49 protein-coding genes (2 of these 49 running past the window's edge) are annotated in these 57,671 nt (G+C 28.3%); 13 read left to right on the top strand and 36 right to left on the bottom strand.

What is annotated here, in order from left to right; all coding sequences use genetic code 11:
• From rpsI to U880_RS0107710, 9 genes are all read right to left on the bottom strand, one after another.
• Positions 1-408, bottom strand: the 5' portion of a protein-coding gene (rpsI, locus tag U880_RS0107750) for a 30S ribosomal protein S9 (protein WP_024655467.1). The gene continues 3 nt to the left of window position 1, outside the view; 408 of the gene's 411 nt are visible here — the first part of the coding sequence; the start codon lies at positions 406-408; its stop codon lies off the left edge, out of view.
• 10 nt (positions 409-418) lie between these two features.
• Positions 419-868 carry a 50S ribosomal protein L13 gene (gene rplM, locus U880_RS0107745; protein ID WP_024655466.1) on the bottom strand — a complete coding sequence of 150 codons (450 nt, stop codon included), beginning with the start codon at positions 866-868 and terminating at the stop codon, positions 419-421.
• Between the two features lie 79 nt (positions 869-947).
• Positions 948-1,733 carry a hypothetical protein gene (locus tag U880_RS0107740; protein WP_024655465.1) on the bottom strand — a complete coding sequence of 262 codons (786 nt, stop codon included), beginning with the start codon at positions 1,731-1,733 and terminating at the stop codon, positions 948-950.
• Complete coding sequence (gene gatB, locus U880_RS0107735) at positions 1,726-3,183, bottom strand: Asp-tRNA(Asn)/Glu-tRNA(Gln) amidotransferase subunit GatB (protein ID WP_024655464.1); 1,458 nt, start codon at positions 3,181-3,183, stop codon at positions 1,726-1,728. Before gatB ends, U880_RS0107740 begins: the two co-directional genes overlap by 8 nt.
• Entirely contained in the window at positions 3,173-4,618 is a 1,446-nt protein-coding gene (gene gatA / locus U880_RS0107730) for an Asp-tRNA(Asn)/Glu-tRNA(Gln) amidotransferase subunit GatA (protein ID WP_024655463.1), read from the bottom strand. Before gatA ends, gatB begins: the two co-directional genes overlap by 11 nt.
• Positions 4,619-4,629: 11 nt before the next feature.
• Positions 4,630-4,905, bottom strand: a complete 276-nt coding sequence (gene gatC, locus U880_RS0107725) for an Asp-tRNA(Asn)/Glu-tRNA(Gln) amidotransferase subunit GatC (RefSeq protein WP_024655462.1) — start codon at positions 4,903-4,905, stop codon at positions 4,630-4,632.
• 9 nt (positions 4,906-4,914) lie between these two features.
• Positions 4,915-7,008 (bottom strand): ATP-dependent helicase, encoded by a 2,094-nt coding sequence (locus U880_RS0107720; RefSeq protein ID WP_024655461.1) that lies wholly within the window; start codon positions 7,006-7,008, stop codon positions 4,915-4,917.
• Positions 7,008-8,210, bottom strand: coding sequence for a helix-turn-helix domain-containing protein (locus U880_RS0107715; RefSeq protein ID WP_024655460.1), 1,203 nt, complete (start codon positions 8,208-8,210; stop codon positions 7,008-7,010). Before U880_RS0107715 ends, U880_RS0107720 begins: the two co-directional genes overlap by 1 nt.
• Positions 8,211-8,221: 11 nt before the next feature.
• Complete coding sequence (locus tag U880_RS0107710; protein ID WP_038359653.1) at positions 8,222-8,899, bottom strand: LolA family protein; 678 nt, start codon at positions 8,897-8,899, stop codon at positions 8,222-8,224.
• Between the two features lie 139 nt (positions 8,900-9,038).
• Between U880_RS0107710 and U880_RS0107705 the strand changes: the two genes are divergently transcribed.
• The 3 genes from U880_RS0107705 to amrB all read left to right on the top strand — a co-directional run bounded on the left by U880_RS0107705 (position 9,039) and on the right by amrB (position 12,750).
• Complete coding sequence (locus U880_RS0107705) at positions 9,039-10,448, top strand: NFACT RNA binding domain-containing protein (RefSeq protein ID WP_024655458.1); 1,410 nt, start codon at positions 9,039-9,041, stop codon at positions 10,446-10,448.
• A 113-nt stretch (positions 10,449-10,561) separates the two neighbouring features.
• Entirely contained in the window at positions 10,562-11,995 is a 1,434-nt protein-coding gene (pyk, locus tag U880_RS0107700) for a pyruvate kinase (RefSeq protein WP_024655457.1), read from the top strand.
• Between the two features lie 47 nt (positions 11,996-12,042).
• Positions 12,043-12,750 carry an AmmeMemoRadiSam system protein B gene (gene amrB, locus U880_RS10965; protein WP_235048053.1) on the top strand — a complete coding sequence of 236 codons (708 nt, stop codon included), beginning with the start codon at positions 12,043-12,045 and terminating at the stop codon, positions 12,748-12,750.
• Between the two features lie 18 nt (positions 12,751-12,768).
• On the opposite strand, the gene rpmB is transcribed toward amrB, so the two are convergent.
• Both rpmB and U880_RS0107690 read right to left on the bottom strand, forming a co-directional pair.
• Entirely contained in the window at positions 12,769-13,047 is a 279-nt protein-coding gene (gene rpmB / locus U880_RS0107695) for a 50S ribosomal protein L28 (protein WP_012538111.1), read from the bottom strand.
• Between the two features lie 9 nt (positions 13,048-13,056).
• Positions 13,057-14,655, bottom strand: coding sequence for a hypothetical protein (locus tag U880_RS0107690; protein WP_051373907.1), 1,599 nt, complete (start codon positions 14,653-14,655; stop codon positions 13,057-13,059).
• An 83-nt stretch (positions 14,656-14,738) separates the two neighbouring features.
• Here U880_RS0107690 and U880_RS0107685 point away from each other — a divergent pair, with 83 nt between their 5' ends.
• Positions 14,739-15,854 (top strand): hypothetical protein, encoded by a 1,116-nt coding sequence (locus U880_RS0107685; RefSeq protein WP_024655455.1) that lies wholly within the window; start codon positions 14,739-14,741, stop codon positions 15,852-15,854.
• Here the strand turns inward: U880_RS0107685 and U880_RS0107680 are convergent.
• The 6 genes from U880_RS0107680 to U880_RS0107655 are packed head-to-tail and all read right to left on the bottom strand — an operon-like array spanning position 15,849 to position 21,962.
• The gene (locus tag U880_RS0107680) at positions 15,849-17,654 is read right to left on the bottom strand and encodes a hypothetical protein (RefSeq protein ID WP_024655454.1); all 1,806 of its coding nucleotides are present in this window, start codon (positions 17,652-17,654) and stop codon (positions 15,849-15,851) included. The two genes, U880_RS0107685 and U880_RS0107680, sit on opposite strands and share 6 nt — an antisense overlap.
• Before the next feature lie 14 nt (positions 17,655-17,668).
• Positions 17,669-18,613 carry a membrane protein gene (locus tag U880_RS0107675; protein ID WP_024655453.1) on the bottom strand — a complete coding sequence of 315 codons (945 nt, stop codon included), beginning with the start codon at positions 18,611-18,613 and terminating at the stop codon, positions 17,669-17,671.
• Between the two features lie 31 nt (positions 18,614-18,644).
• A complete protein-coding gene (locus U880_RS0107670) occupies positions 18,645-19,130 on the bottom strand; it encodes a CarD family transcriptional regulator (RefSeq protein WP_024655452.1) in 486 nt (161 codons plus the stop codon).
• A 47-nt stretch (positions 19,131-19,177) separates the two neighbouring features.
• Positions 19,178-19,771, bottom strand: a complete 594-nt coding sequence (locus U880_RS0107665) for a hypothetical protein (protein ID WP_024655451.1) — start codon at positions 19,769-19,771, stop codon at positions 19,178-19,180.
• Positions 19,764-20,492, bottom strand: coding sequence for a 16S rRNA (uracil(1498)-N(3))-methyltransferase (locus U880_RS0107660; protein ID WP_024655450.1), 729 nt, complete (start codon positions 20,490-20,492; stop codon positions 19,764-19,766). The genes U880_RS0107665 and U880_RS0107660 overlap by 8 nt, the downstream gene beginning before the upstream one ends.
• 3 nt (positions 20,493-20,495) lie before the next feature.
• The gene (locus U880_RS0107655; protein ID WP_024655449.1) at positions 20,496-21,962 is read right to left on the bottom strand and encodes a S41 family peptidase; all 1,467 of its coding nucleotides are present in this window, start codon (positions 21,960-21,962) and stop codon (positions 20,496-20,498) included.
• A gap of 495 nt (positions 21,963-22,457) precedes the next feature.
• Here U880_RS0107655 and U880_RS0107645 point away from each other — a divergent pair, with 495 nt between their 5' ends.
• The 5 genes from U880_RS0107645 to U880_RS0107625 all read left to right on the top strand — a co-directional run bounded on the left by U880_RS0107645 (position 22,458) and on the right by U880_RS0107625 (position 28,384).
• Entirely contained in the window at positions 22,458-23,591 is a 1,134-nt protein-coding gene (locus tag U880_RS0107645) for a P-loop NTPase (RefSeq protein WP_024655447.1), read from the top strand.
• Between the two features lie 10 nt (positions 23,592-23,601).
• On the top strand, positions 23,602-24,555 hold the full coding sequence (lgt, locus tag U880_RS0107640; protein ID WP_024655446.1) for a prolipoprotein diacylglyceryl transferase: 954 nt from the start codon (positions 23,602-23,604) through the stop codon (positions 24,553-24,555).
• 57 nt (positions 24,556-24,612) lie between these two features.
• Complete coding sequence (locus tag U880_RS0107635) at positions 24,613-26,610, top strand: EAL domain-containing protein (protein WP_024655445.1); 1,998 nt, start codon at positions 24,613-24,615, stop codon at positions 26,608-26,610.
• Between the two features lie 132 nt (positions 26,611-26,742).
• Complete coding sequence (locus U880_RS0107630; protein WP_024655444.1) at positions 26,743-28,116, top strand: aminopeptidase; 1,374 nt, start codon at positions 26,743-26,745, stop codon at positions 28,114-28,116.
• 4 nt (positions 28,117-28,120) lie between these two features.
• Positions 28,121-28,384 (top strand): PTS transporter subunit EIIB, encoded by a 264-nt coding sequence (locus U880_RS0107625; RefSeq protein ID WP_024655443.1) that lies wholly within the window; start codon positions 28,121-28,123, stop codon positions 28,382-28,384.
• Between the two features lie 20 nt (positions 28,385-28,404).
• On the opposite strand, the gene U880_RS0107620 is transcribed toward U880_RS0107625, so the two are convergent.
• From U880_RS0107620 to U880_RS0107595, 6 genes are read right to left on the bottom strand one after another with little or no spacing between them, the layout of a single operon-like run.
• Entirely contained in the window at positions 28,405-29,457 is a 1,053-nt protein-coding gene (locus U880_RS0107620) for an NAD(P)H-dependent glycerol-3-phosphate dehydrogenase (protein WP_024655442.1), read from the bottom strand.
• Positions 29,458-29,481: 24 nt separating this feature from the next.
• The gene (locus U880_RS0107615; RefSeq protein WP_024655441.1) at positions 29,482-31,770 is read right to left on the bottom strand and encodes an AAA family ATPase; all 2,289 of its coding nucleotides are present in this window, start codon (positions 31,768-31,770) and stop codon (positions 29,482-29,484) included.
• A gap of 10 nt (positions 31,771-31,780) precedes the next feature.
• Positions 31,781-33,001, bottom strand: coding sequence for a tyrosine--tRNA ligase (gene tyrS / locus U880_RS0107610; RefSeq protein ID WP_024655440.1), 1,221 nt, complete (start codon positions 32,999-33,001; stop codon positions 31,781-31,783).
• 4 nt (positions 33,002-33,005) lie between these two features.
• The gene (locus tag U880_RS0107605) at positions 33,006-34,334 is read right to left on the bottom strand and encodes a glycine--tRNA ligase (protein ID WP_024655439.1); all 1,329 of its coding nucleotides are present in this window, start codon (positions 34,332-34,334) and stop codon (positions 33,006-33,008) included.
• A gap of 23 nt (positions 34,335-34,357) precedes the next feature.
• Positions 34,358-35,878: a glutamate--tRNA ligase gene (gene gltX, locus U880_RS0107600; RefSeq protein ID WP_084543239.1), complete on the bottom strand. Its 1,521-nt coding sequence runs from the start codon at positions 35,876-35,878 to the stop codon at positions 34,358-34,360.
• Positions 35,847-36,626 carry a hypothetical protein gene (locus U880_RS0107595; RefSeq protein WP_024655437.1) on the bottom strand — a complete coding sequence of 260 codons (780 nt, stop codon included), beginning with the start codon at positions 36,624-36,626 and terminating at the stop codon, positions 35,847-35,849. Before U880_RS0107595 ends, gltX begins: the two co-directional genes overlap by 32 nt.
• A gap of 136 nt (positions 36,627-36,762) precedes the next feature.
• Here U880_RS0107595 and U880_RS0107590 point away from each other — a divergent pair, with 136 nt between their 5' ends.
• The 4 genes from U880_RS0107590 to U880_RS0107575 are packed head-to-tail and all read left to right on the top strand — an operon-like array spanning position 36,763 to position 40,290.
• Positions 36,763-37,908, top strand: a complete 1,146-nt coding sequence (locus U880_RS0107590) for an HD-GYP domain-containing protein (protein ID WP_024655436.1) — start codon at positions 36,763-36,765, stop codon at positions 37,906-37,908.
• A 12-nt stretch (positions 37,909-37,920) separates the two neighbouring features.
• Complete coding sequence (locus U880_RS0107585; protein ID WP_024655435.1) at positions 37,921-38,634, top strand: 5'-methylthioadenosine/adenosylhomocysteine nucleosidase; 714 nt, start codon at positions 37,921-37,923, stop codon at positions 38,632-38,634.
• A 16-nt stretch (positions 38,635-38,650) separates the two neighbouring features.
• A complete protein-coding gene (gene metK / locus U880_RS0107580) occupies positions 38,651-39,820 on the top strand; it encodes a methionine adenosyltransferase (protein WP_024655434.1) in 1,170 nt (389 codons plus the stop codon).
• Positions 39,817-40,290: an S-ribosylhomocysteine lyase gene (locus U880_RS0107575; RefSeq protein ID WP_024655433.1), complete on the top strand. Its 474-nt coding sequence runs from the start codon at positions 39,817-39,819 to the stop codon at positions 40,288-40,290. The genes metK and U880_RS0107575 overlap by 4 nt, the downstream gene beginning before the upstream one ends.
• Before the next feature lie 90 nt (positions 40,291-40,380).
• Here U880_RS0107575 and U880_RS0107570 read toward each other — a convergent pair whose 3' ends face one another.
• The 13 genes from U880_RS0107570 to rplJ form a co-directional block, all read right to left on the bottom strand.
• A complete protein-coding gene (locus U880_RS0107570) occupies positions 40,381-40,800 on the bottom strand; it encodes an HIT family protein (RefSeq protein ID WP_024655432.1) in 420 nt (139 codons plus the stop codon).
• A 47-nt stretch (positions 40,801-40,847) separates the two neighbouring features.
• Positions 40,848-42,209 (bottom strand): magnesium transporter, encoded by a 1,362-nt coding sequence (gene mgtE / locus U880_RS0107565; protein WP_024655431.1) that lies wholly within the window; start codon positions 42,207-42,209, stop codon positions 40,848-40,850.
• Positions 42,210-42,263: 54 nt separating this feature from the next.
• A complete protein-coding gene (locus U880_RS0107560) occupies positions 42,264-43,688 on the bottom strand; it encodes an MGH1-like glycoside hydrolase domain-containing protein (protein WP_024655430.1) in 1,425 nt (474 codons plus the stop codon).
• Between the two features lie 281 nt (positions 43,689-43,969).
• Positions 43,970-44,980 carry a BMP family ABC transporter substrate-binding protein gene (locus U880_RS0107555; RefSeq protein ID WP_084543235.1) on the bottom strand — a complete coding sequence of 337 codons (1,011 nt, stop codon included), beginning with the start codon at positions 44,978-44,980 and terminating at the stop codon, positions 43,970-43,972.
• Positions 44,981-45,031: 51 nt separating this feature from the next.
• Positions 45,032-46,102, bottom strand: coding sequence for a BMP family ABC transporter substrate-binding protein (locus tag U880_RS0107550; RefSeq protein WP_024655428.1), 1,071 nt, complete (start codon positions 46,100-46,102; stop codon positions 45,032-45,034).
• A gap of 156 nt (positions 46,103-46,258) precedes the next feature.
• Complete coding sequence (locus tag U880_RS0107545) at positions 46,259-47,287, bottom strand: BMP family ABC transporter substrate-binding protein (protein WP_024655427.1); 1,029 nt, start codon at positions 47,285-47,287, stop codon at positions 46,259-46,261.
• Positions 47,288-47,310: 23 nt separating this feature from the next.
• Positions 47,311-48,339: a BMP family lipoprotein gene (locus tag U880_RS0107540; protein ID WP_024655426.1), complete on the bottom strand. Its 1,029-nt coding sequence runs from the start codon at positions 48,337-48,339 to the stop codon at positions 47,311-47,313.
• Positions 48,340-48,420: 81 nt separating this feature from the next.
• Positions 48,421-48,894, bottom strand: a complete 474-nt coding sequence (rpsG, locus tag U880_RS0107535) for a 30S ribosomal protein S7 (protein WP_024655425.1) — start codon at positions 48,892-48,894, stop codon at positions 48,421-48,423.
• Between the two features lie 14 nt (positions 48,895-48,908).
• A complete protein-coding gene (rpsL, locus tag U880_RS0107530) occupies positions 48,909-49,283 on the bottom strand; it encodes a 30S ribosomal protein S12 (RefSeq protein ID WP_024655424.1) in 375 nt (124 codons plus the stop codon).
• A 62-nt stretch (positions 49,284-49,345) separates the two neighbouring features.
• A complete protein-coding gene (rpoC, locus tag U880_RS0107525; RefSeq protein WP_024655423.1) occupies positions 49,346-53,479 on the bottom strand; it encodes a DNA-directed RNA polymerase subunit beta' in 4,134 nt (1,377 codons plus the stop codon).
• A 14-nt stretch (positions 53,480-53,493) separates the two neighbouring features.
• A complete protein-coding gene (gene rpoB / locus U880_RS0107520) occupies positions 53,494-56,961 on the bottom strand; it encodes a DNA-directed RNA polymerase subunit beta (protein ID WP_024655422.1) in 3,468 nt (1,155 codons plus the stop codon).
• Positions 56,962-57,045: 84 nt separating this feature from the next.
• Positions 57,046-57,417 carry a 50S ribosomal protein L7/L12 gene (gene rplL / locus U880_RS0107515; protein WP_024655421.1) on the bottom strand — a complete coding sequence of 124 codons (372 nt, stop codon included), beginning with the start codon at positions 57,415-57,417 and terminating at the stop codon, positions 57,046-57,048.
• Between the two features lie 73 nt (positions 57,418-57,490).
• A protein-coding gene (gene rplJ / locus U880_RS0107510; protein ID WP_012538868.1) for a 50S ribosomal protein L10 crosses the window boundary here: on the bottom strand, positions 57,491-57,671 show its final stretch. The gene runs 308 nt beyond the window's last position; only the last 181 of its 489 coding nucleotides appear in the window; its start codon lies off the right edge, out of view — the gene reads right to left on this strand; its stop codon occupies positions 57,491-57,493.

Genomic DNA, 57,671 nt, shown 5'->3' with positions numbered 1-57,671 from the left:
TCTTTTTGAAAATTGGAAGCTCTTCCTAGCTTTCTTTTTACCAAACTTCTTACGTTCAACTTTTCGTGAATCTCTTGTTAAAAATCCATTGGATTTAAGAACCATTTTATACTCTTCATCAAGATCAAAAAGAGCCCTTGCAATACCATGTCTAATAGCACCAGCCTGACCTGAAATACCTCCACCATAAACATTAATATAAATATCATATTTACCAAGAGTATGTGTTAAAGCTAATGGAGACAAAGCTATTGTTTTTAACTTTTCAAGCTGCATATAAGCATCAAAATTCTTATGATTAATCTTAATGTCACCCTTACCTTCTCTAATATAAACTCTAGCAACAGAAGACTTTCTACGTCCTGTACCCATTCCTAAATTAATACCCTTAACACCTGATTTCGCCATGTTTCCTCTCTTAATTTGCTTCTAATTTATAAAGATTCTGAGATCCAAGTTTATGATTAGCATCAGCAAAAACCTTTAGATTTCTAAAAAGCTCACGACCCAAAGGACCCTTTGGCAACATGCCCTTAATAGCAATTTCAAGAGGAGCTGTTGGCTTTCTCTCAGATAATGTTCTATAAGTATCAGAATAAAGACCTCCGGGATATCTTGAATGTCTATAATAAATTTTTTGAAAATATTTCTTACCAGTAAGCTTAACCTTTGAAGCATTAATAATAACAACATTATCACCTAAATCTTGGTGAGGAGTATAATAAGGTTTATGTTTGCCCCTCAGAATTTTAACAGCTTCTGTAGCAATTCTACCAAGAACTTTATCCGAAGCATCAATCACATACCATTTTTTCTTCACATATCTTGGTTTCATCCATATTGTCTTATTATTAGTTACTTTATTCATAATAATATAAAGTCCTCGCTTAGATATTCTACAAAATTATACCTTTCCATTGTATTATTTGTAAGTTAACCTGTCAATACTAACATCCAAATTTGTCTTGCAGCTTAACAGAAATTTTTCGAAAACCATCTAAATCTCCTTTAGAAAATTTCAAAGGTAAAAGTGAAGGAAAATCAAAAACAGGACTAATTAAATACCCATTACTTAAATATTCCTTAAAAACCTCACCATGATATTCAGATTTATAACGAGGAAACATATACCTATTAATCAATTTAAACATAGGAGTAGAAAAAATATCAAAATTAATTTTCAAACTTTTTTCATAAGATAAAATTTTAACAAGCATATGCTTAGCAACTGCTAAAGTTAAAGCATCAAAAGAATCTCTAAATTCCATTTTTTTAGACAAATTATCTACTATAACAATATTAATAGACATACATCCAGGCATTGGAAGCTTTATAAACATAGGATATCTCAAATTATCAAATCCAAACTTAAATTCATATATACCCTGTCTTGCTTCCCAAGGATTACTAAAATAATTTTGACCTGTTAATGACAACAAAAAATCTCTAGCATCTCTTTCAAACCTAAAAACACGCACAAATCCTGCTTCTTTAAAGTAAGAAAAAAAAACATTTTCAAATTGCTTTTTAAATATAGATGGATAAGATGCTGTAAGCCCTCTTGAAAAAGTTTGCTTAAGGAGCAGATTTAATCCTTGAACTCTATGCCCTAAAAAATTTAAACCTTCATTTAAATATAAATCTAAATATCGATTACCACTAATATCATAAAGATAAAAAAATCTTGCTCTTTTAATTATGGGCAAACAACTTAATAAAGATTTACTACACATCCTGCAATTTATTCATTAAAATTTCATTTGAAAGAACAGGATTAACCTTACCAGAAGTTTTGCGCATAATCTGTCCCATCATAAATTTAACAGCATGACTTTTACCTTTTTTGTAAAGCTCAATTGATTTAGGATTTTCATTTAAAACTTCAATCACAATTGATTCAATAAACGATTTATCGCTTATTTGTTCTAATTTTTTTTCATTAATAATAGTAATAGAAGAAACATTTCTGTCAACCATTTCTAAAAATATTTCTTTAGAAATCTTTCCACTTATTTTTCCATTAAGAATAAATTCAACAAGTTCACTAATATATGATGGTGGCAAATTAAAATCAAGTATACCTATTTCTCTTTCATTTAACACACTTAACACTTCAGATAATATCCAATTAGCCACTTTCTTAGGTTCACTTGAAGTTAATGCTGCCTCTTCAAAATACTTAACCAAATTTTTATCTGAAGTTAAAGTTACAACATCAAAATCACTAAGCCCATACTGCTCTTGCAACCTAATTCTTGCATCAAAAGGTAACTCCACCATCCTATGAGATTTAATATTTTCAATATAATCACTCTCAAGCTTAATTAAAGGTAAATCTGGATCTTTGATATAACGATAATCAGATATTGTTTCTTTGCTTCTTTGAAGCACTGTAATACCTCTCTTATCATCAAATCCCATTGTACACTTCCCGACACTTTCAAAAGTTTTTCTGTACAAAATCCATTCTTCTTTTTGTTTTGACTCTTCATAATCAATAGCTAACTTTACTGACTTAAAAGAATTTAAATTTTTTATCTCAGAAATAGGGGTTTTATAGTTAACATCATTCTCATTAATAAGTAAGTTAATATTAACATCACAACGAAATGATCCATTTTCCATACTACAATCAGACAAATCAAGATATCTAAAAATTTCTCTTAAAGCATTTAAATAAGCCACAGCTTCTTCTCCACTACGTATATCAGGTTGTGATACAATTTCTAGCAATGGTGCTCCTGCACGATTAAAATCAATATAACTTTGATTATCATTTACAAGCAAATGTAAACTTTTTCCAGAATCCTCTTCCATATGTATTCTTGCAATATTAATTCTTTTGACACCCAAACTAGTTTTAATAAAAATAAACCCATTCTCACAAATAGGCACATCATTTTGAGATATTTGATATCCTTTGGGCAAATCAGGATAAGCATAATGCTTTCTATCGAATTTAACAACATTTCTAATTGTAGAATTAGTAGCATGCCCTGCCAAAATTGCACCATTAATAAGTTCCCTATTTACGCTAGGTAATGCCCCAGGAAGTCCAAGACATATTGGACAAACACGAGAATTTGGAATTCCACCAAAATCATTTTTACATCCACAAAAAGCTTTGGTCTTTAATCCTAATTGTACGTGGACTTCTAATCCAATAAGCAATTTATATTCCATCTAATTCTAATTCCTCTATTATATTTTTCGAAAAATTTAAAAGTTCAAAATCTCTCTTAATTCTACCAATAACTTGCATACCAATAGGTAATCCCTTATCATCTTTAGCAAATGGAATTGAGAGTGCAGGAAAACCAATAAGATTGGCAATAACAGTACATAAATCAGAATAATACATTTTCAAAGGATCATCAAAATTTTCACCTATTTTAAAAGGTTTCAAAAAACTTGTAGGAGTTATAATATACGAATAATTGTTAAAAATTTCATCAAATTTTGGAATTAACACGTTTTCTATAATTTTACAAGCCTTAGTATAATATTCCAAATCATATCCCTCTGATAATAAATAATTACCAAGTACAATACGCCTTTTAACTTCTTCTTGTAAAAACGAACTTCTATGCTTGTAATAAAAATCATTAAGACTCAATTTATCATTTAATCTTTTTCCATAATGAAGACAAGTATAACGAGCAAGATTAGATGCAGCTTCAACAGGAGATATTGAATAATAAAGAGAAAGTACAAAATTAACTGCTTCTATTGAAATTTCATGTATCTCAGCACCCTTACTTAAAAGAGCAGACTTAAATTTAGAAAATTCACAATAAATATCCTCTTCCATCAAGTCCTCACTAAACTCTTTAATAACAGCCAATTTAGTACCTTTTAAAGGTTTATTTAATAATGGATAGGGTTCTTGAATAATATCTATACTAGTAGAATCCATTGTATCAATTCCACAAGTATATTTTAATATTAAAGCCACGTCATCAATAGAATTAGCAAAAAATCCTATTTGATCAAGAGATGAAGCATAAGATGAGAGTCCATAGCGAGACAATCCTCCATAGGAAGGCTTAAATCCAATTACACCTGAAAATGAAGCAGGAAGTCTAACAGAACCACCCGTATCACTTCCAAGTGAAAAAGGGGCTTGACCTCCAGCAACAACAGCTGCAGAACCACCAGAACTACCACCCACAACGTATTCTTTATTTAAAGGATTAAGAGTAACTCCATAATAAGAAAATTCACAAGAAGAACCCATTGCAAACTCATCCATATTAGTTCTTCCAATTATAATTGCCCCATTCTCTTTTAATCTCTTAATAACAGTTGCATCATAAGGAGAAATATAACCTTGCAAAATTTCAGATGCACAAGTTAAACCTTTATTTTTAATTGCAATATTATCCTTAACGGCAATAGGAATTCCAAGTAAAGGCAAATCTTGTCCCTTACCTTTACTTAAAAGATCATCATATTCTTTGGCTATTTCCAATGCATCATCAAAAAACTCAACATAACCATTAATATCTCTATTATCTTCATAAACTTTCTTATAATAAAGGATAAGATCATAAATTTTATATTTCCGAGTCAATATCAATTCTTTAATTTTTATTAAATTCAAACCACTTAAGTCCAAATCATTACTCCCTATTCAAGTACTTTAGGTGATGAAAAATAACCATCAACAAAAACATTACTAAAATTCTTAATAGATTCTATTGTCAACGAAGGCGAAATCTCATCATATCTTAAGTCAGAAAAATCACATACTGCTTTATGGAAGCCATCTTTAATTTCAAATTCAGAAATTTTATCTAACATACAAACAATCTTTTCAAATTTCATAACAAATTGCTGTTTTTCATCTTCACTTAACTTTAATAAACTTAATTTCAAACTATTCTCTAAATGAATATTTTTCAATTTTCACCTCTACATTTTAGAAAGTTTTTTAATATAGCTTGAACTCAAAATAGCTTTTTTCCCATTTTTTAGACTAATTTTAAGAAACGGTCCACCATCTTGATACCACTTATCAACAATAACGCCACTCTCACCATTATAAATTATATAATCACCAATATTAAAATTTTTATTATCACTTCGTGTAAAAAAAAACTTAAAATTATCTTTCAAATATTCTGGAACAAAAACAACATCATAATTATCCTTATGAATTTCTTGAAAAAAAACTGATATGGCTGTATTTTTTAGTATTCCTCTAAAAAATCTTTGCAAATTTATTGTAATAAAAAGTTCGACTTTAGCCCTAGTAAGAGCAACATAAAAGAGTCTCCTCTCTTCTTCTAATCTCTCAGCTGTCAATTCTTCAATCTCAGCAGGTAATAAACCTTTCTCAAGACCAGATATTATTACCCTATCAAACTCAAGTCCTTTAACTCCATGAATTGAAGAGAGTAACACACTAGATGAAAAATCTCCATGAACTAAAGGAGACAAAGACGAATTTTCAAGAAATATCACAAGACCTTCAAAACTACCAGAATATTCAACCCCACTACTAATAAGCTCATCAATATTTTTTGATTTCTCATCCTTATCAAATTTTTGATAATAATTCCAAATTCCAAATTCCATTGCAATATCTTTAATAAATTCAGATAAATTTACATATACACCCTTTTGTATATTTTCTTTTAATTCATCATATAAACTTAAAAACATATCAAGAGAATCTCTTGCTTTTCCTTTAAGATTTTTAACAACTTTTCTACTTGCAAGCATTAAGTCAAAATTAACATCAGTATCATTTAATGTCGCAATTATCTTATCAATGGTAGTCTTACCAAGACCCCTTGCAGGTTTATTTATTATTCTCAAAAAAGATACTTTATCTTTTTTATTTACAAAAAGTCTTAATAAAGATATTACATCTTTAATTTCTTCTCTTTCATAGAATCTAATTGAACCTAATATTTTATGCGCAATATTATTTTTAAAGAAAGCTTTCTCAAATTGCAAAGATTGATGATTAAATCTATAAAGAACAGCTGTCTCAAGCTTATTTTCAATAAGAAAATTTGCAAAATACTCAGCTTCTTCTGTAGGATTTTGAAATATAAAAATTTTTATTTTTTTACCTATCTCATTTTCTGTAGCTATTACTTTATCATACCTATTTTGATTTTTTGAAATAATATTATTTGCAACATTGACAATACTTAAACTAGAACGATAATTTTGTACCAAATAATATTTAGACACATTATCAAATGTTTTTTCAAATTCAAGAATATTTTCAACTCTAGCACCTCTAAAAGAATATATAGACTGATCCTCATCTCCTACTACCATAAAATATGCATCTTTATAATAAAGTTCTCTTAAAAACAAAAACTGTGAATAATTAGTATCTTGATATTCATCTACAAAAATAGCCTTAAATCTTTTTTGCACCCTCATTTTAATATCTTCACAATTTTGTAACATCAAAACAGATTTAAGAATAAGATCAGCAAAATCAAAAGCATTACTTTTAGATTTTTCCTGTTCATAAAATTCAATCTCAGAATAAATTTTCTCATCAAGACCACAATTATTATGTAAAGAATAATTTTCCTTATATTTCAATATTGACGATGTTACATACTTGGCACACTCAATATTTGATGCAAGTCCAATTTGTTTAACAAATTTAACAACATCATTAACATCCCAAATTGTAAAATTTGAATCATAATTTTCATCATATTCTTTAAAGTAAAGTCGCAAAAGCCAAGCACCAAAAGAATGAAAAGTTTGAATATGTAAAGCTCTATCAAAATTAAAAAGAGAATTCAATCTCAAATTCATTTCACGTGCTGCTTTATTTGTAAACGTTAAAGCAAGAATTTCCTCTGGTTTTACTTTACCTTCATTTATTAAATGTGCAAACTTAGCTGTTATAACCCTCGTCTTGCCACTACCTGGCCCTGCCAAAACAAGAATAGGGTTCTTCGTGTCATCAAAGACAATTTGTTTTTGATGAAAATTTAAACTAAAAAGAAATTTTTGTATTTCACTCATCAATAAACTTCAGAAACTTTAAGATCAAAACCACCTGGTGTTTTTAACCAAAAAAATTGAATTCCTATCATTTCGCTTCCATAACTTTTTAAAACAGAAGTAACATCCTTACCTTGAATAACAATATTCACATCAGAAAGTCTTGTAAAAAACAAAATTAAAGACTTTCTAAAAGTTAAATTTAAAGGATTACTTCCCTTCAATAAAAGCAAAGACTTACCATAAAGATTATTCTCATCAACATATCTTAAAAACGTATCATTTAAAAAATTAATTGACAAATTAATATCAGAAATATTTGTAGAAGAATATACTGTAGGATATTCACTAATCACTCTATTTTTAGGACCATTAACTTCAAATCCCCAATTTACAACATTAAATCTATTAGAAAGATTGGTCTCAAAAACATATTCAACATTAAGCATAAAAGATTCCAAACTTACATGAGCCTTTCTAACCTTATCTTGAGAATAATTATCATATACAATTTTAACTCTTATATTACCATTCAAATCCACTTCTCGAAATTTGCCTAACTTAAAAACATATTGCTCATTTTCTAAATCATTTGTAATAACCAAATCATCGTTCATAAAAGAGACTCTATATTTTGCAATAGAATTTCCAAAAACTAAGGATAAAAAATCACCTTCTCCAAGCACAACATTCCAAAAATTTTCTTTATCAAATAAAACTTCATGAACCTCTGACACTCTTTTCCCAATATGATTTGCCTTAAAAATTCTTCCTAAAATTTGTTTAAGACCACTAATATTTATAATTACAAATACTAAAAATACAATCCCAACCACTCCCACTAATATCTTAATTATCTTAGAAAAACCTATATTAGTTACATCCAAACATTTATTTCCAAGCTTACTCTCACTTACAAAAGTTACACTACCATTCTGATCATCAGACTTAATACCAATATAATTACTATTAAGTCTTCTCTTATATTCTTTAAAGAGAGAAGAAACATACCAAACATCAACTCCCAAATATTCACTATAAGTCCTTAAAAAACCCACAGCCAAAACTTCATTTGGAAATGACTCAATATTAGAATCTTCAAGTGCTCTAAGATATTTAATAGAAATCCTAATATCATCAGCTATCATCTCCAAAGTAAAGCCCTTATCAATACGAGTTTTTCTTAAAAAATCTCCAAATCTAATGAAATCGCTTCTGTCCATATCTTAACACCTCAGGTCTTTTTAACATCATATAAAAAATTATCCACCTTATTTGCATTCTTGGGCAGATCATATTTAAATTTACTATCAGAAATTCCAACATTAAACTTAACAGACAAAAGATCAATCACTATTTCTCTACCACCACCTGTAGGATAAGCAATAACTCTTCTAATTGCACCACTTGGTGTAAACGCAATCATAAAAGAATCAATTGTAGCAGCACCTTTATAAAGCCGTCTTGAAAAAGTCAGTTTCATAAAATTTTCAGCTCCTCCCCTTCCCACAGATTCATCAAGAGGTTCTAAATTGGGAGAATTAGTATAAGATACACTATACTCAGTACTCAAAATATTCATAAAACCACTTCCCGATTTTCCCATAGTCAACTGTTGTCTAAAAGAAGTACCAAGAGACGGAACATAAATGGTTAAAAATTCACCATCACTTACAAAGACCTGATTATTTGAATCTAAATTAATAATAAATTTATCGGGAGATTTATATAACAAAGTTCCTGTCTGTTTAAGACCTTTTATGTTAAGACTAATCTTAGCCTGCATATCATTGACATTTTGATATTTTGAATGAACCTCCTCAAAATATTGATTGGCAGATATTTGGGCAAAAAGCAAATAAGGAGATATAATTAATATTATCTTTTTTATTTTGTTCATTATAAAACTCATAAACTACTTAAGCTACATTTAACAACAAATACATCTCTACATACCAATAGTACAACTTGTTATAATAAGCTATTATTTATAATATACCATTTTGTAAACTAATAATAAACATATTTAGTAAAAGATCAAAGGAGATAAAATGTCATTAAACTATCATGAAATAAACATTTTACTTAAAGAATTGCCATTAATAAATTCATTTCTAAAAAAGATAAAACAACCTAATTATAAAAATTTGGTTATAGAATTTTACAATAAATCAACAGATGAAAAAAATTTTAATGTATTAATATCTCTAGATCCACAAAAAACAAGAATTCATAAAACAAATAAAAAATTTGAAAATATCAAACCTCCTCTAAGATTTTTTGAATTTTTAAAATCAAAAGTCACAAATGGCAAAGTATCGGAAGCATATCAAATAAAAAATGAAAGAATAATTCTAATAAAAATAAGTAAAAACCAAAATTACTATTGTATTTTTATAAAATTATGGGCATCTTCTCCTAATATAATTGTCACAGACACAAATTTTAAAATTCTTGATGCATACTATAGAAGACCAAAATCAAAAGAAATAACGGGTGAAATATTTACAAAAGTCAAAAAAATTATTGAAAATAACGATATAACTGATAAAAAAGAAGTCAAACTCAAAAATGAATATGACAACAAATTACCATACTCAACATTCATTGAAAATTACTATGAAAATTTAGAAATCAAAGAAACTAAAAAACATAATATAGAGCTGTTTGATAAAAAATATGAACAAGAAAAAATAAACTTAGAAAGAAAAATAAACTCTCTAAACAAACAATTAATTTCAATGGACATAATAGAAACTCACAAAGAAAAAGGTGAAATGATTTTATCAAATATAAACAAAATTAAAAAAGGAATGAGTGAAATTACTTTACAAAACAACAATGGCAAAGAAATTACAATAACATTAGAAAAAAAATTATCTCCTCAAGATAATGCTTTAAAATATTTTAAAACATACAAAAAAAACAAAAATCTTTTTAAGATTGTGCAAAAACAATTGAAAGATGCAAAAACACAATATGACACATTAATATCAAAAACAACTTATACAAAAGAACAAAGTCATACAACTCTGACTAATGAAAAAACAACAACACAAAAAAACATTAAAAAAACATCTATTGGACTCCAATTTATATCTCATGGATTTGAAATTATTGTGGGCAGAAATGCAAAAGAAAATGACGAACTCTTAAGAAATTGGGCAAAAGGAAATGATTATTGGTTGCATACAAGGGATTATCCTGGTGCTTATGTATTTATTAGAAATAAAAAAGACAAAACACCGCCTCTTGAAGTTTTAATAGATGCTGGTAATTTATGTGTATTTTATACAAAACCAGCAAAACAAGCGGGAAAAGCTGACCTTTACTATACCAATGTCAAATATTTAAGAAAAATTAAAGGAGAAAAAAAAGGACTTGTAATACCTCACAGAGAAAAAAATTTAAATATCAAATTAGATCCCAAAATATTAAACAAACTCAAAAACATAAATTAAGTTTATAATATATCCTAACTTCAATCTAAAAATTAAATGACAAGTTCTTTAAAAAATATTGTTATTGGAGATTAAAAAGCATAAAATTTAAATATTGTAGGAGAAAAATAAATATGATACAAAAATTAACAAAAATAGTAGCAACAATATCAGATCTAAGATGCGATCCAGAACATATAAAAGAATTATATGAAGCAGGTGTCAATGTAATACGACTAAACACTGCTCATCAATCACATGCCGATGCAATAAAAGTCATAAATAATGTTAGACAAGTTTCAAATAAAATAGCATTAATGATTGATACAAAAGGACCAGAAGTTAGAACAGCTAATATTGAAAAGCCTATTACTGTTAAAATAGGAGACAAAGTAATAATCTCTACAACACCTATAAATGATCCTAATGCATTTCAAACTAACTATGATGGATTTGTTAATGAAGTTCCAAATGGAGCAAAAATTCTAATTGATGATGGTGAACTTGAAATGATTGTCATCGAAAAATCTGCAGATAAATTAATTTGCCAAATTAAAAACGATGGACAAATTAAAAACAAAAAATCAATAAATACACCAGGAATTTCACTGAAATTACAATCCGTTACTGATAAAGACAAAGGCTTTATTGAACTTGCAGCAAAACAAAATATTGATTTTATTGCTCATTCTTTTGTAAGACATGCACAAGATATCCAAGACGTCAAAGATATATTAAACGCTGCAGGAAATCCAGACGTAAAAATTATTTCTAAAGTCGAAAATCAAGAAGGAATTGATAACATAGAAGAAATTGCCAAAGCTTCCTACGGAATTATGGTCGCAAGGGGAGACATGGGAGTTGAAATACCTGCTGAAGATGTTCCTTTAGCACAAATTAAAATAACCAAAACCTGCATTAAGTACGGAATACCTGTAATTACAGCAACGCAAATGTTACATACAATGATTGAAAACCCAAGACCTACAAGAGCAGAAGTATCTGATGTTGCTAATGCAATTCTAAATGGTACAGACGCAATAATGTTATCCGGAGAGACAGCTTATGGAAAATATCCAATCGAAGCTGTTAAAATGATGACCAAGATTGCAAGAGAAGTCGAAAAATATAGAGAACAAACACTGTTTCAAGATGAAATTTTCTGTAGCAAAAAAATAATAAGAAATTATATTATTAAATGTGCAATTGATGCAACCAAAATAATGCCTATTAAAGCTATTATTGTTGATTCACTTAAAGGAAGAACTGCCAGAATAATGGCAACATATAGAGCAAGTGTGCCATTATTTATTACGACAAATAATGAAAGAATAGCACGAGAATTATCACTTTCTTATGGTGTTTATTCTAATCTTGTTGAAAACAATTTTAAAAGAACAAATGAATTTGTAGCAACTTCTCTTAAAATGCTTCAAACACAAGAAATAGTTAAAAATTCAGATATTATAGTAATTATTTCTGGAAATCCCAACAGGGACACCAATAAGGGTACAGAATTTATGGAAATAAACACAGTAGAAGAAGCAATTAAGGGACATAATCTATAAATAAAATAAGAAATAGTTTAGTTGATAATATTTTTTATCCAACTAATATAACACCAAAATCATTCAGCTTATATAAAAGAAAAACTCATAAAGCACTTTTAACTAGTTATGGGACTTATGAGTTTTTCTTAGATAAAATTGATATATTTAAAAAAATAATAACTTACAATACAAAAAACATATTTATATTTTCATATACAAAAGAAAATTCAAAGATTAATATATCAACTCATAAAGCTTGGAAATTTCTAGATAAAACAATTGATGTTAATTTAGACATAATAAATTTAATAAAAAACTTTAAATTTACAAATGTAGAAGACAAAATAATAGAAAATGATCATAAAATTGAAATTACATTAAATTTTATTAAAGATATAACACAAAATATCAAAATTATTCCCATTATTTTAGGTAACCCTAAAAGTCAAACTATTAAAGAATATTGCACATTTTTAAAACCATTTACAACTCAAGAAGAAAATTCTTTTATATTTTTATCTCATTTTATTTCACACTCTACAAATCTACATAAAGCTATCCAATTAGCAACAACCTTAAAACAACTCTTAAACACGTCTTACTTAAATTCATCAACTTTACTAGAACATCACAAATCACACAAAATATTTCCCGAAAATATAGCTGCCCTTATTATAATTCATCAAATTTTTACCAACTTTGAATTTTTAAATCATCAAATCATTAACAATAATAATGAATATTCAATAATAGAAAATATACTAATAAACTAAATTAATAAAAAATAGTCTTTAAATGAAATCATCTATTTTTTTATTATTTTTCTTTAAAAAAACATTCAGACCTACTTTTGAAATACTTCTTAAAGTACTTGCAGAAATCTTAATACTAACATTTTTCCCAAGCTCTGGAATAAAAAATTTCTTATTTATTAAATTAACCTTAAAAGTTCTCTTAGTCTTAACACCAATATGTTGTCCTGCTCCACCTTTTTTTTTGGCAAGTCCCTTACGTGGAACATTATTTCCAAACATTGTCCTTTTTCCTGTAATTTCACATTCTCTCCCCATCTAAATCTCCTAAACTGCATTTTTCTTACTTAAATACAAATCCATTAACTTTAAAAATAAAGTTAATCCCTCAATGATATTTTTAATTATACTACCAAAGCTTACATTATTGCCATAACTTTTTACAAGTTCAATATCAAGTTCTTTCCAATTATAAATAAGTTCCTTTTCTGAAGAAGGTTTCAAATAATCTTCTAAACAACCACTTAAGAGCTGTTTTAAAGAATAAATTTTTGAATAATAGTCATTTAATAAAATTAAAGCCTTCTTATTAACATCTACTATTATATTTAACAATAATTTTTCTGATGATTTGTCTCCTCCAACATAAACCCTATGCAAAAGTGCATTTATTCTATTACCATAATTACCCTGTTCCCCAAGATTATTATCAAAATCAATAAGATTAGAATAAATACTAACTAAGTCATGAATGTCATTAGAAATATCTCTAGAAATTTCCATATCTTTCCATTGTCCTTTAATAATCAGGATATTAACAACATCATTTAAATCTTTTTTTACTAAATTAACAGCATGAGTTTTTAAATAACCTAAAATATCAGCGTAAACATATCCAGTAGTATTTGTAATTTTAGATGTAATTTTCATGTTCATATGCTCATTATAATTATCTAAAGTTAAAAGAGTAACTCCAGGAAATAATTTTTCTGCCAAAATTTTAGATTTGCTATTTTTTTGCAAAATCTCAGCTTTTAACATTTCATTTGAAACATGTTTAGAGAGATAATTAAAAAACGCTTTTGCTTTTGCCTTTTTAACACCAGAAATAGGCAAATAATTGGGATCACCACTAACATATCTTACAAGATATAAAATTTCTTTATCCTTATTTATCTCAATTATAGATGTTATCATTTTAAGCCAAACATTTGGCTTAATAGGAAAATTATCTTCATCTCCATATATCTTTAAGAGAATATCATAAAGATTTCTCCAAATAGAAATATCCTTAATAGAATAAATACATTCCAAATAATCCTTAATATCATCAAGGATTATTCCACAACTGACAGCACTAAATCTAGGTTTATATATAAAATCATCTTCTGGAAATAAACTATCAAAATGTTTAATAAGCATATAATACTGATATGAAGATAAATCAAAAAAGATATCTAAAGCCCCACAGGTTTCATCGATTAATCTGACCTGTTCCTGAGTTATACTTTTCAATAAATAATTTAAATTGGTATCCAAATTTTTAAGCATATCAGATGTAAAATTAACTACCTCATTAGCAGAGAAAGAATAAATATGTTCCAAAGCTTGCTTTTGAGCACTATTCAAATACTTCTCAACTACAAAATGAATTATCTCATTTGAATTTCGATATCTTTGCACAAATAATTTTAAAGGAAAAAAAACCTTATAAAAATTATAAATAAACTTAGCAAATTGAGGCAAAGCTTGTATTTTGGAAACACTAAAAAAATTACTTACCTTACTGAGACTTTTTTTTACTTCTTTAAGCCTTCTCTTCTTCACTTGCTCAGGAGTACGCTCTCTATTAAAAATAGCAACTAAAAAATCAACCAAACTCACATTAACAGCTCTCCTTTTTAATACAAAGTTTAAAGTTATCAAAGATACCCAAAATTATAAAATAACTATAAAAATTATACATAATTTATTGTAAAATAAAAGTCAATGTATTAAACATATTTTTTATGTGTATAAAGAAATTAATTTTAATTACAATTTTAACTTTGATTTTCAGTTGTTCAAAAGAAACTGCTATTACTATCTTAACTGACAATAAAATTATTCCTATTTATATAAATCAATTTAATGTTCAAAATAAAACAAATTTCATTATCAAATACAAAAAAAATATTAACGTACAAACTATTAATAAAGAGAATGCTCAGATAATCATTGCAAAAAACTTAGACAATATAAATATAACTAAAAACTTTAAAAATATACAAAAATATTATTATTCAGACTATCCAATATTAAACAATATATCAAAAAAATTTGCATATAAAATTGTGCCATTAAGTTTCGATATTCCAATCTTAATATATAAAAATGAATATGATATACAAAAATATATTGATATACAATCAATCAAAGAAATATATACAAATTTCAAAAAAGACAAAAAAATTTTCATATCTCCTTATATTTCTGAAAATATATTTTATACAATATCTGAAATCAATGATATAAATATTTACTTTGGAAACAACAAGTCAGAATATGATGAGAAGAAAATATTAAATATAATTAATTATTTCAAATCTTTTATAGATGTGAACGAACTTACATTGCACAAAAACTTTACAGAAAAATATAAATATCTAAACTTAGAAACGATACTATTACAACAAAAAACTATTTTAATTGCGGGTTTAACCAACTTAGCATATTACAATAAACTAAATCAAAATATTAAAGACAAAATCAATTTTTCATATTTAACAAATAAAGAAAAAAAATCATCGATATGTAATATAAACTTTATGGGCGTTAAAGAAACATCACAACCTATAGCAAAATTTATTCGATGGATATTAAATCAAAAAATACAACAATCATTAATCACACTTAAAGATAAAGCAAAATTTAATGAACATTTTGGATTGATTAATGGATTTACGCCATATAAAGGATTAAACTTGAAATTAAAACATGTAATTAAAGAAATACCTCGATTTATTATAAATGAAAATTATATGAATCAAGATTCATATATACCTAATAAAGAACAAATAGAAAAAGAAAATAACATAATTAATGAATTATTGTTATCTAACATCAAAAATACAAATTTTTCATAAAGACGGTACATCTTTTTTATAATTGACGAGCATCACGTACAATACAATAAAGAATAAAAAGGAAAAAATTAAAATAAAAGATATGTATACATTGCCAGTTAAGTGCATAAAGAGTGCTATTAAAGTTAACAATAAATAATTTATCAAAAGAGATATAATACCTGAAAAAATAGCTACTACTATAGATACAAGAAATACCATAAATTTTAAATCAAACTCAAAATTCACTCTAGAAGCTACAGAAATAAATAAAACACCCAAAAAAACTAATAAAATAGGACTTATCATTAAAAAAAGACTTGAAGAAAAAATACCTATCAATCTTAAATTAAACGTTTTAATTTGGTTAAAGGCACTGATTAAAACTTGAATAGGTAAAAAAATACGACCTTTAACAGAATTTGCAAATAAATGTAAATTATCAACATTATTATTAAGATCAATGATTTTTATATCACTTAAGTCAAAATCTTGAAGCAATACAAAAACCCTAGTAGCAGTAATATCACTATTTTCATCTTTCTTATCTAAAACATTTTGATAAACTGTATTACCCTTAAGAGTAGCAAATGGTACTTTTATATGTAATATAACTTTACCTAAACTATCAAACCTAATAAGTTCAAAATTTTTAATCATTTTTATATAAGAAAAAACAGTATTTACAACCTTTTGCATATAAATATAATCATATGTACCATTACCAGAATTGACCTGAACTAAAAATATATCATTGATGCCATAATGTTCATAATATTTTTCAATTTCATCAAAAAAGAAATACTGAATTTTAAGTTTATCTAAAGACTTATTCTTATAACTTAAAATCTCATTATCGTTTGGAAACAAATTATGAAGCTTTAAAAAACCATAATATGCAGGTTTAAATTTCTCTGTATTTAGATATAAAAAAGTCTTTTGTTTCTCCTCAAAAATCGAAGATTCTCTCTCAAGTTCAATATTTTTATACTCATTAATAGCTTTAAAAGTTAAATCTAAAAGCGCAGTAAATTCATCATCTTTGGTTGCAAAAAATCCGATATAAGCAAAATAATTAGCCGTAACATAATCACCCTTATCAATAAATCCATTAATGATATCCTGAAAATCTCTCTTAGTCAAACTTTTTATTAAATACATTTTAAGAGTCTTTCGCACCTTTTCTAAATCAACGCCATAAATAGGCATTCTATCATATTCAGATCTAGCCAAGTAATAATTAATAGAAAGTTCATCATTATCAGAAATAAGCCTCATTTTTTCATACATCCTAAGCAATTCCTCAAGATATTTTTTTTTCTGCTTAAAAAGCTCTACCAATTCATTGACATCAAGTGTCTTATTTGAAGATAAATTTATATCAATATTTTTAATTTCATTTATTATTGTAGTTGTCTGTTCTGCAAGAAGATTATATCTCTCATAATTATATTTATATTCATTTCTCTGAGAAAGAATATAAGACATAATAGAATTAAAAATTAATACAAAAACAATACCTATTACAAAAAATAAAAACATAAAAGGATAAAACTTTTTAAACAAATATCCTTTATACCCTTTAAAATAAAGCCGTGTCTCTGGTTTCGCTAAAAAAATAAAATAAATCAAAACAAAAAAAATAAAAAAACCATTAAAATGATGATATACACTCAAAACAGTATCAAAAAATGTAGCTACTAATATATGTTTCTCTAAATAGGCAACTCCAAAAAAATATGTATAACAAAAAATCAAAGCAAAAAATAAAAATAGAAAAACAATAAAATTACTTAAAAATGTAAACAATTCTTTTTTCATATCCAACAAATTAATTAATGTAACGTATCATTATCAAATCCCTCATTCTCTTTAATATATTTAAAAAGAAAACCAATCAAATAAGTAGAACAAAATGTAAGTACACAAAAAATGAAAGTAAGATAATTAGATATTACATTTTCACCCATAATTAAATCTAAACTCTCCGGAAATTCAATTGCATAAATATTATAAACTTTAAAAAATAGTATGACAAAAATAGGATAAAGGAATAAAGACACACTATTTAGAAATATAAAATTAAAAATATAAGAAAAAGAAAATAAAAGCAAAACAAATCCAAATATATTCAATATCAAACTAAAAGATTCTAAAGAAAGTAAAAAATTATTAAAAATGTCTAAATCATTAAAAATATAACCAACTAAATCACTATAAAGCTTTTGAGTAAAAAATGCATTTTCATTAAAATGCGCCACATCAGATTCAGAAAATCTTGGATTATATGAAAAAGATTTAAAATCCTCATCATCAAACTCATTATCTGCGATTTTTAAAACACCTTTAAACCCAAACGATTTAATATCATTACTATAAAAAACTATTTGATCATCAAAAAAATGCACAGTATCATCTTTAATTATCTTTTCATCCCTATTATGTAAATCAAAAAAGATAGTATGAAAATTAACAGAAGCTAAAAATCCAAAATAAGACAAAAACAATATAAAAATAAAGATAACAATATATAAAGTACCAGAAACCCTGAATGTAGTCATACTAAAAGGATAAGCAATTCTCATAAAAGTAACAACTAAAGATAAAGGAAAAGCATAAAGATAAGCATCATAATAAAGTTCAAAACTTAAAACAGAAAGATCTACATGTAGGAATATGTACTTCAAGTAAGATGTACAAACAAAAACTAACGAAAAGAGAAAAAACATAAAAATAAATCTACAAGATATTAAGGATATAAACCTTACAATATTTAACATATATGTTCCTACAAGTGATAAACAATCTAATCTAAGACTGCCCCCTAGAGAGAACTTCTCTAATCTTTTCTTTGGCTTCTTCAAAACTAATTTGCAAAGCTAAACTAATCTCATGTTGTAAAATTAATTCAAAATCATTTAAAATCCTCTTTTCATAAAAAGGCAACTCTTTTTGCATAGATTTTACATACAAAAATTTATATAACTTAGCAGTACTTAATATATCACTCTGCTTATAAAAATCATGACTACCATCTTTGATCTTTTTTTGATCTATTTGACCCTCAAAATCCTTAATAATATCAAAAACTTCTTCTACCTTTTCTTTGCTAACCAAAGCTCTAATTCCAAGATCTGCCGCCCTAGCTACTGGAACCATGAAAGTCATCTCATTAAATGGGAAATATATTTCATAATAATCAATAAACTCACCATTAAATTCCTTATTCTGAATATTTTTTATTTTGCCTACTCCCTGCATTGGATACACTACAGCCTGATCTAATACAAATGACATTTTCCTTACCTCGTATAAACTTTTATAACAATTAAAATCAAAAGAAATCACAAAAACACAGTTAAATTTGTTCTAATTCCAAATTTATTGACATAAAACAAATTTTCAAGATAATTACTATTACAAAAACTTATTATCATACTAGGAGTAAGTTTATTAATATTAGCAAAAAACATTTCCTTATTTCTCTTAACAGCCCTCAAGTCATAGTAACCAATAAAGTTAATTTCTTTATGCGACTCTTTTAATCTTAAAAAATTTTTTTTAGAAATTATTTTATCTTTATCAATAATATAACACGTTTTATATGTATTCTCCAATACACTCATTAAAACAAGTAAAATAGAATTTGAATCATAACACCCAATATCAATTCTCTTTAAAAATTTACAAAGCACTCTAAGTAACTTTGAATTTGAAAAAACAAGAGAAGAACTTTTAACAAGATTTCTAAAACTCTTAAAGATCAAAAATTTCAATAAAGATTTACAGTCAATAAAAATTACCATTGAATGATATGGATGAGATATTAAATATTCAAATCTACTGATCAATTTCTCATGATTTTTAAACACATCTATTGGCGCTCCAAGAAAATAAATCCTATCTGGTTTTGAATATATATCTTTTAAATTAGCCATTATTACCCTCTAATAATAATTTAAAGTGAGCAAGTGCGTAAACAATAGCTGTATCAGCTCTTAAAATAGGAGTATTAAATCTTATAAATTTAAAATTCAATTTTTTAAAAAAATCAATTTCCAGCTTTGAAAAACAACCCTCAGGACCTATTAAAATCCCAATTTTACCAAAAACACTAATGTTTTCACCAAAATGCAAAAAATCACCCTTACTATAAGCAACGTAATAATTCACAGATGACGAATAAGGAATACTAAAAAAATCATTATAAAAATTAATACTGGGAATTTGAACATTTCCACTTTGTTTTAAAGCCTCATCAATTATCTTTAAAAATCTTGATTTCTTAGGTTCTAAATTGTCCATATCTAGTTTAGCAATCGAATTATCAGCATTAACAATATTTATACTATTAACACCAATCTCAACAATTTGTCTTAAACTTAAATCTAATTTCCTACCCTTCAGATTTGATACAAATATATCTATTTCAAAGTCACGAATCTTAAGTTCCTCTACTCTAAGAGTAGAAAACCTAATTCGGTGATTTTCTATACTCAAAATTTCAGAAAATCTTATCTCTCTTTTACCTAAAAGAATATTCAATCTATCACCTACCCTTAATCTCCTTACATTAACAAGATAGTGATAAATCTTAACATCATCAATAATGATGTCATCATTAAATAGACAACTATAATCTAAAACTATTTGTTTCACAAATTAATTTTGTGTCCCTTTTTTTAAAAGATATTCATAAGCAGTTTTTAAGACCTCATCATAATATAAATTATAAATTGGCTGATTATGGTGTATATCTTGATAAAACTGCAAAAACAAATAACGCCCCAAAGCTTTTTTATCTATATTCTTAATATCCTTACCAGCCTTTACATAAGAAGTTTCAAGAAATTTATCTACAAAAATATCTACCTCTTCTTCAGAAATCGATTTTTTATTTATCTTGCTATTTAAAAACTTTTCTATAGCCTCCTCATTAAGCATTCGGGTATAAACTCCAAATTCAACTTCAGATAATTCCCTTTCCTTAATCTCCAAATCAGGTTTAATACCAACATTATGAATACTCTGTCCAGAAGGGGTATAATATTTTGAATGTGTAATCTTAAATCCTCCTGTATGGAAAGGAACTATACGCTGAATTACTCCTTTTCCATAAGACTTTTCACCAATAACATAAACTCTCTGATTATCTCTTAAAGCTCCAACTAAAACTTCTGAAGCTGATGCTGAATATTTATCAATCAAAGCAACAATTGGCATATCTAAAGGTACTATATGTGAAGAATCAGCTCTATACTCCCTTGTGACATATTCTAAAGGTATTTTAAAATCTCTTGCCTTTGTTGATACAATGAGTCCTTCAGCCAAAATATCATTTGCAATTTCTATTGCATCGGTAAGATAACCTCCAAGATTAAGCCTTAAATCTAAAATCAAAGATTTAATATTTTGCAATTTAAGTTTTTCAAAAGCTTTTTTAAAGTAAATATTAGTACTTGGATTAAAACTTAATATCCTAATATATCCAACATCATTATTAATAACACTATATTTAATTGTCTCTATATCTATTTTTTCTCTAACAAGCTCATATTCAAGTTCTAAATTTTTATTTCTCAAAATAGAAATTTTAACTTTTGTACCCGCTTTTCCCTTTAAAAGCTCGCTAACTTGCTCTATTGTCATTGAATCAGTACTATTACCATCAATAGCTTTAATATAATCACCAGAGCGAACACCAGCTCTATAAGCAGGTCCTTCTTCAAAAGCATTAATAATCATTATATAAGGAATATCAGAAGTAGTATCGTGAGATTTCTTAGAAAGCTCCTTTTTTGCAATAACAACCCCAATTCCCACATAATTTCCCTCAGTGGTTTTTGAAATCTCTACTAAATCTTTTTTTGTCAAATACTGAGAATAAGGATCATTTAATGCCTTAAACATACCCTGTAAAGCCCCTTCAAAAACAGCCTCATCATCAATAGGTTCAACATAATTTTTTTTAATAAAATTAAAAGCTTCCATCATCATCTGACCATAGCTTGACGAAGACAATTTGCTCTTAGAAGAATTTGCTTGAGCAAAAATAGACTCTACAATAACTGAAGAACTGATAACTAAAGCTAATACAACGTATAAAAATACCAAAAATTTCTTTTTCATTGAAAAATTCCTACACAAATAAAACTTGATTTTATCTTCATAATATAATATTTTAAAATTATGTTAAAGATAAATAGCTTAAAAACAAAAAGAATAATCATGACTCTCATTATCGCAATGCAAACGATTGCAAGCACATTAATTTTATTAGCACTATATACACTTACCAGCAATACAATATTTATAAACAATTTTTCTATAAAATTTTTAATAGCATTTATTATATTTTCACCAGAACTATGTGTAGCAATATTAACAATACACTATATATTCTACGATCAATTTAAAATTCTAAGCAATTTAATTAATATGACTAAAAGCCTGCAAATAATAATGAGCATTTTGCTTGCTACATTAGGATTAGCTCTTGAGTTATTCAAAACATATCAGCCATGGCTATTTACTTTTTTAGAAATAATAATAATCACTTACGCTATATTTAACTTAGTGATTTTGATTCTAATTAAATTCAAGGACAAAATAACGGAGTAACGGTTGATTATCATTCCTATAGCTAGTGGAAAAGGAGGAGTTGGTAAATCTCTTTTTTCAACAAATATTGCAATTTGTCTTGCAAATGAAGGGAAAAAAGTATTGCTTGTAGATCTTGACCTGGGTGGTTCCAATTTACACTCTATGCTTAATATTATACCCAAAAAAAGCATCGGAACATTTCTAAAAACGCAAATTCCCTTTCAAGATATCATCCTTGAATCAGGCATAAAAAATTTAAATTTTATCGCAGGAGACTCAGATATCCCAGAACTTGCAAATATAGCTCTCTTTCAAAAGAAAAAGATAATAAAAAATTTAAAAAATCTAAACTACGATTATCTAATAATTGATCTTGGAGCTGGAACAGCATTTAATACAATAGATTTTTTTCTAATGTCAAATAGAGGAATAATAGTAACAATTCCAACAGTAACAGCAACAATGAATGCCTATTTATTCTTAAAAAACGCAATCTTTAGACTAATATCAAAAATATTTACAAAAGAAACAAAAGCATACAAAATAGTATCTAATATAAGAAAAGATTCTACAGATTTACAAACAATATACATACCCAATCTGCTACTTAAAATAGAGGAACATGACCCTGAAAATTATGCAAAGTTCATGCAAATATTCGCACAATTTAGTCCCTTCATTATATTTAACATGTTAAATAAACCTGAGGATATTATTAAAATTGAAAAAATACTAAAGTCGGCAACAAATTATTTAAATATAAATTTACAAAGTATAGGCTCAATTTATAAAGATGAACTTGTTGATAAAGCATTAAATCACAAAATACCAATAACTATTTATAAACCAACAAGCTTAATTTCTAAAAGCATGAAGAAAATAGCTAAAAGATTAATTGAACTTGAAAATGTAATAAACGATGTAGAGCTTTTAAATGAAGATGACTTAAATGAAAGCTACTATTTTGTAATAAAAGAAGCACAAGATGAATATTTAGAAAAGTACGCATATCTTGAATCATTATTGATAAATAAAACAATAGACAATAATGCAATAATTGATATAATCAAATCTCAACAAAAAGAAATTGCAACACTTAGAAAACAAAATACAATGTTTAAAAAAAAATTATTTACAAAATTAAAAAAAGACTAAGGAGACAGAAATGCCAAATTATATAAATTATCCTAGTTGGTTGCATCCTGAAATAATTAAAGGAATTCCAATTACATGGTATAGTTTATCTTATATTATCATTATAATAATTTCTTATAAATTTATCTGGTATCAAATCAGGACTGAAAAACTTGATATAGACAAAAATGATTATGAGCAATTAATGTTTTCCATCGTCATGGGCGCAATCATTGGAGGAAGGTTAGCATCTACTTTAATTTATGATAAAAGTGGTATTTATTACACACACCCATGGATGATTTTTTTACCATTTGACCAAAACTGGAATTTTACAGGCTTTAGAGGAATGGCAATACACGGAGGATTTTTTGGAGTTATTATTGCGCCGTTAATAATGATAAACACAAAACTTAAAAACACGAATGTAAAAAAATATTTTAAAAAAATAACAGATTACGGATCAATAGCTTTCTCTTCAGGATATATACTTGGAAGACTTGCTAATTTTGCAAATGCAGAACTTTATGGAAGACCAATGAAAGGTGGTGTAATCTTTCCAAATGCAGAACCTTTCAAAATAAGCCAAAATGGGGTCAAAGAATTCGCAGAATCGGTTGGACTTGAAATATTACCTCATGATTTATTTATTAATTTACCAAGAATCCCATCCCAACTCATAGAAGGATTATTTGAAGGACCTGTAATCTTTTTATTATTATGGTTCATATTTAGAAAAATAAAAAAATATGATGGCTTTATCTTTGGTGTATACATAATACTTTATGGAATATTTAGATTTTTAATTGAATACTTAAGAGAGCCTGATAAAGAAATAGGATTTATCATAACCTACAGAAAACCTGAGAGCATATTGGACTTTTCATTTTTAAATATATCAATGGGCCAAATATTCTCGTCAATTTTAATATTAGCAGGAATAATCTGGCTTATATGGACTAAAAAACAAGCTCAGAAAAACTAAATAAATAAACAAAAATATAGATTTATATAAAAAATAAGATAAATTTATTTAAGTAAGATGAGGAATAAAAATCCAAATGCAATTATAATATCTGAAAAAGCTGTTAGTGATAAAGATATTGCAAAAATAAAATCTATTTTTACAATATCTCAAATAATAGAATCTAGAAAAAATGTCTCAAGTGCATATATCAAACAAAGCAATATTAAATTTGCCGTTATTTATAATCATAAAAGACCAATAGATTTTTCAATCAATATAGCAAATGACTTAAAAAGTATTAATAACGTTCATTCAATTATCATAAACAATGAATATATAGATGAATCGATTTATAGACCAAATTACATAGAAATATTACAAAACATAGAAGAACTGAGTGAAAAAAATAAACTAATACAACAGAAAAAATTTTATTATGATAATAAAAATGCCAATCTTGATTTTTTCTTAAACTTATCTGAGCTTATTCACGAAATAGTCATTATCACAAACACTGAGAATGACATCATTTATATCAATGAGAAAGGCAGTAAAGAACTTGAACTACCAATCAAGATTAAAGGTAAAACAAACAAAATAAGTGATATCGATATCATAGATTTTGAAAAAGAAACTAAAATAGATCTAAATTATAACATAAATGATATCCCTGAGTTTAAAAATATACTGATAACTGATTGTCTTTTAAAGGTAAAAAATAACAAAAAATTAACTGTCGATCTATTTATAAGTACAATTGCTCAAAATAACATTGATAAATTAATTACAATAAAAGATGTATCTGATTTAAAATCTAAACAAAATATTCCACACTTCGAAATAATCGATCAAGAAACTGACTTATATAATATTAAAGGACTTGAAAAGTTATTGATAAACCAAATTGATTATTCTTCTAAAAAAACATATCTATTTGATTTAGATTTACACATAAACACAGAATATGAATATAAAGGCAACAGGGATCACTTAGACATAAAAATACTTAAAAAAATTACTACTAGAATAATGTCATTCTATTCAGAATATATATTTAGATTAAAAGACAATAATCTAATAGTTATTATATCCACAAGTGGAGGAGAACAAAGAGTAATTTCAATTGCAGAAGAAATAAAAAAAACTATCTCTAGAGAACTTAAAAAAGAAGGTCTCATAATACTTAAATTTAATATAGGCATAATAGAAGTAAACTTAAAAGAAGATATAGAAACAAAAATTTCAAAATTAAAAATAGCAACAAAAATATCTGATGAATACAAAGATTCTATGCCTACTTTATATAAAGATGAATTACCAGAAACAATAATTATTAAAAATCAAAATAAAATATTTGAATACATAATAAAAGCAATAAAAAATGATTTCTTTAGTCTATACTACCAAAAAATCACCCCTCTCAAAAAAGATTTAAAACCTAAAATTGAAATATTAACAAGACTTTTTGATTACACAGGAACACCAATTCCAAATAATCATGTCTTTAGTTTAATAGATAAATATAATTTAACTGTAGAAGTAGATAAATTAGTAGTTACTAAAGCATTAAGAGAATATACAAACTTTGTAACAAAAAATGGTGTTCATATCTTCTCAATCAATATTTCACCATACTCACTCAAATCCAAAAACTTCAGAATCTTTTTAAAAGAAACCCTTCTTCAAAGTCATGTTCCACTTCAAAATATATGCCTAGAAATAACAGAAACTGGAATTGTAGAAAATTTCGAATTAATCAATACATATTTCAATGAACTTAAAACTTTTGGAATTAAACTTGCACTTGATGATTTTGGAAGTGGATATACATCTCTTTCATACATCAAAATTTTACCAATAGACATAATCAAAATAGATGGCTCTTTTATTCAAGTAATAAATTCTAGTCAAATAGATCTTGTAATAATAAAATCAATAAAAGAAATTGCTGATACAAAACAAATAAAAATTATCGCTGAATTCGTATCTAATGAAGAAATTTTTAAAAAGATTAGTGAAATAGGAATAGATTATGGTCAAGGATTTTTATGGCATAAACCAGAACCAATATAAAAATACATAAATTTTTATGCATTAAAAGATTTCAAGTTACATCACAAACATTATTAGGCTGACAAAATAATTAATACATAACAAATTACAAATGCTAGAATGTTATAATAAGTAATTAAGAGGAGGAATTTTATGACTAAACAAAATCCTTGGCTGTCATTAAACGAAGAAAAGAAAAACAATATATTAGAGTTTGCTCAAAAATACAAGAAATTCTTAAGTACAGTAAAAACCGAACGAGAAGCTACCAACTATGCCATACAAAAAGCAAAAGAAAAAGGCTTCATCAGCGCTTGCCAAAAAAAAGAACTTAAAGCTGGAGACAAAATTTTCTACACATCTCGCAACAAAAACATAGCTCTTGTATTTATAGGAAAAGAACCTATTGAAAATGGAATGCATTTTATTGTCTCACACACAGATTCGCCAAGACTTGATGCTAAACCATTACCAATTATTCAAGAAAATGAATTTACAATGATGAAAACAAATTATTATGGTGGCATCAAAAAATATCAATGGCTATCTACTCCCCTATCAATAAGAGGAATAATATTTTTACAAAATGGAGAACAAGTAGAAATTAGCATTGGTGACAATAATGATGATCCTGTATTTGTAATTCCCGACATATTACCACACCTTGACAGAAAAGTTCAAAGAGACAAGAAAGCTGATGATATTATTGAAGGAGAAAATTTAAGAATCATAATTGGAAGTCTACCTATTGAGTCTAGAGACAAAGAAAAAGTAAAATTTGCTACTCTTACATTATTAAAAGAAAAATACAATATATCAGAAGAAGACTTTGTTTCAGCAGAAATAGAAATAGTACCAGCAGGAGAAGCAAAAGATGTAGGAATTGACAGAGCACTCATTGGAGCTTATGGACAAGACGATAGAGTTTGTGCTTATACATCACTAGAAGCTATCCTAAATTTAGAAGAAACACCAAATAAAACCGCTATATGTTTTTTAGTAGATAAAGAAGAGATTGGCTCAACTGGCTCAACTGGTTTGCAATCAAGATATCTTGAATATTTCGTATCAGATATAATATTTAAACTTAAACAAGAAGAATATAATAACCTTATTGTACACAAAACATTATGGAACTCAAAAAGCATATCTGCAGATGTTTGCGGAGCAATAAACCCTCTATTTAAAGTACATGATGAACAAAACGCACCAAAGCTAGGATATGGAATACCTATAATGAAATACACAGGTCATGGGGGTAAAATTATGGCCAGCGATGCTGATGCTGAACTTGTATCTTATATTAGAAATTTATTAGATAAAAACAATATAGCTTGGCAAGTAGCAACACTTGGAAAAGTAGAAGAAGGTGGAGGAGGAACTGTCGCAAAATTTTTAGCACACTATGGCATTAGAACAATAGATATGGGACCTGGAGTTATTAGCATGCATTCACCATTTGAAATAACCTCTAAATTTGACATATATACTTCTTATATGGCTTATAAAGCATTCTTTAAAGGATGACAAAATGAATAAAGAAACAATAGAAACATCAGAACATATTTTAGAATGCTTTGGGGGAATTACAAATATAAAACAAGTAGTTAAAGATTTAACTAGAATAAAAATATTAGTTGACAGTAATTCTTTAGTTAAGAGAGAAAATTTAACAAAAAATAAAAATATCATAGGAGCAATTAAGTCAAACGAAGTTACAGAAATTGTAATGAATTTTGCAATAATTGATGATGTTTACACTAACATAATATATATGATGAATAAAAAAAAATAATAGACCCAACTATTTGGGTCTTAAAATTTAAAATTTTTTATATAATCAATAACTGACTCTGGTTTTAATTCTTTATTTAAAATCTTATATACTATCATTGCCAAGTTTTGATAATCTGAACTAATACCTAAAAATTTAAAAAGCAAAGCAACTTCCCTAGCAGCAATCAATCCTTCAGGCAAATAACCAATTGTATTAATGTTACTTATTAGATCATCTATATCTCTAAATCCCTCCAAAATATTTTTGCCAACGATTTCACGACCAAATCTTCTATTTCTGCCAAAAATACTCCTACACGTAACATCTAAATCTCCAGAACCAGCTAGAAACAAAAATGTTTCCTCATTGCAAGTTCCAAGCTTAAATGCAATATTTTTCATGTCATTTAAAGAAACAGAAAATAAAAAAGACTCTGTATTATTACCTATCAAATTTGGATCTTTAATTTTACATTCATCCAAAATCCCAAAGGCAATGGCAAATATATTTTTTAAAGCTGATGCCACCTGAACACCAAGAATATCATAACTATAAAACATAGAAATAGAAGTACCACTAAATAAATTAATAAATTCAAAAGCATTGGCTTTATTCTTACTAGCAGCAACAAGTCCCGTAATAATTCCAAGTCCAACTTCCTCAGCATGACTTGGTCCTGCAATATAAGTAATTTCATCCTTATATTCTCTTAAAACACCTTCTGCAACTTCTACAATAGTACAAGGTTTATCATCAATTGTTATAAAACCTTTTGTTAGTATTGCCAGATTAAACTTCTTAGTAGTAAGCATACTTTTCAATTTATTTAAAACATTCAAAGTATAAAGAGAAGGTGTTACAACAAAAACATAATCTGATTTACTTACAACATCAAGTAAATCAGAACTTGCAACCAAATTATCTGGCAATTTAATGCCTTTTAAATACTTAGTATTCTCATGACTATTATTAATACTCTCTCTAACATCTTCCTCAAAAGACCATATTAAAACAGTATCCTTAAACTTATCAGCCAAAACTTTAGCAACAGCAGTACCCCAAGCCCCTGCTCCTACGATAGATATTTTCATATATACCTCCTTATAACCATGAAATTATAATAACTCATACTTAATCGTCTCGTCTAGAAAAATCCTAATCTTATCATTTTCTTTAAATTTTTTCAAAATCAAATCATCAATCAATAAACTTCCAATTTCTTTAATCACAATTTTACGCACACCCCTAATTCCAAGCCCATTCTCATAAATTTGTTTTTGAAAATAACCAATAACAGCCTCTTCAAAAAAAAGATCGATTTTTTCATTTTTTAGTATTTTAACAAAATTATTCACCTCTTCAATAATCACCCTTGTAAAATCACTTTCACTTAAAGGTTTAAAGAAAAAAACATGATCTACTAAGTCTAGAAGTTTATTAGAAAAACGTTTTTCTAATAAACTTCTGATATCAACAGTTTCATTTTTAAATCCAATACTATCAAGTTCTCTATATTCTATATTAATATCCATGATTATAATGCTACCTGCCAAACTTACACTTCTACCAAAACTATCAAAAAGTCTACCTGTATTAAATCCTTCAAAAAAAAAATCTATAACCCTCTTAGAAGACTTATCAAAATCTGACAAAACAATAATTGAACTTAAAGACTTATTTAAAAATCTAAAGAATTTAGTGGGTTCATCATAAGATTCAGAACCATATACTGGTCCTATCAAGCGATTAATACCATCAAAATCACAATATTCACTCATTCCCAAAGTAAGTTTAGGCATATTAAGTTCTTCTGATAAAACACACGCAAGTTTATTTTTATCTACATCAGAAGATCCAATTAAAATGAAAATACCAAGGGTACTATTTTTAAAGAAAAATTTAATTCTTAAAAGTTTAATATGCAAAAGCAATTCAGATAAAATATCCTCATCAATTATCATACTTGATCTTATCTTATGTTCCAAATTCATTAGTAAATCTTGATCATAATCATCAAAATTAAAAATATTGGTTCCAACCATATACTTGACAAAATCTCTAACATCATCACCTGTTATAACCTTTTTATTACCCTCAAGTTTAAATTTAGAGCCAAGACCATCTAATAGATCAAAAGCTTTATCGGGTAAAGCTCTATCTTTTATGTATTTAGACATAGTAATTGCAATCCATATAGCCTCATCTGTATACTCAACATGATGATGTTTTTCATATTGTTCCTTAGCCCCTTTCAAAATATGATAAGTATCCTCTAAACTTGGTTCTTTAAGTTCTACGCCATGAAATCTTCTTAGTAAAGCTTTGTCTTTCAAAAAAAATTTTTTATATTCATTTTTGGTAGTAGCCCCAATAAACTTTATTTTACCCAAAGTCAATATAGGTTTTAATAAATTTGAAACATCTATATTACTAAAAGATGTAGCACCAGCTCCAACTATCATATGAATTTCATCTATAAAAAGAATTACCTTTTTTTTAAAATGCAAAAAATCTAAGAGTTTGTTAACTCGATCTTCAAGATCTCCCCTATACCTAGTTCCAGATATAAGTCTTCCAATATCAAGAGAATAAACTTCACAATCAATCAATTCCTGAGGCACCTGACCTTCTCTTATCATATAAGCAAGTCCTTGAAGCAATATTGTCTTTCCAACCCCAGGCTCTCCAAATACAATTGGATTACTTTTATGTTTACGAAGCATTATTTGAATTAATGTATATAATTCTTTTTTACGACCAATCAAAGGATTTGTATCTAAATTTGGATCCAAATTATCAATAACATTAACTAAGAAATCATCAACTAAATTGTTCTCATCCAATGAATCATCATCTTGTTCTAATTTAAAATAATCTTCCTCAAAAATATTTAAACCTCCATATTTATCTATCCCTTTATTAAAAAGATCATTTGTAAGCAATTTTTCATTTTCAAGAAAACCTAAATCCAAATTTGAACCTAAATAGTCATAAATCTCCATTATTTTATCAAATATATCTAAACTAAAACCCGATTTTAATAAAGCATCTAAAATTGTATTTTTTCTTTTCCTAATTAATACCCATAACAAATCTTTCTCTTGTAATATATAAGGTTTTTTATAATAAAAAATCGTATCGATTATTTCTTGATATAAATCATTCATTTTGAAAAAATGATCATAAAAATCAGCATTTCTTATAGGAAGTTTTGTAAAAAACTCTTCTAAAATTTTATTAAAACTATAAAAATCAAGTGCACATAAACTAAGCAACTCTCTAATTTCATCATCACTAATTAAACTATAAAAGATATGTTCTTCGGTAAAAAAAAGATGCTTACGTTCCACAAAAAACAGAAACGATTTAAAAAACAAATGATTTAAAGCTCTTCTGTTATACATGAAACACCAATTATAAAATAATTCTCAAAATCTTTTTTTTGCCTATTTTAAGTTCAATCTCACCATTGATAAAATTGTCCTTACAAAGGCAATAATTTTGATCTCCTACCCTTACTTTATCTATATAAACTCCACCAGAATCAATAAGTCGCCTAGCCTCTGACTTACTCGTTACAACCTTTGCCAAAACCATCAAGTCAACTAATAAAATACTCTCCTCTAAATTAGTCAATGCCAATTTAAAAAAAGGAATATCAGATCTCCCTTCACCTCCTTTAAATGCTGCTTGAGCTGCTGAGGATGCTTTTAAAGCCTCATCTTTACCATGAACAATTTTTGTTATCTCAAATGCCAAAATCTCTTTTGCATTATTTAACAATTGTCCTTTAACACTTGCAATACGTTCAATCTCTTCATCTTCTAAAAAAGTAAATAAATATAAAAATTTTTTAACATCTAAATCTGGAATGTTTCTAAAATACTGATAAAAATCATAAACACTATAAAGCTTTGAATCAAGATAAACAGCTCCTGTTTCTGACTTACCCATTTTCTTACCATCACTTCTTGTAATAAGCGGCAATGTAAGCCCAAACACTTTGCTTCCCGATTTTCTATTAACCAAATCAACACCTGAGACAATATTCCCCCACTGATCATCACCACCAATTTGAAGTTTACAATTTTTCATACGACTTAACATATAAAAATCATATGACTGTAAAAGCTGATAATTAAATTCAATAAATGAAAGACCATCTTTTAATCTTCTCTTATAAGTTTCAAAACTTAACATACGATTAACAGAAAAGTAAATACCAACTTCCCTTAAAAATTCAATATAATTAATGCCATCAAGCCATTCGGCATTATTAAGAATATACCCACCACCACTAAGATCTATTATTTTAAGCAATTGAGAACTTATTGTCTTAACATTCTCATCTATATCTTCTTTTGACAAAATCTTACGCATTGAATCCTTACCAGAAGGATCTCCTATTTTTGTAGTCCCACCACCAATTAAAATAATTGGAACATGACCCTGTTTTTGAAGATGAATCATTACCATAAAAGGAATCAAATGTCCAATATGCAAAGAAGCAGAAGTAGCATCAACCCCAACATAAAAAACTATTTTCTCTCTATCCATCAATGTACTTAACTCTTCCAAATTAGTACACTGCTTTAAAAACCCTCTCTTATTTAAAACCTTTAGGGCTAAATTCATTTATTTAAACTCCCTTGTAATTTAGAATTTCCGTTTTAACATATGAATACAAATCATCAATAGAAATTCTTGTTTGAGTCATAGTATCCCTATCTCTTAAAGTTATCGTCCCATTTTCAATCGTATCATAATCTATTGTTACACAATAAGGTGTACCAATCTCATCTTGACGTCTATAACGCTTACCTATTGTACCATTCTCATCATAAAACATATAAAAATCATCGCTAAATTGCATAAACACTTTTCTAGCAAGTTCAGGTAATCCATCTTTTTTTACAAGAGGAAGTATTGCAACCTTATAAGGAGCAATCTTAGGATGTAAATGTAAAACTATTCGTTTATCCCCTCCCTCAAGTTCCTCACAAGCATAAGCATCACAAAGAGTCATTAGTACACTTCTTGTAAGTCCAAGAGAAGTTTCAATTACATAAGGAATATATTTATCACCTGTTATCAAATCATGATATTCAAACAACTTAGGTTTACCACAAAATTTAGCATGCTGATTTAAATCATAATTACCTCTATTATGAATTCCCTCAATTTCTTGAAAACCAAATGGAAACTGATATTCAATATCAACTGCAGCCTTTGCATAATGAGCAAGCTCATCATCTTTGTGTTTTTGAAATCTAAGATTATCAGCTTTTATTCCAAGAGTTTCAACAAAAAAATTCATTCGTTTTTGCTGCCAATAACAATACCAATCATCCATCTGACTCGGATGTACAAAAAACTGCATTTCCATTTGTTCAAACTCACACACTCTAAATATAAAATTCTTTGCTATTATCTCATTCCTAAACGCCTTACCAACTTGTGCTATTCCAAATGGAACCTTAAGCCTTGTAGTGTCCAACACATTACGAAAATTAACAAAAATACCCTGCGCAGTTTCTGGTCTTAAATAAATCTCACTAGAACTATCCTCAACAGCCCCAATATTAGTCTTAAACATCAAATTGAAACTTCTAGGAGTTGTAAAAGTTCCTATAGAACCACAATTAGGACATCCCTTAGATAAATCAATAAAATCTGTCCTAAATCTATTTTTACAATTTTTACAATCAACTAATAATTCCAAAAAACTATCAACATGCCCAGAAGCTTTCCAAACTTCAGGTCTCATTAAAATAGCACTATCTAATCCCACAACATTTTCATGAAAGTAAACCATATTTTTCCACCACTCTTCTTGTATGTTCTTCTTAATCTCAACACCTAAAGGCCCATAATCCCATACACCTGACAAACCTCCATAAACTTCTGAGGATTGAAATACAAAACCTCTCCTCTTAGCAAGTGAAATAATATCTTCTATTTTAGCCATATCAAACATCCTAAAAATTTAATCTATAATTCATACTTTTTTAAAAAGTCCTGAGCTTTATTTATTCTATCAAAGACCTTAACTTTACCAAGTAATTGCAAAGAATCAAAAAGAGGTGGTGATACCTTACTTCCAAGAACTGCGATTCTAATTGGAAGCAAAACCTCTCCTATTTTTAGATTATTTTCCCTAGCAAAATTATAAAAAATTTGTTCATTCTCGGACAATATCCTTGTTTCAAATCCTTCTAATACTGGTTTAATTTTTTCTAACAATGAATAAATATCACTTACTGTCTTTTTCTTCCCCAAAAATTCATCTAAATTCCAAGTTTCAATATTTGTATAAAAAAACCTAAGCATGCCAACAGCATCACCAAGTTTTCTAATCCTCGGCTTTATTAACGGAATTAACAGTAATAATTTTTCTTTGTCACAAGAATTACTATCCTTTTTAATATAACCTGCCTTTTGCAAGAAAGGAAATAAGAGTTCGACCAATTCATGATCTTCTTTTGTCCTAATGTAATGACTATTAAAAAAATCTAATTTGTTATAATCAAAAACAGCTGGTGATTTACTGATTTTATCAATGGAAAACAATTTTTGAAGTTCATTTTTCGTAAAAAACTCACTCTTACCATCATAAGACCAACCAAGCAAAGTAACATAATTAATAATAGCCTCAGGAAGATATCCATCATCAATAAATTGTTTTAAAGCTGTAGCACCGTGCCTCTTACTTAATTTTTGTCCATCACTTCCCATCACCATTGGAAGATGACAATAAATAGGAGGATTCCATCCAAAAGCATTATAAAGAAGCACATGCAAAGGTCCTGAAGAAATCCATTCCTGGGCTCTCAATACATGTGAAATCTCCATTAAATGATCATCAACAACATTTGCAAGATGATATGTTGGGAATCCATCAGATTTTAAAATTACAGGATCAGGACTAATATCCTTATTGGCCCATGTAATTTTGCCAAGCAAAATATCATTAAAAGAAGTCTCACCATCAAAAGGAATTTTAAATCTAACAACAGGACTAATTCCTAAACTTAAAGCATCTTTAATTTCATCTTTGCTCAAGTTCCTGCAATGTCTATCATAACCTGGTGCCATCTTGTTAATAGTTTGAATCTTTCTAATTCTCTCTAATCTATCAGGTGAACAATAACAATAATAAGCATTTCCCAATTCAATCAACTCTCTAGCATATTTTTGATATATCTCTGTTCTTTGCGATTGAATATAAGGAGCATAAGAACCTCCACAAGTAGGCCCTTCATCAAAATCAATACCAAGCCATGCTAAACTTTGATACAAATCTTCTTCTGCTTCCTTATAATATCTAGTCTGATCTGTATCTTCAATTCTAAGTAAAAATTTCCCATTAAAGGATTTGGCAAAAAAATAATTAAATAAAGCTGTCCTAATTCCTCCAATATGTTGCAAACCAGTTGGAGAAGGAGCATATCTAACTCTTATATTCAAAACACAACCTCTTTCAATAAAAAATGTCCTTTTTTGAAATATCATAAATGTAATAAAACACTATAAAAAATAAATTTGAACCAAGTAATTTTGTATGTTTAATATTAAGTCTATCTTTACATTTCAAATATCTATTCCTAATTTCAAGTCGTTTCTCTTCAACCAAATGACGTTTCAGTTTTGATTTTTTTAAAAGATAATAAAAATAAATTGTAAAAATAAGATCTCCTTTTAAAAAGAATTTTTTTAAAAAATTTATCTCATTATTCAATTTTTCATAATCTTCATCAACAATAGCATGAAGTGACACACAATATCTTACCCATTTATTACGATTCTCTACATGATTCATAATCAAACTACAAGCTTTTTCTTGTTCTCTAAAACTAACACAGATAGCATAAAGTTCTATTATTGTCTTATTACTCATTTTAGTATCTTTTAAATAAAGATAAATATCATCAAATGCTTTTTTATCCTGTTTGATTAAAGTCATTTTCAAAAGAATAGAAATATCAAATACACTTTTAAGTGTTTTGCGAATTATTTTAAGTCTTAAAAAAGTATAAGTATTCTCTATACCATTTAATATAAAATATAATCTTGAATATAAAAATTTAGAATATAGAATATTAAAAGCAAAGACAAATACAATAAAATACAAAATGAAATATCGATAAAAAATAATAAAATATAAAAAACTTGAAAAGTTGAAAATTTCTAAAAAATAAATAAAATATAAAAAAAAACAAAAAAACAAAATATTAAAAATAAAAAGTATTCTGTCAACCATCAAAAAATCTCTTATAATAAAGTTCTATTTTAAAATTAAGTACACATATAGTATCATTATACTAAATAGATAGAAAAATTAATAAACAATGCATTGTTGCATGTTTATTATTAATGCTTGAAGCTTAAGGAGACAAATGCAAAGCTTTGATAATTTAGCAAAAGAAATCAAAAATTTTTCATATGTGATAGAAAAAGATTTTTTAATATGGCCCAAAGATTCACTATTGCAACCTATAAACACCGAGCTCATTGAAAAATGGGGGCTTAAAAACGCAATACAAATAGAAAGAAATTTCTTTAATGAAGCATTAATACGAGAAACAAAAAAATATATTAAAATTAATGAAGAGTATGATAAAGAATCTATTGCAAATTATCACATACTAATAAGCAATTTAGAAGAAGTATACGAAACCTGCAAAAAAAATAAAAAAATTTATTACCAAGATGTCATTCCCATTGTAAAAAAAGTCATGGAATTTTATAAAAAAAACCAACAAACATTTATAAAATACATAAAAATACCTAAACTCCTATCTGATTATCACGTTGTTCACTCAATAAATACTTCAATATTGACTGTGGCTCTTGGCAATGAAATGAATCTAAATAATCATAAAACTGTTGAACTTTGCACAACAGCTCTTCTTCATAAAATAGGTTTTTTATTTATACCTTTAAGTATAAGTGAAAAGAAAGAAAAATTAACTGACAAAGAATTTGAAGTAATCAAAAAATATCCTGTACTTGGACACAAAATAATATCAACCACTAATTTTTCACGATCTATTTGTCTAGCAATACTTACACATAAAGAAAACTTAGATGGATCAGGATACCCCAACAAACTTAAAAGTGAACAAATTAACATTGAGGCTAATATAATAGGTGCTGCTAGCGCATATAGTGCAATTCTTTTAGATAAGATATATAAAGGAGCCTCAAGTTCGGGAGCATCTCTTATCGAATTAATACAAGATGCTGATAAAAAATTTGACAAAAGAGTTTTAAAACTAATAATTAAAGTTCTATCTCAATGTCCCCTAGACTTTATAGTTGAACTTAATGACAATTCAATTGCTAAAATAATAAAAATCAACGAAATCAATATTAATGTTCCGTATATAAAGTACATAATAAAAGATGGCAAAATTATACCTCCTAATGACAATCAAAGTTACATTAAATCCATACCCAAAACAGAAACAGGCATAAAAAAAATACTAAGACAAGATGAGATAAACCTTATTTTAAAAAAGTATGGTTTACAAGAAATATAAAAGGAGCAAAATATGATTTTAATAACATCTGCAATGGACGAAGAAGCAAGAGAAATACATCAAATTATTGAAAATAAAGAAGAAATCAAAGTAGACAATTACCTAGGTGAAAAAAAAATTTATAAAGGAGAAATTGAGGGACATAAGATCATATCTTTAACTACTGGTATTGGAAAAGTAAATGCAGCCATGTGGAATAGTTATATTATAGCAAAATATAAAATTACCCATATAATCAACTCAGGAACTGCTGGAGGACTTCAAGAATCTTCAAACATTAAAATATCAGACATCATCATATCATCACAAACAGCATTTCATGATTTCAACTTAACGCAATTTGATCATCAAATAGGACAAGTACCAGGATTTCCACAAAAATTCGAATCAGATAAAACTCTACTAAACAAAGTCGTTAGTATTATCAAAGACAAATTCCAAAATATTAATGTTCATATTGGCCTAATACTTACAGGTGATCAATTTATTGAAGATGAAAAACAGATAGAAAAAATTAAAAATGACTTTAAAGATGCTTTGGCTGTAGAAATGGAAAGTGCAGCAATTGCCCAAGTAGCATACACATTCAATATACCGTTTATAGTCACTCGTTCAATATCTGACTTTCCAAATAACAAAAATAACCACATAGATTTTAATAAATTTTTACAAGATGCATCAAAAAATTCAGCTAAAATGGTAAGGGAACTAATTAAGTCTATATAATACTTAAGGTGATAATATGAACAACAATAATTTAACAGCAACATCTGAGTCCGTATCTGAAGGACATCCCGATAAAATTGCGGATCAAATTTCTGATGCCATACTTGATGAAATACTTAAAAAAGACAAAATGGCAAAAGTAGCATGTGAAACTTTAGTATCACAAAATTTAATAGTAATAGCAGGAGAAATAAATAGTAAAGCAAAAAAAGATATAGATATCAAAGAAATTGCAAAACAAACAATAAAAAATATTGGATACACAAATATAGAATATGGACTTGATTACAAATCGGCAACAATAATTGATGTTATTGGTTTTCAATCAATCGACATTACAAATGCAGTTGAAAAAAAAGATACAAAAGATATAGGAGCAGGGGATCAAGGAATAATTTTTGGTTATGCATGCAATGAGACTGAAAATTTCTTACCCATAGCATACGAATTATCTAATTTAATTTTAAAAGAAGCTAGTAAACTTAGAAAATCAGGTGAAATTAAGTGGTTGCGTCCTGATGCTAAATCCCAAGTAACCATTGAATATGATTCTTATAAAAATCCAATTAAAGTCAGCAATATTGTCCTGTCCCATCAACATGATCCTGATATCCCTTATGACTTTTTAAAACAAACAATTATCGAAAAAATTATAAAACCCGTTTTAAATAGCAGATCAATGTTCGACAATAATATAGAATATTATATTAACCCTTCGGGCAATTTCGTCATAGGTGGACCTACTGGTGATACCGGCCTTACAGGAAGAAAAATTATTGCTGACAGCTATGGAGGATTTGCAAGACATGGTGGTGGCGCTTATAGTGGCAAAGATGCTACCAAAGTTGACAGATCAGCAGCTTATATGGCAAGATACATTTCTAAAAATATGGTAGCAGCAGGTATTTCTCGAGAATTTGAAATGCAAATTGCTTATGCTATTGGCATTCCCAAACCAATATCTATTAAAATAACCACAGGAATTAATGATAATGAATATGAAAAAAAAATATTGAATTTTATAATAAATAACTTTGATCTAACTCCTAATGGAATAATTAAAAAATTAAAATTAAGAGAACCTATATATTCTCAAACATGTACATACGGACATTTTGGAAAAAACGAATTAGAATGGGAAAAATTAGATTTCGTAGACACAATAAAAAAGGAGTTTCAAATATGAATAAAATATCAAGTTTTACAATTGACCACACAAAATTACAACCTGGCATATATATTTCAAGAAAAGATACATTTGAAAATTTAACACTAACTACTGTAGATATTAGAATGAAGACCCCCAACAAAGAACCTGTAATTAACAATGCAGAAATGCATACAATTGAACATATAGGAGCAACGCTACTTAGAAACAATAAAGTTTGGGGAGATAAAATAATATATTTTGGACCAATGGGTTGCAGAACAGGTTTTTATCTAATACTTCTTGGTAATTATGAAAGCAAGGATCTAATTGACTTAATATCTTGGCTTTTTAATGAAATCACCAATTTTCAAGGAAATGTTATAGGTGCAACTGAAAAAGAATGTGGTAATTACCAAGATCATAATCTAAATATGGCAAAATATGAATCTAATAAGTATTTAGAAACACTAGAAAATATAAAAAAGGAAAACCTAATTTACCCTTAACATACCTTAAATATATAAATGCAATACACAATAAATTTAATACCAATTATCAGTTAAAATCTCACTTTAATCATCAATTTTTAAAAAATCTCAAATATTTTTACTTATTTTTATAGATAAGTCTAAATATTCATCTCCTGAGAGTTCAATACTACTATTTCTCTTAAAACCTAAATTATCACCTTGAAATCGTGGAATGACATGAAAATGAGTGTGAAAGATAACTTGTCCTGCCTCAGAACCAATCGCACTATAAATATTAACTCCCTGACAAATATTAAAGTCTAATTTTTTTAAAGATAAAGCTATTTTTTTACACACTCCCAATATTTGTCCATCAAGTTCATCACTCACATCTAAAATATCATTACTATGTTGTTTGGGAATAACAAGAGTATGTCCAATATTTAAAGGATTAATATCAAGGAAAGCAAGTATTAAATTATCCTCATAAACCTTATAACATGACATTTCATTTTTAACTATTTTACAAAAAATACAATCACTCAAAATTTCCTCCAAATCAACTCTATCTCAATGCCTATAAAGCATACCTATTAAAAATAATTTGACAACACTAATTTTGCTATATTAAAATAAGCAATTAAAGTCACAACATCAGCAATAGTCGTAATTAAAGGTCCAGCCATCAAAGCCGGATCTATCTTTACAAGCTTAGCCATAATAGGCAAAAGACCTCCCAATATTTTTGCTACCATCAACCCTATCATCAAACATGCAGAAACAACAAACGCTATTTTAAATTTTTCATCATGTGCAGGAATTACAAAAAATACAATTCGTAAAAAATTAACACTAGCTAAAATTAAACCAACTAAAATACTTACACATATTTCCTTAAATAACACTTTAAAAAAATCCCTTACCTTAAGAGTTCCAAGAGCAAGTTCACGAATAATTAATGCAGATGCCTGAGAACCAGCATTACCAGAAGTATCCATTAAGAGTGGAATAAAACTGGTTAGAATAACTAAAGATAAAACTAAATTTTGATAATTAGTAATTATAGTGGCCGTTAAAGTAGAAGATATCATAAGAACCAAAAGCCAAATTATTCTATTTTTTGTCATATCAAAAATAGAAGTATCAAGATAAGATTTACCCAAAGGTGTAACTGCGGCCATTATCTGAAAATCTTCGGTATTTAGATTCTGAATTACTTCAAGGATATCATCAATAATAATGACTCCTATCATCCGCCCCTCATTATCAACAACAGGTACACTCGAAATATCATGATTTTGGAAAAGAAGAGCAACATCTTCTTTTCCATCTCCAACTTTTACAATATAAAATCCACTATTTTTCATTATAGTAGAAATAACAACATCATCACTAGACAACATTAAATCTTCAATCTTAACAACACCTTTTAATCGTTTCTCTTCATCTGTAATATAGTAGGTATAAATATCTTCTTTGGTCTTTGCAACCTTTCTAATATAATCAAGAGCTTCTCTGACATGAAAATACTCTTTAAGTTCAATATACTCTATTGTTACAATTGAACCAGCAGAATCATCACTGTAAGACAAAAATTTATTAATTATCTCCCTATTCTCTTCAGTAGAACTTGCTAAAAACCTTTGCACAACATTTGCAGGAACTTCTTCTAAGAGATCAATAACATCATCAAGATTTAACTCATCTACCATCTCTCTTATTTCTTTATTTGTAAAAGAATTGGCCAATTTATTTTTTGTAACTTGATCAAAATTAGAAAATGCTTCAACAGCAACCTTTTTGGGAAGAAACCTATAAATCAAAATCAAATCAGAACCATTAACCTTCTTTAAAGCTTCACTAATATCAAAAGCATCGTATTTTAAAAGCTCTTCCTTTATATCAGAATATTTTTTTTCTTTAAGCAAGGTTTTTAAAAATACAACATCTATCATATCAATATCTCCAAGATTTTAATTTAAAATAAATGTTTAGCTAACCCTTATTAATTAAAGCTTATCTAAAAGCATAGAACATCTACCTGAAGGTATAGGCAAGGTCTTTTCTTTTTTGTTTAATATGTTTATTGTAAAGTAGTAAAGCTTTTCAGATTCCATCTTAATCTCCCACCCTCTCTTTCCCTTATTACATATAATTGTGGTTTGATTTTTCTTAAGTGATAAACTCTCTATTCCCATAATCTCAAGGGCAGGAATATTCCAATAAACCGTCTTATCTGGTAAACTAATTGTAAGTCCAATGATATTCTCTATCATAAGACTAATGCTAAAGAGTGCAAGATAACAAATAACATCTTTTTCTGGAAGAGTTTTCTTTGCAACATCCAAATATGCTGGGCCCTCTTTCATTGGTTTATAAGCCTCCCAAACATGTCCTTTAATTTTACCATCTGGCAACAAAGTATCTAAAATATAATACAAATGTCTTATGGTAAATTCTCTTGCTATATTTGCACGTCTACAATATTCAAGGCCCTTAATGACAAAAAAATTCATATAGGTATAAACAGAACCATAATATCCATTTCCATCCAAATTAAAATTAGGATCATTAGCTGAAAGAGTAGGAAAAGGATTTGGTGTGCCAAAGTGTTCATGACTCTTTAAATATAAAACCATTCTTTCAATTCTATCTTCACTTGGAATTTCAGATAAAAGAGGTAAAAATCCCACTATAGTCTTAAGTTTAATAATCTTTTCATTAACATCAAGATCATAATAAAAACCATCCACTTCATCCCACATCAACGAATTGATCTTAGCCTTAAGAGAAAAAAATCTTTTCTTATATTCTAAGGATAAATTTTTATCATTTAATATATCCGCTAACTTGGCAATACAATATGCACTATGCACCTGAAACGAATTAAAATCTATAGGATAATGGACATTTTTTCTAGGAGAATTTTTATAAAAAATTTTATTCATATCAATCGAATAAAGACCATTTGATTTTAAAAACTTTTTTTCTATCCACTTATAATACTTATCAAGAACTGGTAAAACATCACAAATACGCTTTTTATTGCCTGTTTTATGATACAAATTATATTCAACCCAAGCAAAAATTGGTAACCCAATACCATCATCATTTCCTTCTAAGTGAATAACATTATTATTATGATCATAACGTGATCTAATTGCACCAGATGATTCTTGAAGTTCATAAAATTTATCAATAGTAGATGTGGGAGAATACTCTCCATTACTGTAAACAAGAAAAAAGCTTGAAAGACAAGCTTGCAATTGATCTATAAATTCAAAATTTTCAGAATAATAATTCTTATCCTTTTTACCTTTCTCTAAAGATTGGGAAAAAATAATTTTATCTCGAATCCAAGAGAGACTCTTATTATAAATATCAATAAAATCCTGATCATAATAATAAATTTTGGGAAACACATTCTTATTCAATGCTCAAACCTCTGAAAAACATATATCAATCGACTCCTATTTATTATACATTATAATAATAATAAAATGAGATTTAAAACCAAAAATTTTGGATATTAAACATAAATAAAAGTTAAGCAATATCTAATAAAACAAGTTATAAGTTAAATTATAATTGCAAAAAAACAAATTGATACACCTAAGATAAAAAAATTAATCGTTAAAATACGTATCAAAATTAAATGGATTATACAAAAAATATGTAAATAAATTCTTTAATCATTAATAAAAATTAATAGTAATTAAAAAAATATTCTAAGAAACCTATTATAAGCATCCTTATTATTTGGAACAATAATTTTACCATTAATTATCTTTGAAGAAATATCATCTAATTCCTTTTCAAGATTAAAAGAAATTTTTTTAGGATTTTTAACAAAATATAGCAAACCCTCTTTTAACCCATAATTTAATAATTGACCTCCTTCAAAAGCTCTTGTTTTCAAATAATTAGAAATAACAATACTTAAGATTCTTCCAATATCCTTAATTGAAGATGTAATAATATGTTCAGGTAATAGATGAGACTGATCTTGATCAACACCAATAACATAATATTCATCCCCAAATTTTTTTGCAGCCTCAATAACTCCAAGTCCAGATAAACCTGAAGCATGATAAATAATGTCTATACCACCCGCATACATCTCATTTGCCAATATCTCTCCCCTCTCAGAATTAACAAAACTTCCAACATATCTATTATCAATATTAATATTTTGATTAGCATAAATAGCACCAGCTTCATATCCATACCTAAATATGTTGATAAAGTCATCATTCATTCCGCCTAAAAACCCAATCTTACCTGTTTTGGAAATACTAGCAGCAATATAACCTACTAAAAATGCTACTTCCTCTACTCTAAAAGTTATGGCTGACAAATTTTTAGGAATGCTTAAGTCAGAATCATATATAAAATCAATAACTACATATTTGATTTCTGGATTTTTCAAAGCAATTTTAAGAGCCACATCACTAAACCTATACCCAATCAACCAAATAAAATTAGAACCATCTGCTTTCAATGAATTTAAATCAGACAAATAAGAATTTGGACTAGATTCCTTTATAGCTACTTCTAATCCAAATTCTTGCTCTACCTTTTTAATACCATTCAAAGCACTCTTATTAAAAGACTCATCATCAAAAAATCCATCTACCAAAACACCAACTTTAACAGGCTCATCATCAACTTCAGAAGTAAAACACGAAAAATACAACAAACATAAAACTAACAATAAATTAATCACATATATCTCCTCTTTAAACTAATCCAATACAATCTCTAACATAATTAAAGTCTATAACCTTGCCTTAAATAAATCAAATTCATGTTCAGTAGAAGGAACAATTAATTCCTTTTTAATTATCTTAGTTTGAATTTCCATAAGAATATCAATAAGCCCACTATCAATAATATCAGGATCTTTAACAATATCTAAAACATTGTCTTCAAGTCCTAAATCAACAACTTGACCACCAGAAAATTTATGATTTTTTATCAAATTTAATGAATAATCATGTATTGCTTTCCCAACATCCTTTATTATAGAAGTAATAACATGACCAGGTGCAAGATATGATTGATCTTTATTAACTCCAATAATATAATGTCCAACTCCAAGTTCTTTGGCAGCTTTAAACATACCAAGTGAAGCAGGCCCCATGACAGGAAGAATAATGTCAACACCATCCTCAACATACATATGTTCAGCAAACAATTTACCAGCAACTTGATCAACTTCATCCAACATCCTCTTTACAATTACTCTTGTTCTAGGATTTGCATAAAATGCTCCTGCTCTAAATCCAATCATAAATCTCTCAATATAATCCATATTAACACCTGTCACAAATCCAATTCTATTACTTTTACTCATCTTAGAAGCTAAATATCCAGCTAAAAATGCACCTTCCTCTGCTCTAAAATTAATAGCTAAAAAATTTTGAGGAATTAAAATATTTTCATAACGCAAAGGATCGATAATTCCATACAAAACATTTAAATTCTCATTAGCAAATCTTATAACAGAATCTGAAAAAGAAGCACCAATAAACCAAACAAAATTAGCCCCCTTTTTTTGTATTTCGTAAACATCTTCCGCTAACAATTCACTAGCAGACATAAACATTTTTTCTTTAGAAGGATAAGGTGTTATAACTTTTGGAATAATCTGAGTTCCAAATTCATTTTTTACATCAACAACACCATCAAGAGAATTTTGAAAATAACCCTCATCATCAAAACTACCCGAAGCCACAATTCCAATAACAAGCTGACCATCAATATTTTTATCAAAATTCTTTTTTGACAAAAAACAAGATATAAACAGTAAAACAAAAAGCAAAACAAAAGATAAACTTTTAGACATAACCGATCCTCTCCTTATACAAAATAACTTTTAAGTGCACATTTTTTTAAATGTAAAACAAAAATTTATAAATGCAAAATTTATTCAGAAAATAAAAATAGACTATGTATTAACATATTAATAAAATTAATATATCTCTCTAAAAAAAGAATTGATTTAATAAATATGAATATTTAAAAAATTATTATATTTATCAAAATTATTTGGAACTATAATATCGCTATTAATTATCTTATTCTCTATAATTTGAATTTCAGATTTAAGTTCATCTGTAATTTTAAAACCATTTTTAACAATACTAACAGCCTTATCTTTAAGGCCCAATTTTAGTAACTTACCACCATTAAAACTATTCGTATTTAAATAATCCTTTGTTATTTCATAAATCGAATTCCCAACATTCTTAATAACTGACGTCAATACATTACCAGGAGCAAGATAAGACTGATCTTGATCTACGCCAATAATATAATACCCATTTCCAAGTTCTTTTGAAACCTCAATAGCACCAAGTCCTGCAAGCCCTGCTGCCACAAATATGATATCAACATCATCTTTGTACATTTTTAAAGCAATAGTCCTTGCTAAAGACAAATCTACAAAAGATCCCACATATTGAGAAATTAATTCAACATCTTTATTTGCATATTTAGCACCAGCTTCATATCCATATCTAAATGCATTAATAACCATGCCCTCCATTCCACCTAAAAATCCAATTTTACCTGTCTTAGACATTTTAGCCGCAAGATACCCAGCTAAAAATGAAGCCTCTTCAACTTTAAAGGAAAGGCCAAGCAAATTATCAGGAATAGTAGTATCATCTTCATAAATAACATCAACAGATCCATAACTAATATCCCTATTCAATAAAGCAGCATGTTCAATAGACTCTTGAAGTCTAAAACCAACTCCCCAAATAATGTCAGAACCTTTATCTTTAAAGCTCTCTAAATCACCAGCATAAGCACTACTTGTTGAAGCTCTTCCAACAATTTCAACTCCAAATTCATCTTCTAAAACTTTAGCACCTCTCCAAGCATCCTCACCAAATGATTTATCATCAAAAGTACCATCAACTATCAAAGAAATTAATGCCTTCCCTGAAGTTCCCAAAATAGATGCCTTTCTACTGCATCCTAAGAAAATGAATATCACACAAATCAATACCATAAATTTATTCATAAAGTAAAACCTCTAATTCCATATCATCTTGTATGTAAATGGTTACTAATAAAATAATTATAAGATTTTTCATCTTTAGGAACTGTAATCTCATTATTAATTATTTTTTCTTTAATCTCTAAGAGAAAACCTGGGTTCCTAATTAAATCTAAATCTATTGTTTCATTAAAAATCAAATCAAGTGCGCCATCCTTAAGTCCAAACTCCAAATTACCTCCACGCCAATTATCAAACTTTAAATAAGATTTTGTCAAATCGAAAATAACTATATCAATGCGCTTAACGTAAGACACAAGCACATTATCAGGAGCAAGATAAGACTGATTTTGGTCAACACCAATAATATAATGCCCATCTCCAAGTTCTTTTGAAACCTCAATAGCACCAAGTCCTGAGAGACCTGCTGCTGCAAATATAATATCAACTCCAGACGAATACATTTTACTTGCAATTGAACGTCCAAGAGATAGATCAGAGAATGTTCCTATATATTGAGAAATTAACTCAATATCTTTATTTGCGTACTTAGCACCAGCTTCATATCCATACCTAAATGCATTAAGAACAACACCCTCTATTCCACCTAAAAATCCAATTTTACCTGTCTTAGATATTTTAGCCGCAAGGTATCCAACCAAAAATGCTCCTTCTTCCGATCTAAAATTTATATTTACTAAATTTTGTGGCAATTTGACATCTTCCAAGTAAGAACCCTCAATAATGCCATAATTTACATTAGCATTCTCAAGAGATTTACGTAAAAATACATCTGAAAACTTAAAACCAACTCCCCAGATCAAATCAGAACCACTCTCTTCTAAACTTCCAATATCAGACAAATAATCAGAAGCTTTAGATTCCTTTTGAATCATATTCACCTTAAATTCTTCTTGAATCTGAGTCATTGCCTTGGAAGAATTTTCATTAAATCCTCTATCATCAAAAGTACCATCAACAATGACAGAAACAGTGTTAGAAAATGAAACCTTATCTTGTGAATCTGAACAACTTAAGATGAAGCAAAGCAAAACAATCTTTATTAACCATGGCATACACAAACCTCCACTTAACTCTACTTAAGATCACATAAGTCCACAACATAAAAATATATAAAAACTAAACCTACTACTATATTACCATCTATAATGTGTGAAAGCTCTGTTTGCTTCTGCCATTCTATGAGTATCTTCCCTCTTTTTAAAAGCAGCACCTGTTGAATTATAAGAATTAAAAAGTTCATTTGCTAATTTTTCTTGCATTGATTTTCCACTGGCTTTTCTGGCAGCTGATATAATCCATTTCATTGCCAAAGCCTCACGTCTCTCCTCTCTAACTTCAACTGGAACTTGATAAGTAGCACCACCAACTCTCCTACTGCGCACCTCTACTAATGGTTTAACATTATCTAAAGCCTTATTGAAAGCAGCAACCTTATCAACCTCTTCAAGTTTTTCTGCAAGCATATCAATTGAATTATAAACTATAGATTCACTAATAAACTTTTTCCCATCGTACATCATTCTATTTACAAATTTAGCAATTGCCTGAGAATCATACTTCGAATCTTTAAAGACCTTTTTCTTAATTTTTTTACTCTTTCTTGACATACAATTTACACCTCTTATGCCTTTGGTTTCTTAGTTCCATACTTAGAACGACCTTGTTTTCTATTATTAACACCAAGAGTATCTTTAGCCCCTCTAATGATATGATATCTAACACCCGGCAAATCTTTAACTCGTCCACCCCTAATTAGAACAACTGAATGCTCCTGCAAATTATGACCAATCCCTGGAATATAAGCTGTTACCTCAAATCCATTTGAAAGTCTAACACGAGCTACTTTTCTTAAAGCTGAATTAGGTTTCTTAGGCGTAACTGTCATTACACGAGTACAAATTCCTCTCTTTTGAGGACAATTTTGAAGCGCAGGAGATGCTGTCTTTTCTTTTTGACTTTTTCTTGGCTTCCTAATTAGTTGATTAATTGTAGGCATCTATGCTCCCTTTTTCCTGATTTTACCAGTAAATGGTATCAAATATAAAATTTATTTTCAAGCTAGACTTCTGAATTTGAATTTTCTCTCACTTTGACCCTTTTATATAAATTCATCCCCGTTCCTGTAGGAATTAAATGACCAATAACAACATTTTCCTTAAGACCTCTTAGATCATCAACACTACCAGCAATTGACGCATCTGTTAAGACTTTAGTTGTTTCCTGGAAAGAAGCAGCTGAAATAAATGAATCAATATTAAGAGATGCTTTAGTTATACCAATAAGAATTGGACTAGCTACTGCGGGTTCACCACCTTGCTCAATAACCCTTTTATTTTGCTCATAAAAAGCATGCTTATCGACCTTTTGATTATAAACAAAATTAGTATCACCCACAGAAACAATTTTAACTTTTTTCATCATCTGCTTAATAATAACACCAATATGCTTATCATTAATACTTACACCTTGCTTTCGATAAACATCTTGAATTTCTGCTAATAAAAATTCTTGCAAACTAATTCCACCAAGAATTTCAAGAACATCATGAGGATTAATTCTTCCATCACAAAGCATATCTCCAGCTCTAACAATATCCCCATCTCTTACTAAGAGATGTTTTCCAGCAGGAATATAATGCTTATGTTCAACTCCATATTCATCTATAACATTAATAAGTCTTTTACCTTTTTGAATTGCCTTAAATTGAACAACTCCACTTACTTTAGCCATTTCAGTTAAGTTTTTAGGAATCCTTGTTTCAAATAAATCATTAACTCTAGGAAGACCACCTGTAATATCTTGTGTTTTCTCAGATCCTTTAGAAAGCTTTGCGATAATATCTCCTATATCAATATCTTGCCCATCTTCAACTTGAAGATAAGCATCTCCAGGTAATACATAAGATGCAATTTCAACACCTCTATCATTAATAATTAAAATTCTAGGATCAAGAGATTCAAAAACTTGATCTGTAATTCTCTTTTCAATATTTCCTGTTTCAAGATTAATCTCTTCTTTAAGAGTTGTTCCTAAAATAATATCTTTAAATTTAATTTTTCCTTTAACTTCAGCAATAATTGGTTCTGCAAATGGATCAAATGTCCCAATTACACGTCCAGCCTCAACATAATCCCCAACATTTATTTCAAGTCTTGTACCAACCTTTAGCGAAATTTCTTGTTCTTCAGAGACAATCATCAACTTGTTATCTTTAATCTTAATGTAACCAATATGAGATGATAATATTTCAATTCCATTTTTATCAATAAATAAAGACATTCCCTTAATTACTTTTTGAGAATCTGAGACCTTAAGTTTCTTAATTTTCTTAATACTCTCCTCATAAATCACATTTATTACCCTTAAGACTCCCTTCCTTGTAAAAAGCAACCCTCCATCAACTTGAACATTAAAACCTTCAAGTCCATTTAGAATAAAAGCATTCTTAAGAGCAATCTTATCATCTTCACTACCAGCTTGTGCAACTCCTCCAATATGGAAAGTTCTCATAGTAAGCTGTGTTCCTGGCTGACCTATTGACTGTGCTGCTATTATTCCAACAGCTTCTCCAATGCTAACAGGTTTATTATTTGAAAAATCCCGTCCATAACACTTTTGGCAAACCCCATGCTCAGCTTCACAAGTTAAAACAGATCTAATAACAAGTCTATCAATACCAACTGTTTCTAACAATTTTATCTTGGCTTCTGTAATCTCTTCATTTACATCTAAAATAATCTCTCCAGTAATAGGACTTTTTATTCGTTCAATAGAATAACTTCCAACAGCCTTTTCTCGTAAAGGCTCAATTATTTCCTCACCATTTTTTAAAGCTTCAACTTTTATACCATTAATAGTACCGCAATCTTCTATCCTAACAACAACGTCTTGTGCAATATCTACCAATCTTCGTGTTAAATACCCAGCATCTGCTGTCTTAAGAGCAGTATCTGCAAGTCCCTTTCTTGCACCATTTGTAGATATAAAGAATTCAATAACAGACAATCCCTCTTTAAAGTTAGAGATAATTGGAAGTTCAATAATGTCACCCGATGTTTTAGCCATTAATCCTCGCATTCCAGCAAGCTGCCGTATCTGATTTCTACTTCCACGAGCACCAGAATCAGCCATCATATAAATCACATTAAAGCCATCTCTATCCTTTTTAAGAATCTCCATCATTTTATTAGTAAGCTCTTCATTTGTTTTTGACCACACAGAAACAACGTTATTATATCTCTCTTCTCCAGTAATAACACCTTTAGTATAATCATTCTGAATTTTTGCAATCTCTCTATTAGCCTTCTCTACATACACCTTTTTCTCTTGAGGAACAATAATATCACTCATACTTATTGTACATCCAAATTTAGTAGCATACTTAAATCCAAGCTCTTTAATAATATCCAACATTTCAATTACAATAGAAGACCCATAAATAACATAAACCTCAGAAATTAAAGTTTGCAATTCATAGTCACTAAGGGTTTTATTTACAAATGAAATTTTTCCTGGCAAAGCTTCACTAAATACAACACGTCCTGCCGTAGTCTTTATATATTCTCCACCAACCTTTACATAAATTTTTGCATTATAATCTAAACTTTTATTATTAATTGCAAGAAGAACATGATTAAAGTTAGAAAATTTACGCCCTTCTCCAATAACATTCTTTCTTTCCATAGTTAAGTAATAAAGACCTAACACAATATCTTGAGATGGAAATACTATAGGATGTCCATTTGCAGGATTTAACAAATTATTAGTTGACAACATCAAAGCCCAACTCTCAGCCTGTGCAGCAGGAGTTAAAGGAACATGAACAGCCATTTGATCACCATCAAAATCGGCATTATATGCATGACAAACAAGGGGATGTAATTTAATAGCCTTTCCTTCAACCAAAACTGGTTCAAAAGCTTGTATTCCCAACCTGTGAAGGGTTGGAGCTCTATTTAAAAGCACAGGATGCTCTTTAATAACATTATCCAAAATTTGCCATACTTCATCTACTTCTTGTTCAATTAAACTTTTAGCTCTTTTTATATTAAATACGGCTTCACTCTCAATTAATTTTCTAATCACAAATGGTTTAAAAAGCTCAAGGGCCATCTTTGCAGGAATACCACACTGATGAAGCTTAAGTTCAGGCCCAACAACAATAACAGAACGACCAGAATAATCAACTCTCTTTCCAAGAAGGTTTTGTCTAAATCTACCTTGCTTACCTTTTAACGCATCAGATAAAGATTTAAGGGGTCTATTAGACGTGCCCTTAACAACCTTTCTCTTATGAGAATTATCAAAAAGAGAGTCAACTGATTCTTGAAGCATTCTTTTTTCATTTCTAACAATAATCTCAGGAGCATTAAGAAGTAAAAGCTTTCTTAATCGATTATTTCTATTTATTACCCTTCTGTAGAGATCATTTAGATCAGAAGTTGCAAATCTTCCACCATCAAGTTGCACCATAGGTCTAATTTCTGGCGGAATAACAGGAAGAACATCCATAATCATCCATTCTGGTTTATTGCCAGAAACCTTAAAATTTTCAATAATTTCAAGACGTCTTAAAAGTTTTTTATCCGTTTTGTCGTCTTTATCAATCATCTGAAGCCTAAGCTTAGATGAAAGCTCATCAAGATCAAGATTTTCAAGTAGAGTTTTAATTGCTTCAGCACCCATTGAAGCGCTAAAAGACATTCCATATCTTTCTTTTGCTTCAGAATATTCATCTTCATTTAAAAGTTGCATTTTTTTAAGGTCAGTATCACCTGGCTCAATTACAATATATTTCTCATAATAAAGAATAGAATTTAAATTAGAAGCTGTAATATCAAGTAAAAGACCAATTCTAGAAGGAATATATTTATAATACCAAATATGAGCAACAGGAGCTGATAGTTCAATATGTCCCATTCTTTCACGTCGCACCTTAAAATGAGTCACTTCAACATTACAACGATCACAAATAATACCTTTATATCTTATTGACTTAAATTTTCCACAATAGCATTCCCATTCCTTAGTTGTACCAAAAATTCTCTCACAAAAAAGACCATCTTTCTCAGGTCTTAAAGTTCTATAATTAATAGTTTCAGACTTCTTAACTTCCCCATAAGACCAACTTCTAATTTGGTCAGGAGATGCTATTTTTATTCTTATCTTTTCAAAATCTTTTATCTCTTTCATAAAATCCTCAAAACCTAAGTCTTATTAATTAATTCCTCTTCCTTTTCTGTTAAAGGAATTTGATTTCCATTATCATCATAAATAGACAAATCAAAACCAAGACCTCTTAGTTCCTGCATCAAAACATTGAAAGATTCAGGAATTCCAGATACATTAGTAGGAATACCCTTAACAATATTTTCATATATCTTAACTCTTCCTGACATATCATCTGACTTTACTGTTAATAATTCTTGCAAAGTATGTGCAGCTCCATAAGCTTCAAGAGCCCAAACTTCCATCTCTCCAAGTCTTTGTCCACCAAATTGAGCTTTTCCTCCAAGAGGTTGTTGAGATACAAGTGAATAAGGTCCTGTAGACCTTGCATGCATCTTATCATCAACAAGATGATGAAGCTTCAACATATATATAACTCCAACCATAACTTCATTTTCAAATGGTTCACCTGTATATCCATCATACAAGATTGCCTTTGATGTCTCATTAAATCCAGCTTTTTTTAACTTTTCTTGAATACATTCATTTGTAGCAGACTCAAAAACAGGAACATCATAATATTCACCAAGATACTTGCCAGCAAGACCAAGTTGAGATTCCATCAATTGTCCAATATTCATACGAGATGGTACTCCCAAAGGATTTAAGCATATATCAAGAGGGGTTCCATCTGCAAGATATGGCATATCTTCAACAGGAAGAATCTTTGCAACTACACCCTTATTTCCATGTCTTCCTGCCATTTTATCACCTTCTTTAAGTTTTCTTTTTTTGGCAATATAAACCTTTAATATTTCATCCACACCAGGTGGCAGATTCCCAACATCATCTTTAGTAATTCTTTGAACATCAATTACAGTTCCCTCAGTACCATGAGGAACTTTTAATGAATTATTCTTAACGTCCTTTGCTTTCTCACCAAATATAGAAGTTAAAAGTTTAAATTCAGGAGTAATATCTCCTTCTGATTTTGGAGTAACTTTACCAATTAAAATATCACCTGGTTTTACATAAGTCCCTATCCTCACAATCCCGTTTTCATCAAGTTTACTCAATATCTTTCCACTAACATTAGGAATATCAGCCGTAACTTTTTCAGGCCCAAGCTTAGTCTCTCTTACTTCAATGCTAAATTCTTTAATATGAATTGAAGTATAAAGATCTTCCTTTACAATCCTCTCAGAAATTAAAATAGCATCCTCATAATTAAATCCATTCCACGGAATAAAACCAACTAATAAATTATTACCAAGCGCCAATTCTCCATATCTAGTAGCAGGACCATCTGCTATTATCTCATCCTTATTAACAATTTGGCCATTTTGTACCAAAACTGAATGATTGAAAGAAGTATCCTGATTTGTTCTCTCATATTTATAAAGTTCATATTCATCTAAATCTTGTTCAGAAGTTCCATTATCAGGTCTAATAACTATCTTTTTGTTTGTTGCTAAGACAACCCTACCAGGTCTTTTTGCTTTAATAACAACACCAGAGTCTTTTGCAACTATTCTTTCCATACCTGTACCAACAATAGGTGGTTGTGGAAATAATAAAGGAACTGCCTGACGTTGCATATTCGAACCCATAAGAGCACGATTTGCATCATTATGTTCAAGAAAAGGTATTAATGCCGAAGAGACAGATATTAATTGTCTAGGCGAAACATCCATGTAATCGATATTTTTAGGCATCATTGTAGTATAATCACCAGAAATTCTAACAGAAACCAAATCATCAGTATAATTACCATCAGAACTAACAGAAGCATTTGCCTGCGCAATACATTTTTTTTCCTCATCAATGGCAGACAAATATTCAATATCATCAGTTACTTTACCATCAATCACCTTCCTATAAGGAGTTTCTAAGAAACCATAATCATTTACTTTTGAATAAGTAGCTAAAGAAACAATAAGTCCAATATTTGGGCCCTCAGGAGTTTCAATAGGACACATCCTACCATAATGAGTATAATGTACATCTCTTACTTCAAAACCTGCTCGATCTCTTGAAAGTCCACCCGGACCCAAAGCATTAAGACGTCTCTTATGAGTAAGTTCGGCTAAAGGATTAACCTGATCCATAAATTGAGAAAGCTGACTGGTTGCAAAAAATTCTTTAACAGCAGAAACAACGGGCTTAACGCTAATTAATTCTTGAGGTTTCAGATTGAATACTTCCTTATTAGACATTCTGTCCTTTGCAATTTTTTCCACTCTTGACATTGCACCTTTATATATGTTTGTAAGCAACTCACCAACAGAACGCACTCTTCTATTTCCAAGATGATCTATATCATCAAGAACATCATGCCCATCATATATTCTTAAAAGATGAGATATAGTATTTACTATATCTGTCATAGTAAGAACTGATGTCGTAAGATCATCAAGACCAAACTTCTTAGAAAGTTTATATCTTCCTACATGACCCAAATCATATCTTTTTTCTGAAAAAAACACAGTCCTTAAATCATTCTCAGCATTGTCAATCGATATTGGTTCACCAGGCAAAAGTACACTATAAACTGCAAGCATCACGGATTCTCGTGAAAGCTCTTTAAATCCATCTTTTAAAGCAAAATAAGCATCTTCTTTTTCAAAACAATTTAAAATAACATCGGAACTAATGAAATGTTTTCCAGGAACATTATCATACCCATCAAAATCAATCAGGTTTATCTCTTTAACTCCATTTTGCAAAAAGTCTTCAATATCTTGCAAAGTTATCTTATCACCTGCCCGATAAGTCATATTTTCTTTTATAGTAATGTTTGTAGCTAAATACTGTCCTGTAATCTCTCTTTTAGTATCATCATTTACTTCAATTCTTCTAATATTATAAAAAGTCTCTATTATTTTTTCTCTAGTATCAAGACCTAAAGCTCTTAAGAAAAGAGTAACTAATATTCTTTTTTTTCTGTCTATCTTAACATAAAGGTAATCTTTCTTTGAGTCAATCTCAAATTCCAGCCAAGAACCACGATAAGGAATAATACGAGCATAATATAAATCTTTTTCCTTATAAAAAACAACCCCCGGAGATCTATGAATTTGTGAGACAATGACTCTTTCTGCACCATTAACGATAAAAGTTCCTCTATCTGTCATTAAAGGAATAGTTCCCATATAAACATCTTTTTGTCTTATCTCTCCTGTTGTTAGAAACTGTAAGTTTAATCTTATCTTTAAAACAGCCTCATAACTTTGCCCCTTTCTTTTACACTCTTTCTCAGTAAAGCTAATAGAATCATATTCAATATAATATTTCTCATATTCAAGAGCAACCTCACCATTGCTACTTTTCATAGGAAAAACATCTCTAAATACAGATTCAAGGCCCTCATTGAGCAAAGGTTTATTATTTTTTAATCTCTCAAGTTGCAAAAATTTTTCATAAGAATTCAATTGTATTTCTATTAGGTTAGGTAAGTTTAAGATTTCTTCGGCTTTTCCTTGTCCTAGATGAACCCTTTTTATCATTAAAAGACTCCTTTTTTAAGACACAATAAACCACATGCCACTTAAACGACATGTGGAATAAAAAATTTGGCATATTTTTATGCTTTACTTAATTTCAACTTTTGCACCAACTGCTTCTAGTTTCTTCTTTATTTCCTCAGCATCTGATTTTGAAACACCTTCCTTAACTGCCTTAGGAGCAGATTCAACTAAGGCTTTAGCCTCTCCAAGTCCAAGTCCAGTAATAGCTCTTACTTCTTTAATAACGTTTATCTTACTATCTCCAAAAGATACAAGCATCACATCAAATTCTGTCTGTTCCTCAACACCACCAGCAGCAGGACCAGGGCCAGCAGCAACTGCAACAGCAGCAGCAGTAACCCCAAACTTTTCTTCAATAGCTGTTACAAGCTCAACAACTTCAGATGTTTTAGCTTCTTCAAGCCATGTTAAAATATCTTCTTTATTTAGTGCCATATTAACTTAACTCCTTTCATATTATTTTAAACAGTGATAGCATGCACCCTATTAAGACTAACACTGTTTTTTTTTAAACTTTAATATCAGACAAAGCCTTTAACGTTCTTACAAGTTTTGACATTGGTGCTTTAAGCACACTCATAAACAAAGAAATAGATTCAATCTTAGTAGGAAGTTTACTATAGGCACTAAGTTTAGACTCATCATAAACTTCTCCTAAAACAAAACCTCCTTTAACCTTTAAAGTAGTA

Origin of the sequence: Borrelia hispanica CRI (assembly GCF_000500065.1) — a bacterium.
GTDB classification, from domain to species: Bacteria; Spirochaetota; Spirochaetia; order Borreliales; family Borreliaceae; genus Borrelia; species Borrelia hispanica.
This window is presented reverse-complemented; position numbering and strand designations above follow the sequence as displayed.

Excerpts from the sequence above, each read along its gene's own strand:
- rplM (WP_024655466.1), bottom strand. The coding sequence starts at position 868 with ATGAATAAAGTAACTAATAATAAGACAATATGGATGAAACCAAGATAT.
- U880_RS0107740 (WP_024655465.1), bottom strand. The coding sequence starts at position 1,733 with ATGTGTAGTAAATCTTTATTAAGTTGTTTGCCCATAATTAAAAGAGCA.
- gatB (WP_024655464.1), bottom strand. The coding sequence starts at position 3,183 with ATGGAATATAAATTGCTTATTGGATTAGAAGTCCACGTACAATTAGGA.
- U880_RS0107720 (WP_024655461.1), bottom strand. The coding sequence starts at position 7,008 with ATGAGTGAAATACAAAAATTTCTTTTTAGTTTAAATTTTCATCAAAAA.
- U880_RS0107715 (WP_024655460.1), bottom strand. The coding sequence starts at position 8,210 with ATGGACAGAAGCGATTTCATTAGATTTGGAGATTTTTTAAGAAAAACT.
- U880_RS0107710 (WP_038359653.1), bottom strand. The coding sequence starts at position 8,899 with ATGAGTTTTATAATGAACAAAATAAAAAAGATAATATTAATTATATCT.
- U880_RS0107705 (WP_024655458.1), top strand. The coding sequence starts at position 9,039 with ATGTCATTAAACTATCATGAAATAAACATTTTACTTAAAGAATTGCCA.
- pyk (WP_024655457.1), top strand. The coding sequence starts at position 10,562 with ATGATACAAAAATTAACAAAAATAGTAGCAACAATATCAGATCTAAGA.
- rpmB (WP_012538111.1), bottom strand. The coding sequence starts at position 13,047 with ATGGGGAGAGAATGTGAAATTACAGGAAAAAGGACAATGTTTGGAAAT.
- U880_RS0107685 (WP_024655455.1), top strand. The coding sequence starts at position 14,739 with ATGTGTATAAAGAAATTAATTTTAATTACAATTTTAACTTTGATTTTC.
- U880_RS0107680 (WP_024655454.1), bottom strand. The coding sequence starts at position 17,654 with ATGAAAAAAGAATTGTTTACATTTTTAAGTAATTTTATTGTTTTTCTA.
- U880_RS0107675 (WP_024655453.1), bottom strand. The coding sequence starts at position 18,613 with ATGTTAAATATTGTAAGGTTTATATCCTTAATATCTTGTAGATTTATT.
- U880_RS0107670 (WP_024655452.1), bottom strand. The coding sequence starts at position 19,130 with ATGTCATTTGTATTAGATCAGGCTGTAGTGTATCCAATGCAGGGAGTA.
- U880_RS0107665 (WP_024655451.1), bottom strand. The coding sequence starts at position 19,771 with ATGGCTAATTTAAAAGATATATATTCAAAACCAGATAGGATTTATTTT.
- U880_RS0107655 (WP_024655449.1), bottom strand. The coding sequence starts at position 21,962 with ATGAAAAAGAAATTTTTGGTATTTTTATACGTTGTATTAGCTTTAGTT.
- lgt (WP_024655446.1), top strand. The coding sequence starts at position 23,602 with ATGCCAAATTATATAAATTATCCTAGTTGGTTGCATCCTGAAATAATT.
- U880_RS0107635 (WP_024655445.1), top strand. The coding sequence starts at position 24,613 with ATGAGGAATAAAAATCCAAATGCAATTATAATATCTGAAAAAGCTGTT.
- U880_RS0107630 (WP_024655444.1), top strand. The coding sequence starts at position 26,743 with ATGACTAAACAAAATCCTTGGCTGTCATTAAACGAAGAAAAGAAAAAC.
- U880_RS0107625 (WP_024655443.1), top strand. The coding sequence starts at position 28,121 with ATGAATAAAGAAACAATAGAAACATCAGAACATATTTTAGAATGCTTT.
- U880_RS0107620 (WP_024655442.1), bottom strand. The coding sequence starts at position 29,457 with ATGAAAATATCTATCGTAGGAGCAGGGGCTTGGGGTACTGCTGTTGCT.
- U880_RS0107615 (WP_024655441.1), bottom strand. The coding sequence starts at position 31,770 with ATGTATAACAGAAGAGCTTTAAATCATTTGTTTTTTAAATCGTTTCTG.
- tyrS (WP_024655440.1), bottom strand. The coding sequence starts at position 33,001 with ATGAATTTAGCCCTAAAGGTTTTAAATAAGAGAGGGTTTTTAAAGCAG.
- U880_RS0107605 (WP_024655439.1), bottom strand. The coding sequence starts at position 34,334 with ATGGCTAAAATAGAAGATATTATTTCACTTGCTAAGAGGAGAGGTTTT.
- gltX (WP_084543239.1), bottom strand. The coding sequence starts at position 35,878 with ATGATATTTCAAAAAAGGACATTTTTTATTGAAAGAGGTTGTGTTTTG.
- U880_RS0107595 (WP_024655437.1), bottom strand. The coding sequence starts at position 36,626 with ATGGTTGACAGAATACTTTTTATTTTTAATATTTTGTTTTTTTGTTTT.
- U880_RS0107590 (WP_024655436.1), top strand. The coding sequence starts at position 36,763 with ATGCAAAGCTTTGATAATTTAGCAAAAGAAATCAAAAATTTTTCATAT.
- U880_RS0107585 (WP_024655435.1), top strand. The coding sequence starts at position 37,921 with ATGATTTTAATAACATCTGCAATGGACGAAGAAGCAAGAGAAATACAT.
- metK (WP_024655434.1), top strand. The coding sequence starts at position 38,651 with ATGAACAACAATAATTTAACAGCAACATCTGAGTCCGTATCTGAAGGA.
- U880_RS0107575 (WP_024655433.1), top strand. The coding sequence starts at position 39,817 with ATGAATAAAATATCAAGTTTTACAATTGACCACACAAAATTACAACCT.
- mgtE (WP_024655431.1), bottom strand. The coding sequence starts at position 42,209 with ATGATAGATGTTGTATTTTTAAAAACCTTGCTTAAAGAAAAAAAATAT.
- U880_RS0107550 (WP_024655428.1), bottom strand. The coding sequence starts at position 46,102 with ATGTCTAAAAGTTTATCTTTTGTTTTGCTTTTTGTTTTACTGTTTATA.
- U880_RS0107545 (WP_024655427.1), bottom strand. The coding sequence starts at position 47,287 with ATGAATAAATTTATGGTATTGATTTGTGTGATATTCATTTTCTTAGGA.
- U880_RS0107540 (WP_024655426.1), bottom strand. The coding sequence starts at position 48,339 with ATGCCATGGTTAATAAAGATTGTTTTGCTTTGCTTCATCTTAAGTTGT.
- rpsG (WP_024655425.1), bottom strand. The coding sequence starts at position 48,894 with ATGTCAAGAAAGAGTAAAAAAATTAAGAAAAAGGTCTTTAAAGATTCG.
- rpsL (WP_024655424.1), bottom strand. The coding sequence starts at position 49,283 with ATGCCTACAATTAATCAACTAATTAGGAAGCCAAGAAAAAGTCAAAAA.
- rpoC (WP_024655423.1), bottom strand. The coding sequence starts at position 53,479 with ATGAAAGAGATAAAAGATTTTGAAAAGATAAGAATAAAAATAGCATCT.
- rpoB (WP_024655422.1), bottom strand. The coding sequence starts at position 56,961 with ATGATAAAAAGGGTTCATCTAGGACAAGGAAAAGCCGAAGAAATCTTA.
- rplL (WP_024655421.1), bottom strand. The coding sequence starts at position 57,417 with ATGGCACTAAATAAAGAAGATATTTTAACATGGCTTGAAGAAGCTAAA.